Source organism: Kineococcus rubinsiae (assembly GCF_011839805.1).
GTDB classification, from domain to species: domain Bacteria; phylum Actinomycetota; class Actinomycetes; order Actinomycetales; family Kineococcaceae; genus Kineococcus; species Kineococcus rubinsiae.
The window spans coordinates 171051-227913 of record NZ_VWPY01000001.1 but is presented as its reverse complement, the minus strand read 5'-3'; the positions used below and the strand labels follow the sequence as shown (position 1 = coordinate 227913).

Genomic DNA, 56863 nt, shown 5'->3' with positions numbered 1-56863 from the left:
CGATCGGGACGGCGATGACGGCTGTCGCGAGCGCCTGCAGGATCGTGCCGATGATCGCGTGGTAGGCCCCGCCGCCGGCGATGCGCGGGGTGATGCCCCGCTGGGAGTTCAGCCACCAGCTCGCGTCGGGCAGCAGCGCGGCGCCCTTCTGGAGCACCGTGAGGATGATCCAGACCAGCGGGATGACCGCGATCACGAAGGCGAGGACCACGACGACCGTGGCGACGGTGTTGCGCGCGGCACGTCCGGCCAGGCCCTGGGAGGGGGCGAGCGAGCTCGCCCGCTGCAGCGGCCCGGTCTGGTGCCCGGTGTCGAGGGCGCTCACGCGAAGGCCTTCCTGCGGTTGACGATGACGCGGGCGATGGCGTTGACCACGAAGGTCAGGACGAAGAGCACCAGGCCGGCGGCGATGTAGGCGCCGGTCGAGGACGGGTCGTTGAACTCCGCGGCGTTGTTGGCGATCTTCGACGCGAAGGTCTCCCCGCCCTGCAGCCACGAGGCGAAGAAGTCCGTCCCGGGGGCCACGCTCGAGACGATGATCGTGATGGCGATGGTCTCGCCGAGCGCACGGCCGAGGCCGAGCATCGAGGCGGACACGACGCCGGCGCGGCCGAAGGGCAGGACCGCGGTGCGGATCATCTCCCACTTGGTGGCGCCCAGCGCGAGCGCGCCCTCCTTGTTCGCGGCGGGCGTCTGCGCGAAGACCTCGCGCGACAGCGCCGTGATGATCGGCAGCACCATGATCGCCAGGACGATGCCCGCGATGAAGATGGTGCCCGCGCTGATGGGCCCCTCGAAGAGCGGGAACCAGCCGAGACCGTCGTTGACGGCCTTCTGCAGACCCGTCAGGTGCGGCGCGAAGACCTGGATGCCCCACAGGCCGTAGACGATCGAGGGGATCGCGGCCAGCAGGTCGATCACGCTCGCCGCGGGGCGGGCGAGCCAGCGCGGGGCGTACTGCGTGAGGAAGAGGGCGTTCAGGACGCCCAGGGGCACCGCGATGATCATGGCCATCACGGAGATGGACACCGTGGTCCACAGGATCTGCAGGATGCCGAAGCGCAGGTTCCCGGGTTCCGGCACCCACTCGGTGGAGGTCAGGAAGTTGACCTTGTCGTCGAGCAGCGACGGGACGGCCCGCGTGGCCAGGAAGACGCCCGTCAGGGCGACGATCGCGATGACGACGACGCCGGAGAGGTTCGCGGCGCCGCCGAAGAGGGTGTCGCCGAGGCGACGGCGACCGCGGGGCACGTCACCGGTCGGGCCGGGGACCTGGTCGACGGTCGAGCGACCGGTGATCGAGGACATCGTGCTCCTGCTGGTCAGGGAGGGGGGGACCTGAGGGTGGGTGCGGGACGCCTCCGGGGAGGCGTCCCGCACCCGGGGGGTTCTCAGCTGATGGCCGCGATGGCCGTCTTCACCTTCGTGGAGACCTCGGCGGGCAGCGGCGCGTAGCCGATGTCCTGCAGACCCGTCTGGGTGGCCGGGTCGGAGAAGTAGGTGAGGAAGGACTTCAGCAGCTTGGTCTTGTCCGCGTCCAGGCCCTTCGAGCAGACGATCTCGTACGTGACCAGGACGATCGGGTAGGCCCCGGCCTCCTTGGTGGTGTAGTCGATCTTCAGCGCCAGGTCGTTGCCGGTGCCGACCTGCGTGGCGGTGGCGATGGTCTTGCCGGCCGACTCACCGGTCAGCTCGACGGCGCCCGCGCCGTTGTCGACCTTGGCGACGTTGAGCTTGTTGTCCTGCGCGAAGGACCACTCCACGTAGGTGATGCCGCCGCTGGCGCCGGCCACGGCCTGCGCCACGCCCGCGGAGCCCTCGCGGCCCTCGCCCTTGCCGGCCCAGTCGCCGCTGCCGTCCGCGGTCCACGCGTCGGGGGCGGTCGCGTGCAGGTACTTGGTGAAGTTCTCGGTCGTGCCCGAGGTGCCCGTGCGGAAGAAGACGCTGATCGGGGTGGCCGGCAGGGTCACGCCGGAGTTGAGCGCGGCGATCGCCGGGTCGTTCCAGGTGGTGATCTGGCCCTGGAAGATCTTGGCGGCGACCTCGGCGTTCAGGGTGAGGTCGGTGACGCCGTCGAGCTTGTAGGCGATCGCGATGGGGCCGGCGACCATGGGGAGGTTCCAGGCCGGGTTGCCCATGCAGCGCGTGGCGGCCGCGGTGGCCTCCTCGGGCTTCAGCGCCGAGTCGGAGCCGGCCCAGTCGACCTGCCCGCCGGTGAACTGCTTGCGACCCGCACCCGAGCCCGTCGCGTTGTAGTTGATGGTCGCGTCGGGGCACTGCGCCAGGTAGCCGGTCTGGCTGACCTGGTCCATGGCGTTCTTCTGGGCGCTCGAGCCCTCGCCGTTCAGGGTGCCGGTGCCGCAGTCCGCGGCGGCGGTGGAGGAGGAGGCGGCGGCGCCACCCGGGGCGGCGGTGCTGGTGTTGTCGTCGGACCCGCAGCCGGTCAGGGCCAGGGCTCCCACGGCGGCGATGGTCAGCAGGCGGGAGGTCTTCCAGAACGTCACGTCGGTCCCTCTCGAGGATCGTCTCCCGCCACCTCGACCGGCGCGGGCACAGCCGGGGCGTGCGCCCCGGACGATCGAAAGGTAAGGAAGCCAGGTGAAGCGGTTGTCCGGTGACGGTTAACGCAGGGTGAACCGGGAAGGGACGTCGCGGCGCCGGACGGCGGACGCACGTCGACCGCCAGGTGAACGGGTCAACGCCCCGACGCGGTGCTGCCCGCGCGTGACGGAGCGTGAGGTCGGGTGGTCAGACGCGGTGGCGCTCGCCAGCGACCACGCGCGCCGTCGAACCCCGCCCGGCGACGTGGGCGACGAGCAGCTCGGCCTTGCCGAGCTTCGGCCCCAGCAGGTCCGCCACGGCCGGGACGTCCGCCCGGCGCGCGACCTCGGCCAGCAGGCCGGGCAGGACCGGGCCGTGCGAGCACACGACGCTCCCGCCCCCCTCGGCCAGCAGCCCGGTCAGGACGTCGAGCGCCGCGCCGGGGTCGGCGGCGCTGCCCGCCTCCGACAGTGCGTCGTCCTCCTCCACGGCCCAGCCGTGCGCGTCGGCGGCCGGCAGCACGGTCTGCACGCAGCGCGCCCAGGGCGACGTCACGGCCCGGCGCAGCTCCCAGCACCCGAGCAGGGGGGCCAGCGCGCGGGACTGCAGGTGGCCCGTGTCCAGCAGGGGCCGCTCGGCCTCCTCGCCGTCCCACGCGGCGCGCGGCACGGCGCGCGCGTGGCGCAGCAGCACGAGCGGCCAGGTCTGCGCGGGGTCCAGGCCGGCCTCGAGGTGGCCCGCCAGGACGTCCAGCAGCGTCGCGTCCGCCGCGAACGTCAGGCGCTCGCGAGCCTGCTCCGGTCTGCACCAGGCGACCTCGTCGACCTCCTCGGGCGACGCCGTCCACGCCTGCTCGCCCGGCAGGGGCGTGGCGAACCAGTAGCGCACGCGCTTGGAGCGGCCGTCGGGCAGGTCGTAGCGGTGCTCCGCGAGCGGCAGCGAGAGCCCGACGCGGACGCCCGTCTCCTCCTCGACCTCCCGCACGGCCGCGACCGCGTGCGGTTCCCCGGGCTCGAGCTTGCCCTTGGGCCAGGACCAGTCGGCGCCCCGCAGCGGCGTGGCCGCCCGGTGCACCAGCAGGACCTCGCGGTGGCCCGTGCCGTCGGCGCCGGTGCGCGTGCGCAGCACGAGGCAGCCCGCCGCCTCCACGTCCGCGGGTGCGGCGGCGACGGTGGTCCACGCGGCCGCCGCGTCCTGCGCGGACGCGGCGGCGGTCACCACCTGCGGGTCGCCGACCGCGGCGCTCACCGCCGGCGGGCGGTCGGGCGCCGGCCGGGCCGGGTGGCGATGATGTGCTCCTGCATGTCCTGCAGCGGGTTCCCGTCGGCGTCGAGGTGGTGGCGGGTCCACGCGCCGTCGGGGCCGAGGTGCCAGGAGCTGGTCTCGTCGCTCATGCACAGGTCCAGCAGGGCCGAGATCTCCCGGACGTGGCGCGGGTCGCCCAGGCGCACGACGGACTCGACGCGGCGGTCCAGGTTGCGGTGCATCATGTCCGCGCTGCCGATCATGGCGATCGGGTCCCCGCCGTTGGCGAACCAGAACACCCGGCTGTGCTCCAGGAAGCGGCCCAGGACGCTGCGCACCCGGATCCGCTCGGACAAGCCCTCGATGCCGGGGCGCAGCGCGCAGATGCCGCGGACGCTGACGTCGACGTCCACGCCGGCCTGGGACGCGCGGTAGAGGGCGTCGATCACGGCCTCGTCGACGATGGAGTTGACCTTGATCTTCACCCCGGCGGGCTGCCCCAGCCGGTGGTTCTCGATCTCCCGGTCGATGCGGTCCACGAGCCCGGTGCGCAGCGAGCGCGGCGCGACGAGCAGCCGCTTGAACGCCGTCTTGGGCGCGTAGCCGGAGAGCTGGTTGAACAGCCGCGTCAGGTCCTCGCCCACCTGGACGTCGTCGGTCAGCAGCCCCAGGTCCTCGTAGACGCGCGCGGTCTTGGGGTTGTAGTTGCCCGTGCCGACGTGGCTGTAGCGGCGCAGGCCGCTGCCCTCCTGGCGCACGACGAGGCTCAGCTTGGCGTGGGTCTTCAGCCCGACGAGGCCGTAGACGACGTGCACGCCGGCCTGCTCCAGCTTGCGGGCCCAGGAGATGTTGGCCTGCTCGTCGAAGCGCGCCTTGATCTCGACCAGCGCCAGGACCTGCTTGCCGGCCTCGGAGGCGTCGACCAGGGCGTCGACGATGGGGGAGTTGCCCGAGGTGCGGTACAGCGTCTGCTTGATGGCGAGGACCTTCGGGTCCGCGGCCGCCTGCTCGAGGAACGCCTGCACGCTCGTGGAGAACGAGTCGTAGGGGTGGTGCAGCAGCACGTCGCGGGCCCGGATGGCGGCGAAGACGTCGCTCGGCTTCGCGGTCTCCGCGCCGTCGGTGAGGTCGCGGTGGGTGCGGGCCACGAACTTCGGGTACTTCAGCTCCGGGCGGTCCAGGTCGGCGATGTCCGCGAGGCCGCGCAGGTCCAGCGGCTCGGGGAGCTCGTACACCTCGGTCTCGGTGACGCCGAGCTCGCGCACCAGCAGCTCGCGGACCGCGGGGTCGATGTCGGAGGCGACCTCCAGGCGCACGGGGGGGCCGAAGCGGCGGCGCAGCAGCTCCTTCTCCAGGGCCTGCAGGAGGTTCTCGGCGTCGTCCTCCTCGACCTCGAGGTCCTCGTTGCGGGTGACGCGGAAGGTGTGGTGCTGCACCACCTCCATGCCCGGGAACAGCTGGTCCAGGTGCACCGCGATGACGTCCTCGAGCGGGACGAAGCGCGCCGAGGCGTCCGTGCCCTCCTCGGCGTCCTGCTCGGAGACCGCGACGAAGCGCGGCAGCAGCGGCGGCACCTTGACGCGGGCGAAGTGCTCCTTGTCCGTGGTCGGGTTGCGCACGACCACGGCCAGGTTCAGGGACAGCCCGGAGATGTAGGGGAACGGGTGCGCCGGGTCCACGGCCAGCGGCGTGAGGACCGGGAACACCATGTCGCGGAAGAACCCGTGCAGGCGGACCTGCTCGTTGGTGCCGAGCTCGTCCCAGCGCACGATCGTGATGCCGGCCTCGGCCAGCGCCGGCCGCACGTGGTCGACGAACGTCTGCGCGTGCCGCTCGGCCAGCTCGTGGGCGCGCTGGCTGATGGTCTCCAGCACCTGGCGCGGCTCGAGGCCGCTCGCGGCCGTGACGGCCAGGCCCGTGGCGATGCGGCGCTTGAGCCCCGCGACGCGGACCATGAAGAACTCGTCGAGGTTGTTCGCGAAGATCGACAGGAACCGGGCGCGCTCCAGCAGGTGCGAGCTCGGGTCCTCCGCGAGCTGCAGCACCCGGTCGTTGAAGGCCAGCCAGGAGACCTCGCGGTCGGCGAAGCGGTCGGCGGGCAGCTCGCCCGGCACGTCGGCGTCGCGGGCGACGGCCGGGAGGGGCACGGACGAGCCGGCCCGCGTGGTGGCGGTCATGGTCGTCATCCTGCCACCGGGACCCCCGCCGCCGGGCCTCCGCGCGTGGCCGGACGGACAGCGGCGGGCGACGGGGGAGTGCACGCCCGGTGGACGGCGGGTGCCACCGCCCGCGGGTGGGCCCGCGCGGGCGGGCGTGGTGTGGCGCCGCTCAGGCGTGCGGGGAGCGGTACTGCACGTCCACCGCGACGCGCTCGAAGCCGAGCCGCGCGTACAGCCGGGTCGCGGGCTCGTTGTCGGCGTCCACGTACAGCTCGACGGGCATCGTGCCCGCCGGCGTGGCCGCGCCGCGGGGCAGCAGGGCCTGCAGCCCCCGGACCAGCAGGGCGCGGCCCAGGCCGCGGCCCGCGGCGGCGGGGGAGATGCCGAGGACGTAGAGCTCACCGACGGGTTCCCCGCCCGGGACGGCCGGGGCGACCTTCATCCAGCAGGACCCGACGAGCCGGGGCTCCGGGCCGCTCGTGTCCTCCGCCAGCAGCAGGACCTCGGGGTCGAACCACGGCTCGCGCTGGCGCAGCCGCAGGTCGGCGACGCCCCAGCGGCCCTGCTCGGCGTGCGTGGCGAAGGCCGCGGCGTTCAGCGCCACCCAGGCCTCGTCGTCGGCGCCGGGGACGAAGGGGCGCACGCGCACCCCCGCGGGCAGCGCCGGGACCTCGAGGCCCTCGATCCCGGCCAGCGGCCGCTCCATGCGCCACAGCTCGCGCACGCGCTCCCAGCCGCCGGCGGCGGCGAGCGCCGCGGCGCCCGGGGTGTCGCCGTGCGACCAGAGCAGCGCGCCGGCGGGGCCCGCGACGTCCACGACCCGGTCCAGCAGCAGGCGCCCGGCGCCGCGGCGGCGGTGCGCGGGGTGGACCAGCAGCTCACCGGCCGCGGGCGCGTCGGCCTCGGTGGGCGCGAGCTGCGCGTACCCGGCGAGCTCGTCGCCGTCGCGCACCAGGAGGTGGCTGGTCAGCGACGTGGTGCGCAGCCGCAGCAGCGCGTCCTCGCTGAGCGCCGCGGCGCCGTCGACCCGCGAGGCCTCGGCGGCCAGCGCCTCGACGGCCTCGCGCAGCGGGGCGGGCAGGACCCCGGCCGCCACCGCGAGGGTGCGACCCGCGGACGGGTCGGTCGCCGGGTCCATCACGGGGTCGGTCGCCGGGTCCGTCACGGGGTCGGTCGCCGGGTCCGTCACGGGGTCGGTCACCGGGACGGCCGCACGCCGGGGCGCAGCGCGGGCGGCAGGTCGGTGCGCCGGGCCGGGCTCGCGGGGGCGGGGAGGTCCGGCGGCGTCTCGGCGGCCGGTGCGGCGCCGGCGGGCAGCTCGGCCAGGTCCTCGTCGTCGTCGGCGTCGCGGCCGTTCGCCACGAAGCGGTAGCCGACGTTGCGGACGGTGCCGATGGCGTGCTCGTGCTCGACCCCGAGCTTCGCGCGCAGCCGCCGCACGTGGACGTCGACCGTGCGGGTGCCGCCGAAGTAGTCGTAGCCCCAGACCTCCTGCAGCAGCTGGGCGCGGGTGAACACGCGGCCCGGGTGCTGCGCCAGGTGCTTGAGGAGCTCGAACTCCTTGTACGTGAGGTCCAGCTGCCGGCCGCGCACGCGCGCGGAGTAGGCGGACTCGTCGATGACGACGTCCCCCGCGCGGATCTCGCTGGGCTGGGCGCCCTCGGCCTCGTCGGCCGAGCGGCGCAGGCGGCCCGCGGCCAGGCGCAGGCGGGCGTCCAGCTCGGCGGGGCCGCACGTGTCCAGGAGGATGTCGTCGGCGCCCCAGTCGGCCGCGACCGCGGCCATGCCGCCCTCGGTGAGGACGAGCAGCAGGGGCTGCGAGAGGCCGGTCGTGCGCAGCAGCCGGCACAGCGAGCGGGCGGCCGCGAGCTCGCGGCGGCCGTCGACGAGGACGGCGTCGGACGTCGGCTCGTCCACGAGCACCGAGGCCTCCGCCGGGAGGACCCGGACGGTGTGCGGCAGCAGCCCGAGGGCGGGCAGGACCTCCGTCGACGGGGTCAGCGCGTTCGTGAGCACGAGGATCTGGGCCACCCGCTGTCCTGCCCTCCTCATCGCCCGGGCGGGCCGCCACGGCGGCCCACGAGGCTCGAAGGATAACCGGGTGGCGGGGCGCCGTGGTCGTCGCGGGCCCGTCCCGCGCGCCGGGTCCCGACCCGCGGGGGCCGCCCCGCGGCGGCCCGGAGCCCGCCGGTCGCCACCTCTGGGAGGATGCGCGGCGTGAGCACCTCCGCGACGGCCTCGGTCTCGGCCGCCCTCGCGGCCCTGGTGGCCGTGGCGGCCTTCGCGCCGCTGGGACTCCTCACGGTCGCCGTGGTCCTCGTGGGCCTGCTCGTGGCGGTGGGCTGGTCGCCCCTGCTGAGCCTGCCCTCCCCGCGCGGGACGGCCTCCGTCGTCGCCCTCGCCGCCGCGGCCGCCGCGGTCACGGTCGTCGTCACCACGGCCGGGGGCGACGACCCGCTGGCCGTGCTGCCCTCCGCGGCCGCGCTCGCGCTGCTCGTGGCCTTCGCCCACCAGTTCCTGCGCCGCGACGGCCGGCCCCGCCTCGTGGAGTCGGTGACCGGTGCCGTGACGGGCCAGGCCGTCGTCGTGCTGGCCGCGGCCTGGGTGGCGGTGCCCCGCACCGTCGGGGGGCCGGCCTTCGCGGCCGTGGTGCTCGCGGCCGTGGCGGCGACCGGCGCCGTCTGCGCCGCGGGCTGGCCGCTGCGCGTGGCCGGGCCGCTGAGCCTGCTCGCCGGGGCGGCCACGGGCTGGGTCGCGAGCGCCGTCGTGGTCCTGCTGAGCGACGGGATGCCCGTCTCCGACGTGCGGTGGACCGTCGCCGGGGTCGTCGCGGGCGTCGGCGCGGGGCTGCTCAGCGCGGCCTGGCGCGCCCACTCCGAGCGGCTGCCCAGCGTGCACGGGCTCTCGGCGGCGCTCGCCGTGGCCGCGGGCCCGGTCGCGATGTCCGGGGCCGGCGCGTACGTCGTCGGCCGGTTGCTGCTCGGCTGAAGCACCGGGCCGGCCGGGGCGCTCCGCGCGGCCCTCGCGAGTGGGGCGTGAGCCCGGACACGTGCGGGGGCGCGGCCCGCGCGGGTCGGTAGGCTGACCCCGTGCACGCCATCGAAGTCTTCTTCCTCGTCCTGCTGATCGTCGTCTCGATCATCATCATGTGGTTCGCGGGCTTCGTGGTGTACCGCCTCTACAAGGGACAGCGCTGACCCGTGCCCGTCCCCCTCAGCTCCGACACCCCCCTCGCGCTCGTCCCGCTGGCCTGGCTCCTCGGCCGCTGGGAGGGCGCGGGCGTGCTCGGCCACCCCGCCCGCGGTGAGGACACCCGGTTCGGGCAGGTCGTCGAGTTCACGCACGACGGCCGCGACTTCCTCAGCTACACCTCCACCAGCTGGGCCCTCGACGAGTCGGGGCAGACGACCACGCCCCTCGACGTCGAGAGCGGCTACTGGCGCCCGCAGCCGGTGAACGCCGTCGCGGCGCCCGGCCAGCCCGTCCCCGTCGACCTCGAGGTGCTGCTCGCGCACCCCACGGGCGTCGTCGAGGTCCTCGTCGGCACCGTCACCGGCCCCCGCATCGAGCTGTCCACCGACGTGGTGGCCCGCACGACCACCGCCCACGAGTACACGGCCGCGCAGCGGATGTACGGCCTCGTCGAGGGCGACCTGCTGTGGGCCCTCGACGTCGCGGCCGACGGGGTCCCGATGCGCAGCTACGCCTCCGCGCGGCTCAAGCGCGTCTCCTGAGCCGCTCCCGTCCCTGAGGCGGTCGGGCGCCGGGGCCGGACGTAGGCTCGGCGGGTGAGCGACGACCTGGGCAGCGTGCTGCACGCCCGCGGACTGCGGCTGACGCCGCAGCGCGAGCGGGTGCTGGACGCGGTCCGCGGTCTCGGGCACGCCACGGCGGAGGAGGTGGCCGCGCACCTCGCGGCCGACGACGGCGCCGAGTCAGGCGGGGCCGTGGTCAACCCGTCCACCGTCTACCGGGCGCTGTCGCTGCTCGAGGAGCTCGGGCTCGTCGCGAGCACCCGGCTCGACCGGCCCTCGCCGTCCTTCCACGCCGTCGAGCACGCCGACCACCTGCACCTGCTGTGCGAGGGGTGCGGGCGCGTCGACGAGGTCCCCGCGGAGCTCGCGGCGGGCTTCGCCGCGGACGTCCTCGCGGTGGGCGGCTTCGCCCTGGACACCCGCCACCTCGCCCTGCGCGGGCGCTGCGCGGACTGCCGCACCCGCCCCACCGGCCGCCCCGCGGCCACCCACCAGCACCCGGAGGCGTCGTGAGCACCACCGTCGAGTCCACCACCGGCCCGGGCGGGCCCGCCACGCCCGCCTCGCCGCTGCTGTCCGCGCCCGGGGCGGTCGCGGCCGACGGCCGCGACTCCGGGGTGGCCTGGCACTACGGCGACCCGGTGGGGGAGCAGCGCGCGCTCGTCGCGGGCACGGCCGTGGCCGACCTCTCCCACCGCGGGGTCGTCCGCGTCAGCGGCCCCGACCGCCTGAGCTGGCTGAACAGCATCACGTCGCAGCTGCTCACGGGCCTCGCGCCCGGCCGCGCCACCGAGACGCTGGTCCTCAGCCCGCAGGGCCGCATCGAGCACGACCTGCACCTCGTCGACGACGGCGAGGCCACCTGGATCACCGTCGAGCCCGGGGTGCAGGCCGGTCTCGTCGCCTTCCTCGAGCGCATGCGCTTCATGCTGCGCGTCGAGGTCGCCGACGTCACCGCCGAGTGGGCCGTGCTCGGCGAGCCCAGCCGCGACACGACGGCCGCGGGCGGGCCCGTCTGGGTCGACCCGTGGCCGGGCGCGGTGCCGCTGGCCGAGGGCGGCAGCGCGGACACCGCGGGCTACTCCGCCGTCTCGACCCTGGAGCACCCCGGCACCGGCCGGGCCTGGCGCGAGGTCCTCGTGCCGCGCGCGGAGCTCGCGGAGCGCGTCGCCGGGCGCCGCCTCGCCGGCACCTGGGCGAGCGAGGCGCTGCGCGTCGAGGCCTGGCGGCCCCGGCTCGGCTTCGAGACCGACCAGCGCTCCATCCCCCATGAGGTGGACTGGCTGCGCACGGCCGTGCACCTGCACAAGGGCTGCTACCGCGGTCAGGAGACGGTGGCCAAGGTGCACAACCTGGGCCGGCCGCCGCGGCGCCTGGTCGTCCTGCACCTCGACGGCTCCGGGCACGACCTGCCCGCGCACGGCGACGACGTCGTGCTGGACGACAAGCGGATCGGGTCCGTGACGACCGCGGCCCGCCACCACGAGCTCGGCCCGGTGGCGCTGGCGCTGGTCAAGCGGTCGCTGCCCGTCGACGCCCCGCTCGTCGTGCTGGCGGGGTCCGCGGGCGTCGCCGAGGCCCACCAGCCGGGGCCCGTGGCCCAGCGCCGCATCGCCGCCGCGCAGGAGGTCGTCGTCGCCCCGTGAGGCCCTGACGCCCCGCGGGGCGCGGGAACCGCTCGCCGGCCGCCCGCGTGCGCCATACTCGGCGGTGGACGCAGCGTCAGCGCCTCCTCGCGCTCAGCGATGAGGCCGGCGCCGCACGAGGACGGCTGGAGGCGGGGATCGTGAGCGGTTACCAGGAGGGCGGGCGCCGGGCGCTCGACCACGTGCTGGCCCCGGAGTTCCTCGACGGCCTGACCGAGGTGTCGCTGGAGGACCTGCGCGAGCGCCGCAACGTCGCCGAGCAGGAGGAGGCCGACCTCTCCTACGCGCGCCGCCTCGTGCAGGGCCGCATGGACCTGCTCGGCGCCGAGACCCAGCGCCGCGCCGGCGCCGACGGCGCGGTCGACGTGCCCGCGGCCCGCACGGACGCCGAGCTCGTCGCCTCGCTGACCGACATCCTGGCCGACCCCCGCCGCAGCGACCACGGCTCCGGCCGCTACACCGCCGTGGAGCCGAGCCGGGTGGGCGAGCACCGCCGCCGCGCCGAGGCGGCCGTGTCCGACCCGCGGATGTCCGACGTCGCCGGCATGGACGACGCCCAGCTCGCCGCGGCCCGCGACCGGCTGGTGGAGCTGGAGCAGGAGCTCTCCACCGACCGCCACCGCGTGCAGGTCGTCATGGACGCCTGCACCGACGAGATCAGCCGCCGCTACCGCGAGGGCGTCGTCGACGTCGACGAGGTCCTGCGCGCCTCGCAGCGCTGAGCGTGTCCCCGTCCGGGTGCGTGCGCCCGGGGGACGCGCCCGCGCGGCGGGAACGCGGCGGACGGCTCGCTCGTAGGATCACTCCGTGACGTCCCTCATCGGTGGTGTGCAGAGCGGTGTCCTGCTGGTCCTGTCCATGGGGGCCTTCGCCGTGACCCTCTTCGCCCTCGTGGACGCGGTGCGGCACAAGCCCGACGCCTACGTGGCGGCCGGCAAGCGCACCAAGACGTTCTGGGTGGCGATCGTCGCGGTGGCCACGGCGCTCTGCTTCGTCTTCGTGGGCGGCGGCGTGCCGAACTTCCTGTCGATCATCGGCGTCGTCGCGGCCGGCGTGTACCTGGCCGACGTGCGTCCCGCCGTGCGCCAGTTCAAGGGCCGCGGCGGCCCCCGCCGCGACGAGCGCCACCAGGGCCCCTACGGCCCCTGGTGAGGCCGGACGGGCGGCTCCGCGGCGCGGACGACCGGCCGGCCCTGCTCGTGGCGGCCCTGCTCGCGCGGGCCCTGTCCGTGATGGTCCGGGCCGGCTGACGCCCGCCCCCAGCGCAGCAGCAGCCGCAGCAGGCCCAGCCCCGCGACCGCGAGGCCCGCGACCGACACGAGGTCGGCGACCGTGAAGCCCCGGTCGGCGGAGAAGGTGTGCAGGATCGCGCCCTCGACGGGGGAGTTCACGCGGGCCCAGACGGCCGCGAGCAGCACCGTCACCACCACCGCGTCCAGCCGCGGCCGCACCAGGGTCCCCAGGGCGCTGACCCCGAGGGCGAGCAGGGTGAGCGGGATGACGACGGGGAGGTCCACGTCCCGATCGTAGGTCGGCCGCCGGCCCGTCACCCGCCGTCCGGCCCGCCGTCACCGGACGTCCACCGCATCCGACGCCCTCCGGCCCCCGGTCGGCCCTGTGCCAGGCTCGGGGCGTGAGAGCCGTGGTGCAGAGGGTGAGCCGGGCCGCCGTCCGGATCGGGGACGAGCTCGTTGCGGAGCTCGACGGCCCGGGCCTGCTGGTCCTGCTGGGCGTCACGCACGACGACGGGCCCGCGCAGGTCGAGCTGATCGCCCGCAAGGTCGCCGACCTGCGGATCCTGCGCGGTGAGCGGTCGGTGACCGACGCGGGCGCGGGGGTGCTGCTGGTCAGCCAGTTCACGCTCTACGGCGACACCCGCAAGGGCCGGCGCCCGACGTGGAACGCCGCCGCCCCGGGACCGGTGGCCGAGCCCCTCGTCGACGCCGTCCGGGACGCGCTGCGCGCCCGCGGGCTGGCCGTCGTGACGGGCCGCTTCGGCGCGGACATGGCCGTCGAGCTCGTCAACGACGGCCCGACGACCCTGCTGCTGGAGGCGTAAGGGCGCGCCTGCTCACCCCCGAACCGGTCAGCCCAGTCGGGTCACGACGACGCCGAACGGCGGCAGCCGCACCTTCCCGGCGAGGTCGGCCCCGCTCGCGCGGTCGAGCAGCGGTCCCTCGGCGCGCACGTCGACCGTGACCTCGCCGGGGTGCTGGCTGACGAACCACGCGAAGCGCGTGCCGTCCTCGCGCTCCAGGACGTCGCAGAGCACGAGCGGGTCGTCGACCCGCACCGCCCGGCGGACCCCGGCGACGGTCGCCAGCGCGTCGTACAGGCGCCACGTCGGCTCGGGGTTCACCCGGGCCAGGTGGCCGGCCATGCCCTCCAGCGGGTAGGTGCCGAGCACCATCCGCCCGGCACCCACGGTGCGCTCGAGCAGCACGGGGCGCCCGGCCGCGTCCTGCGCGACGACCTCGGCCCCCGCGGGCACCACGGGCAGGAAGCTGCGGGCGTGCTCGTTGCCGCCGGCCCGCGCGTGCAGGACCTCGCCGGCGCGCAGGGTGCCGAAGTCGCGCACGACGGTGATCTCCACGACGTCCTCGACGACGGGCTCGACGAGGCCGTAGACGAGCTGGTGCTCGACGCCGAACAGCCGCCCGACGTGCGGGGCCCACGAGCCGCGCTGGACGGGCTCCTCGCCCGAGGCGATCGACGCGTACACCGTGGCACCCGCCTCGGCGCGGCGCTCGAGGTCCGCCCACGTGGTGGCCAGCAGCTGGCGCACCGACGGCACCAGGTACAGCAGCGCGTCGTCGCCGAACCCGTCGGCCTCGCGCGCGAAGGCCAGCGGCAGGTCGGCCTCGCGGGCCGCGACGTAGGCCTGGCGCAGCGCGCGGAAGGCCTGCTGGGAGTCGACGGGGCGCGTGAACGGGTAGTGCCGCTCGAGGAAGGACGTGACGACGAGCGCGGCGTCGGTGTCGACGCGGCGGGTCCGGGCCAGGTCGACGTCGGCGAGGACCTCGGCGAACGCCCGCAGCTCCAGCAGGGCCGGCTTGGGCGTGCCCTGGGCGTCGGTGATGCCGAAGTGCATCTCGAACGGGTGGTGGGAGTACGGCGGCTGGGCGGCCAGCGCGTCGTAGTCGGTGTTGTTCCAGGCCAGCCAGCCGGTGGCGCCCGCGAGCAGGCTGGTGTGCAGGGTCTGGCGGTAGTAGTGCGCCTGGCTCGCCGCCGAGGCGAACTCGTCGGTGAGGCCGAACTCCTCCAGCACCACCGGCCGGCCGGTCACCGCCGCCAGCTCGCACACGAAGGCCGCGTTGAGGTGCTGGCGCACCGGGTCGCTCTCCATCTTGTACACGTGCGGCCCGGTGAAGTCGGTCAGCCGGCCGAGCTCGCGCACCGAGAACCCGTTGTCCTCGCCCGTGACCTCCAGCCCCCACGCGCCGTCGCCGATCGAGACGGGCTGGGTGCCCCCGCCCGCGCGGACGGCGGAGACGAGCAGCTGCGCCCAGGCCGAGACCTCCTGCTGCGGGGCGGCGGGCTCGTCGTGGCGGCGGCCGTAGATGGGCATCTCGTTGCTGATCAGCCAGCCCGTGACGGCCGCGTGGTGGTGCGTGCGGCGGGTGATCTCGGTGGTGAACCACGCCTGCCGCGACACCATCCACACGTCGGAGTAGAGGTCGCGGCCCTCGCGCCAGACCGGGTCCCAGTTCTCCCCGGACATGTGCCCGACGAGGAACGTGGGGATCGTCCGCATGCCCGTCTCGACGTGAGCGTCGAGGAAGTCGAGCAGGTGCCCGACGAGCTCCTCGTCGACGGCGTCGGGCGTCGGCATGAAGTCCGGCCAGTACAGGAACGAGCGGGTCTCGCGCAGCCCGTGCTCGTGCAGCGTCCGCAGCTCCTCCCGCACCACGGCGGGGTCGTAGCGGACCCACATCCGCGGCCCGCCGGAGCGGGACCAGAAGTTGGCGCCGAGCCAGGTGACGGGGCGGCCGTCGACGGACAGGACGGAGTGCGGGCGCTGCACGGGGTCTCCCGGGGGTGCGGAGGAGCTGGGGCGGGGAGGGGGCTGCTCGTGCGTCGGGGCTACTTGACGGCGCCGGCCGTCAGGCCCTGGACGAGGTAGCGCTGCAGGAGGAGGAACCCGACGACGACGGGGACGCTGACCACGAGCGAGGCGGCCATCACCTCGTTCCAGTACACGTTCGTCTGGGTGGAGTACTCCCGCAGGCCGATGGCCAGGGTGCGGGAGTCCTGGTTGGTCATGACCGAGGCGAAGAGGGTCTCGCCCCAGGCCGTCATGAACGAGTAGATCGCGACGGCCGCAATGCCGGGGGCCGCGCTGGGCAGGACGACGCGGACGAGGGCGCCGATGGGGCCGGCCCCGTCGACGTGCGCCGCCTCGTCGAGCTCGCGGGGGATCGAGTCGAAGTACCCGACGAGCATCCAGATGGCGAAGGGCAGCGAGAACGTCAGGTAGGTGATGACCAGCGCCAGCCGGCTGCCCTGCAGCGCGAAGCCCGTGAGCTGCCCGATGTTGACGAAGATCAGGTACAGCGGGAGCAGGAAGAGGATGCCGGGGAACATCTGCGTCGACAGCACGGTGATCCGGAAGGCGCTGCGGCCGTGGAAGCGGTACCGGCTGATCGCGTAGGCCGCGGAGATGGCCAGCACGACCGAGCACACCGTGGCCAGCAGCGAGATCACGAGGCTGTTGCCGAAGTAGCGGGCCAGCGGCACGGTCGACCAGATGTCGATGAACGGGTCGAACGTGATCGTCGAGGGGATCCAGGTGAACTTGCCCTGGACGTCGCCCAGCGGCTTCAGGGAGCTGGAGACCATGACGTAGATCGGCCCCAGCACGAACAGCGTCAGCAGGGTGAGTCCCACGACGCGCAGGACGCGGAACGAGACGGGCTCACGCATCGCGCATCCTCCGGCTGCTCAGGGGCAGGTAGACGGCCGTGATCACGAGCAGGACCAGCAGCAGCAGGACGGACATGGCCGACCCCACGCCGAAGTTCCAGGTGATGAACGAGGCCTGGTAGACGTGGATGGAGATCAGGTCGGCCGAGGCGGGCACGGACTGCCCGAAGAGGATGTACGGCACGTTGAAGTCGTTGAAGCTCCACAGGAAGAGCACCAGCAGGAGCACCTGGTTGACGGGCCGCAGCATCGGCAGCGTGAAGCTGCGGAACTGCTGCCACATCCCGGCGCCGTCCACCGCGGCAGCCTCGTAGACCTCACCCGGCACCGACTGCAGGCCGGCCATCAGGGTGAGGAAGGCGAACGGCCACAGCCGCCAGACGGCCACGACGACCGTGGAGACGAAGGCGTTGTTCCCCAGGAGCCAGAAGGTGCTGCCGTCGGTGATCCCCAGCCCGCTCAGCAGGGCGTTGACCATGCCGTTGTCGCGGCCGAGCATGAACTTCCAGACGATCACGCCGGCGTAGACGGGCAGGGCGTAGGGCACGAGGAACAGCGTGCGGAGCACGTTGCGGCCGCGGAACGGCCGCTGCAGCAGCACCGCGGCGAACATGCCCAGCGCCCACGACAGCGCCAGGGTGCAGATCGTGAAGGCGAAGGTGATCCCGAAGGACCGCAGCAGCGACGCCCCGATCGCCCCGTCGAAGTCGAGGGCGATCTTGAAGTTGCCGACGCCCGCGCTGGGCGCGTCGAGCCAGCGGCGCACGTAGAACTGGGTGAGCTCCAGCGTGCTGATGAAGATGCCGGTGACCATCGGGATGATGTGCACGAGCAGCTCGAACAGCAGCGCCGGGGCGAGCAGGACGTAGGGCAGCCACCCCGGGGCCAGGTGGCTGCGCGGCGCACGCCGGGCGGGCCGGGGCGTCTGCGCCCGGCCCGTCCGCGGGGACGTCGAGGTGGCCATCGGGCTCAGGCCCCGCCGGCCATCTTCTGCTGCGCGCCCTCGAGCGCGGCCTCGACGTCGGAGTCGCCGGGGGTGGTGCCCGTGGCGATGCGGCCGAAGAGGTCCTGCATGGCCTGCCCCACGGTGGTCTCGAACTGGCTCTCGTTCGGGATCATCGGCAGGGGCGCGGCGGTCTCGGAGAGGACCGAGTTGAAGATCTTGAGGTTCTCGGTCTGGAAGGCCGCGTCGCTGGAGGCCTCGGCGACCACGGGCAGCGACCCGAACTTCTGGTTGAGGATCACCTGCTCCTCGGGGCTCGTCATGAACTTCACGAACTGCAGGGCCCCGTCGACGTTGTCGGAGTCGGCGAAGACGCTCATGTTGATGCCCGCCACGTGGCTGTTGACGCGCTGGCCGCCGGAGGGCAGCGGGTCCAGGATCGGGATGGGCGCCACGCCGTAGTCGGCGGCCGTCATGCCGTTGCTGAGGATGGTGGCCTCGGAGTTGTTCTGGCCCATGAACATGGCCGCCTTGCCGCCCGTGAAGTCGGCGATCATGTCGTTGGTGGTGGGGTGCTCCGCCGCTGACGGGCTGACGACCTTGTCGGTCGACATCAGGCCGAGGTACTGCTGCAGGCCCTTGACGTTGCCCGAGTCGGTGAAGGTCGGCTTGCCGGCGTCGTCGAAGAACTCGGCGCCGTTCTGCTTGCCGAACATGAAGGCGAAGTGCGCGTTCTCGGTGTAGCTGGCGCCGGCGACCGTCATGCCCCAGCGGTCCGCGGCGGCGTCGGTGAGCTGCTTGGCGTCGGTGACCAGGTCGGCCCACGTCGCCGGGGGCGTCGTGATGCCCGCGTCGGCGAACATCTTCTTGGAGTAGAACAGCCCGTAGGCCAGGCCGTACAGCGGCACCGACGTCGGCGGCTGCCCCTCGGCGCCGGTCGACCCGAGGCTGGTCTCGAGGAACTTGTCCTTGCCGCCGACCGCCGTGTACTGGTCGGCCTCGAAGGGCAGGAAGGCGCCCGTGGCCTGCAGCGACGCCGACCAGGTGTTGCCGATGTTGAGGACGTCGGGGGCGTCGCCGGAGGTCGTGGCCTGCAGGATGCGCTGGAGCAGGCTGTCCCACGGGATGACCTCGAGCTCGACCTTGATCCCGGTCTGCTGCTCGAACTTCGCGAGCTCCGGGGTCAGGATCTCCTTGTCGTTGTCCAGGCTGGTGCCCTGGTTGCTCGCCCAGTACTTCAGGGTCTTGGCGCCGTCGCCAGACCCCGAGTCGTCGGAGGAGCAGGAGGCCAGCGGAACGCTGCCGACTGCTGCGGTGGCGATCAGGGCGGTGCTGAAGGTGCGTCGGCGCACGGTCGTCTCCCTTGGCGACGGGGGGTTTCCGCGGGTCCGGGTCCGTCGAACCCCGCGGGGACCCACGGTGGCGGCTTAACCGGTTCAAGTCAACCGGCGGGAGGTGACGTTCCGGTCGCGGTCCGGGCGCGCGCGCCGGGGTCGCCGCGGTGGGGGTGGGTGCCGCGGATCAGCGGCGGGCGGCGGTGGAGCTCGCCCGCGCGATGAACTCGTAGCCGGGCGCCGCCTGGGGCGCGGGCTCGCGGCCGGCCAGGACGTCGAGCAGCACGACCGCGCTCGCCACCCCCGCCGCGGTGACGTCGCGGCGCAGGGCGCTGACGGCGGGGTCGGCGAGGCGGCAGAGGATCGAGTCCTCACCCGCCACGACCGCGAGGTCCTCGGGGATCCGCACGCCCAGCGCGCGCCGCTCGGCGACCACCGTGGCGGCCATGACGTCGTTGTCGAACACGAGCGCCGTCGGGGGTTCGGCCCGCGCGAGCAGCCGCCGGGTCGCGGCGAGCCCCTCGCGGCCGGAGTAGTCCGCGGACAGGACCGGCTGCGCGCGGCCCAGCGCCTCGCGCGTGACCTCGCGCCAGGCGGCGTTGCGGCGGCGCGTGTGCTGGAAGTGCGCGGGGCCCCCGACCCGGGCGAGGCGGCGGTGGCCCTGCGCCAGCAGGTGCTCGACGACCTCGGTGAGCGGCCCGCGCTCGGGGTCGCGGCCGCCTGCGGCGGGCGCGTACCCGCGGGGGTCCGGCGGGCCCCCGCCGAAGGTGCAGGGGATGCCGAGGTCCGCGACGAGGTCCAGGCGCGGGTCGTCGACCCGCAGGTCGGTCAGGACGACGCCGTCGACGCGGCGCTCGGCCCACCAGCCGCGCATGACCTCCACGGCCGCGCCCACGTCCGGGACGACCGTCAGCAGCAGCGAGACGCCCTGCGCCGCGAGGACGCTCTCCATCCCGGCGATGAGCCGCATGTAGTAGGGCTCTTCGCCGAGGAGCCGGACGTCGCGCGCGATCGCGAGCCCCACGGCGCCCGCCCGGGCGTTGGACAGGGAGCGGGCCGCGGCGCTCGGCCGCCAGCCCAGCTGCTCGGCCGCGGCCAGGATGCGGTCGCGGGTGCCGGGGGAGACCCCGGGCTGGTCGTTGAGGGCGTAGGACACCGAGGCCTTCGAGACGCCGGCCACGCGGGCGATGTCGCGGATGGTGGGACGGGGGTTCCCGGCTGGGGTCTGACCGGCCACGTCGCCTCCTGGTTGATCGCTCCTCCCGGCCCGCGCCGGTGCGGTGCCGGCCGCGCTGCGGCCGCACCCGGGGGACGCCCCGATCATGCCCGACCGGGACGGGGCGCCACGGCGGACCACGCCAGGGTGACCTCGCCGAGGCGCCACCGCGAGGGCGAGTCCAGCAGGGGCCACGCGCCCGCGAGGTCGCGGCAGGTGGCGATCCACCGCTGCCGCGCGCCGAAGGTCTGCAGCGGCGCGTGGCGCGCCCACGCCGCGTCGGCGGCGCGCAGGAAGTCGTGCACCCCCTCGCCCGGCACGTTGCGGTGGATGAGCGCCTTCGGCAGGCGCTCGGCGACGTCCGACGGCGTGCCCAGCCCGCCCAGGCGCACCGACACCGTCAGGGACACGGGCCCGCGCTCGGCCTCCACGGCGATCCACGTCGAGCGCCGGCCCAGCTCGTCGCAGGTGCCGTCCACGAGCAGCCCGCCCGGCGCGAGCCGCGAGCGCAGCAGGTCCCAGCTGGCCGCGACCTGCGACTCGTCGTACTGGCGCAGGACGTTGAAGGCCCGCACGATCACCGGGTCGCCGCCGCCGGGCACCGCCAGCTCGAACCCGCCGAGGGCGAACTCGGGGGCGCCGGGGACGCCGGCCAGCGCGCGGCGGGCCGCCTCCACGCGCTCCGGGTGGATCTCCAGCCCGACCAGGCGGACGTCGGGGCGCACCCCGCGCAGCCAGCGCTGCAGGTCGGTGACGGTGACGGGCCGCGCGCCGTAGCCCAGGTCGACGACGAGCGGGTCGGCCGCCGAGCGCAGCCGGGGCGCCTGCGTCTGCGCCAGCCAGCGCTCCACCCGGCGCAGCCGGTCCGGCCCGGTCGTGCCGCGGGTGACCGAGCCGACGGGCGAGCCCGCGCGCGGGCGGTGCCCCGCGCCCGACCCCGCCAGGGCGCGGGCCCGGGGGGAGGAGGCAGACTGCTCGGCGGGAGACCGGCCGGTGCGGTCGCCGCTGGGCCGGGACACGGGCCGACGGTAGCGGCAGCCGCGCCCACCAGGACCGCCCCGGCTCCCGGGGCGCCGAGTGCGGAGGAGGGGTGCGCGTGGGCCTGCACCGCGTGGCGCTGCTGTCCGTGCACACGTCCCCCCTCGCGCAGCCGGGCACGGGCGACGCGGGCGGCATGAACGTCTACGTCGTCCAGCTCGCCGAGCAGCTCGCGCGCCGCGGCGTCGAGGTCGAGGTCTTCACCCGCCGCACCGCCTCCGACCAGCCCGAGGTCGTCGAGGCCGCCCCGGGCGTGCGGGTCCGCCACGTCTCCGCCGGCCCCTACGAGGGCCTCGGCAAGGAGGACCTCGCGGGTCAGCTCTGCGCGTTCACGGCGGGCGTCCTGCGCACCGGCGCGCGCCACGACGAGCGCCACTACGACGTCGTGCACTCCCACTACTGGCTGTCCGGGCAGGTGGGCTGGCTCGTCGCCGACCGCTGGGACGTCCCGCTCGTGCACTCCATGCACACGATGGCCAAGGTCAAGAACGCGCACCTCGCCGACGGCGACGACCCGGAGCCCTCGGGGCGCGTGATCGGCGAGGAGCAGGTGGTCGCGGCCGCGGACCGGCTGGTGGCCAACACGGGCGAGGAGCGCCAGGAGCTGCTCGACCTCTACGGGGCCGACCCGGCCAAGGTCGCCGTCGTGGCCCCGGGCGTCGACCTGGCGACGTTCTCCGCGCCGGGCCCCGGCGCCCGCGCGGCCGCGCGCGAGCGGCTCGGGTTCGGCCGGGACGTCGAGCTGCTCCTGTTCGTGGGCCGCATCCAGCCGCTGAAGGCCCCGGACCTGCTGGTCCGCGCGGCGGCGGAGCTGCTGCGGGCCGACCCGGCCCGGCGCGGGCGGCTGCGCGTGGTCGTCCTGGGCGGGCCGAGCGGGTCCGGGACCCAGCACCCGCACGCGCTCGCCGACCTGGTGCGCGAGCTGGGGCTGGAGCACGTCGTGACGATCCGCCCGCCCGTCGACCGCCCGGAGCTCGCCGAGCACTACCGCGCGGCCGACCTCGTCGCGGTCCCGAGCCACAACGAGTCCTTCGGCCTCGTGGCGCTGGAGGCGCAGGCCTGCGGCACCCCCGTGGTGGCTGCCGCGGTGGGCGGATTGCGCACCGCCGTGGCCGACGGCGAGACCGGCGTCCTGGTCGACGGGCACGACCCGCGGCGCTGGGCGCAGGTGCTGCGGGAGCTGCTGGACGACCCCGCGCGACGCCACCGGCTGGGGGAGGCGGCCCGCCGGCGGGCCACCCGCTTCGGCTGGGACGCGACCGCCGAGGCGACCCTGCAGGTGTACGAGGGGGCGCGCGAGCAGCGGTTCTCGGCGAGCGCCGCGGGCGGTGAGGGAGCCGGGAGCAGCGCCGCGGGCATGGCCTAGGGTTCCGCCCATGACCGAGTCCGCGCACACCCTCGTCCTCCTGCGCCACGGCGAGAGCGAGTGGAACGCCCTGAACCTGTTCACCGGCTGGGTCGACGTGCCGCTGTCGGAGAAGGGCCGCGCGGAGGCCGCGCGCGGCGGCACGCTGCTGGCCGAGGCCGGGGTCCTGCCCGACGTCGTGCACACGTCGCTGCTGCGCCGCGCGATCACCACCGCGCACCTCGCGCTCGACGCGGCCGACCGGCACTGGATCGACGTGCGGCGCTCCTGGCGCCTGAACGAGCGCCACTACGGTGCGCTGCAGGGCAAGGACAAGAAGCAGACGCTCGCGGAGTTCGGCGAGGAGCAGTTCATGCTCTGGCGCCGCTCCTACGACACCCCGCCGCCGGAGATCGAGCTCGGCTCGGAGTTCTCCCAGGACGCCGACCCGCGCTACGCCGACCTCGGCGCCGACGCCCCGCGCACCGAGTGCTTGGCCGACGTCGTGAACCGGATGCTGCCGTACTGGGAGTCCGCGGTCGTCCCCGACCTGCAGGCCGGCAAGGTCGTCCTGCTCGCCGCGCACGGGAACTCGCTGCGCGCCCTGGTCAAGCACCTCGACGGCATCTCCGACGCCGACATCGCGGGCCTGAACATCCCCACCGGCATCCCGCTGGTCTACCGCCTCGACGCCGACCTGAAGCCGGTCACGCCGGGCGGGGAGTACCTCGACGCCGACGCCGCGGCCGCCGCGGTGCAGGCCGTGGCCAACCAGGGTCGTTGACCCGCCGGAGGGTCGAGGTCGCTGACCCGCCGGAGTCGTCGAGCAGGTGAGCATGGGGCGCCGTCCCGCGGGGCGGCGCCCCGGCGTCGTCAGCTCGTGGCGGTGGAGGTCGTCGCCGTCGGGCCGTCCGACGGGACGGGGCCGGCCGAGGGGTCCGAGCTGCCTGACGGGACCGGGCTGCTGGTCGCGGGTGACGACGAGGCGCCCGGGCCGGAGCACGAGCGCTCCACCCCGGCCTGCAGGCGCTCCTGGGCCGCGACCACCTCGGTGCCGCCCGCGGGGGAGGGGTCCAGCGCGACGGTCGCGTCGTCGAGGCGGTCCATGGCGTCGCCCAGCGCCTCCTCGGTGCCGCTGTCGACGTCGAGGTCGCCCACCTGCGCGGACAGCCGCTCGTAGTAGTCGAGGACCAGCTGCGCGTCCTCGCGGGACTCCGCCGGGGCGGCGGTCAGCACCGCGGAGTAGTACGCCGGCCCCTGGGTGGTCGTCACCAGGGCGTAGACCGACTGGGCGCGCGGGTCGCCCCGGTGCACGTCGAGGCGGTCGAGCTCGTCGGCGTAGGCCCGGTCGAGCTCCTGCTGCGCGGTGTCCACGGCGGCGCAGTCGAAGGCCGGGACGCTCGTCGTCGGGCTCGCCGTGACCGGCGTCGAGGCGACGGCGGTCGAGGGCGGAACGGTCGTCGTGGTGGCGGGCGGCGCGTCCGGCTCGTCGGCCGAGCACCCCGCCAGCAGCGCCACCGCGGTGGCGACGGCGCAGGTCAGGAGCACCGGCCGGCCCGCGGGACCGCAGCGGGGACCCTCGCGCCGTGCCACCCAGCGGACGCTACACCTGAGCGGACGCCCCTGCCCCCGGCCGGGGACGGGGGCGTCCGGCGCACCCGCGCGGGGGTCCCGGAGGCTCAGCCGACCAGCGGCAGGCCGTCGCTGCTCTCGACCTCGGCGTGGCTGCCGGTGACGAGGAAGACGACGGACTTGGCCACCGAGACGGCGTGGTCGGCGAAGCGCTCGTAGTAGCGGCTGCACAGCGTGAGGTCGACCGCGACCTCCGTCGTGTGCTCCCACTCGCGCGAGAGCAGGTGCTCGAAGACGTCGCGGTGCAGGCGGTCCATCTCGTCGTCGTCGACCTCGATCTCGGCGGCCAGCGCCACGTCGCGGTGGGCGATGACGTTGCCGGCCTTGGCGACGATGCGCTCGGCGACCTGGCCCATCTGCAGGAAGGTCGAGCGCAGCTCCACCGGCACGACGGTGTCGGGGTGGCGCAGCCGCACGAGCTTGGCGACGTGGCGGGCGAGGTCGCCCATCCGCTCGAGGCTGGAGCTCATCCGCAGCGCGGTGACGACGACCCGCAGGTCGGTCGCGACGGGCGCCTGGCGCGCGAGCAGCTGCAGGGAGCGCTCCTCGAGGTCGCGCTCCAGGGAGTCGATGCGCTCGTCGCCCGCGATCACCGTCTCGGCGAGCTCGCGGTCGCCGTCCAGCAGCGCGGTCGTGGCCCGCGTCATGGCGGACTCCGCGAGGTGGGTCATCTCGACGAGCGTGTCCACGAGCCCGCTGAGCTCGTCGTGGAAGACGTTCCGCACGTGCCACCTCCAGGTTCTGCGGGGTGCCGCCGTCCGGTCGGCCGGCGCACCCGGTGTGGCCGCAACGCTCGCAGCCGCCGGTGAACGGGTTCCGCCCCGCAGGTGAACATCTGCGCAGCGGTGGGCGGGGAACTGCTGCTGCGGCGGTCCGCCCCGGCTCCGACCGTACGCTGGTCCCGTGCTCGCTGACCTGACGACGGCCGTGGCCGCGGCCGTCGGCGTCGCCGTCGGCGGCGGCGGTGTGCTGGCCTTCCGGATCTCCGAGCGGCTGCAGAAGCCCCCGCTGCCGCCCGCCACCGACGCCGCCGGGCTGCCCGCGGGCGTCAGCGACGTGCTCCTGGCGCTGCGCTCCTCCGCCGTCGTGCTCGACGCGACCGACGCGGTCGTCAAGGCCAGCGCCGCGGCCTACGCCACCGGCGTCGTCAGCGGCCGCGAGCTCGGGCACGCGAGCCTGCGCGAGATGGTGCGCACCTGCCGGCGCGACGGGGTGGTCCGCGAGGCGGAGGAGGAGCTCGAGGCGGGGCTCGGCCGGCCGCGGACGGTCGTCCTGGCGCGGGTGTCCCCGCTGGGGGCCCACCACGTGCTGCTGCTGCTCGAGGACCGCACCGAGGCGCGCCGCATCGAGGCCGTCCGCCGCGACTTCGTCGCCAACGTCAGCCATGAGCTCAAGACGCCCGTCGGCGCGCTGTCGCTGCTCGCCGAGGCCGTCGAGGACGCCGCCGACGACCCGGTGGCCGTGCGGCGCTTCACCCAGCGCATGCACCGGGAGGCGCGCCGGCTGACCCAGCTCGTGCAGGAGATCATCGACCTGTCCCGCCTGCAGGCCGCGGAGGGCGTGGTCGAGCCGGCGCTGCTCGAGGTCGACGCGCTCATCGCCGAGGCCATCGACCGCACCGGCAGCGTGGCGCACGAGCGGGGCTCCGAGGTCGTGGTCGCCGGCCCGCGCGGCGCGCAGGTCGTGGGCGACCGCGAGCTGCTCGTCACGGCCGTGCGCAACCTCGTGCACAACGCGCTCGCCTACTCCCCCGAGGGCAGCCGCGTCGTGGTGGAGGTGCGGCGCACCGCCGACGCCGACGGCGGCTCGCGCGCGGTGGACGTCGCGGTGTGCGACCGGGGCGTGGGCATCAGCCCGGCCGACGTCGAGCGCATCTTCGAGCGCTTCTACCGGGTCGACGCCGCGCGCTCGCGCATCACCGGCGGCACGGGCCTGGGCCTGTCGATCGTCAAGCACGTCGCCGGCAACCACGGCGGCGACGTCCGGGTCTGGAGCGTCGAGGGGGAGGGCTCCACCTTCACCCTCCGCCTGCCCGACGCGACCGGCACGGTCGAGGGACCGGCGCCCGCCGTCCCCGCGGCGCCGCCCCGGTCCACCCCCGCGAACCTGCGCCGCGCCCCCCGCGGCGCGACCCGTCCCGCCGGCGACGCCGCGGGCACCCCCCACACCACGCACGACGACATCCCGACGGAGGCCCGACCGTGACGCGCATCCTGGTGGTGGAGGACGAGGAGTCCTTCTCCGACCCGCTGTCCTACCTGCTGCGGCGGGAGGGCTACGACGTGGCGGTCAGCGAGACCGGGCCCGAGGCCCTGGAGGAGTTCGACCGCTCCGGCGCCGACCTGGTCCTGCTCGACCTCATGCTGCCCGGCCTGCCGGGCACCGAGGTCTGCCGGCAGCTGCGCACCCGCTCGTCCGTCCCCGTGATCATGCTGACGGCGAAGGACTCGGAGATCGACAAGGTCGTGGGCCTGGAGATCGGCGCCGACGACTACGTGACCAAGCCGTACTCCTCGCGCGAGCTGCTGGCGCGCGTGCGCGCTGTGCTGCGCCGCGGGGCGGAGCCCGAGGACCTCGTCCTGACGACGGTCGAGGCGGGTCCGGTGCGCATGGACGTCGACCGCCACGTCGTCACCGTCCACGGCGAGGGCGTCCCGCTGCCGCTGAAGGAGTTCGAGCTGCTGGAGCTGCTGCTGCGCAACGCCGGCCGCGTGCTCACGCGCGTCCAGCTCATCGACCGCGTGTGGGGCTCCGACTACGTCGGGGACACCAAGACGCTCGACGTCCACGTCAAGCGGCTGCGCGCGAAGATCGAGCCGGACCCGTCGAACCCGCGCTACCTCGTGACGGTCCGCGGGCTCGGGTACAAGTTCGAGGGCTGACCGGACGCGGAGGAGGGCGGGACCGTCACCGGTCCCGCCCTCCTGCGCGTCCGCGCCTGCGCGTCCGCGCCTGCTCGGGCCGCGTGCTCAGGCCGCGTGCTCAGGCCGCGTTGTCGTCGCCGGTCTCGCCGTTGACCTCGTCCTCGCCGACCTCGGGCTGGCAGTTGATCGAGGGGCTGGGGGTGCTCGCCGCGGACGGGCTCGCGGATTCGCCCGCCGAGGGCGTGGCGGCGGGGGTCGGCACGAGGTTCTCGTAGGCGAAGCAGGGCCGGACGATGGGCGCGTCGACCGAGGCCTCCGCGCCACCGGCCGAGAAGGTCATCGGCACGAGGGCGCCGGGCACCTCGGTGACCTCGGGGACCTGCAGCCAGCCCGTGGTGTCGGACTCGACGTCGCCGCCCGTCAGGTTCGCCGCGCCGCTGCCGCTGCCGATCGTGAAGGACGTCCCGGGCAGCACGGTGAAGTCCGCGGTCGTCGGGGAGGAGCCCGTGTCGACGGCGACCGTGACCTGCGCGGTCTCCGTGCCGCTGTTGACCAGGACGGCGGAGACGACGCCCGGCTCGCCCTCCGCGGGGGAGACGATCAGCGCGTTGCGGACCCCCACGTCGCCGACGGTGGCGCTGAGCCCGTCGCTCGGGTTGTAGACCCTCAGCACGGTCGGCGGGGAGAACACCGCGCAGCCCGTCAGGCCCGACAGGCTGACGACGGAGATCGCGACGGCGGCGGCGGGGCGCAGGCGGAGCTTCACCCGTCCAGGGTAGCGGGAGGCCCTGGTTCCGCCCGCGACGGTGCGCCGCGCCCGCGCGGGCCCGCCGCGAACCGCCGGCCGCGGCGTCCCCGGACCTGCGGCGAGCGCTTGCCGCGGCGGGCGGATCACCCTGCGCCGCACCCCGGGAGGGGGTGGGGACGGGCCTCCCGGACGGGGTCGCGGCGGGCCCCCGCAGCACGGAGATCGCGTTGTGTCAAGGGCAGAATGTGCAGCGTCGAGCCTCTGACCTGCGCAAACGCACCGCCGGACTCTGTCGGCGCCCCCTGGACCGTGGTAAAGTCGAGCTACTGAAAGGGGTCACTCTCTATGGCTTTCACGGTCGGCGAAACGGTCGTCTACCCCCACCACGGGGCGGCACTGATCGAGGAGATCAAGACCCGGACCATCAAGGGCGAAGAGAAGCTCTACCTGGTCCTCAAGGTCGCCCAGGGCGATCTCACCATCGAAGTGCCCGCGGAGAACGTCGACCTCGTCGGCGTTCGCGACGTCGTGGGCCGCGAAGGCCTGGACCGGGTGTTCTCGGTCCTGCGCACGGCCTACGCGGAGGAGCCGACCAACTGGTCGCGCCGCTACAAGGCCAACCTGGAGAAGCTCGCCTCGGGCGACGTCATCAAGGTGGCCGAGGTCGTCCGCGACCTGTGGCGCCGTGACCAGGACCGCGGGTTGTCCGCCGGCGAGAAGCGGATGCTCGCGAAGGCCCGGCAGATCCTCGTCTCCGAGCTCGCGCTCGCCGAGAACACCAACGAGGACAAGGCCGAGTCCCTGCTCGACGAGGTCCTCGCCTCCTGAAGTCCGTGCTCGTCGTCCCGGCCGCCGGCCGGGGCGACCGGCTCGGCGCCGGTCGGCCCAAGGCCCTGGTCGAGCTCGCCGGTGAGCCCCTCCTCGTCCACGCCGTCCGCCGCGCCGCGCTGTCGGGCGTGGTGGACGTCGTCGTCGTGGTCGCCCCCGACGGTGCCGTCGACGAGGTGACCGAGCTCCTCACCCCCCTGCAGCTGCCCGACCTCCGTGTGGTGCCCGGGGGCGCGGAGCGGCAGGACTCCGTGCGCCTCGGCCTGCTTGCCGTGGACGAGGACGTCGACGTGGTGCTCGTGCACGACGCGGCCCGCTGCCTCACCCCGCCCGAGGTGTTCGTCGCCGTGGTCGCGGCCGTGCGCGCCGGCGCTGTCGCGGTCGTCCCCGCGCTGCCCGTCACCGACACCGTCAAGCGCGTGCGCGGTGACCTGGTGCTCGAGACGGTCGACCGCAGCGCGCTGGTCGCCGTCCAGACGCCCCAGGGCTTCGCGCCCGGCCCGCTCGTGCGCGCCCACGAGGCCGCCCGCGGCGCCGCCCCCGCCACCGACGACGCCGGCATGCTCGAGGCGCTCGGTCACCCGGTGCGCACCGTGCCGGGCGCCGAGCGGGCGTTCAAGGTGACCCGTCCGCTGGACCTCGTCCTGGCGGAAGCCCTGCTGCGCGAGGAGACCGCCACCCCCGAGGAGCCCAGGTGAGCCCCGTCCTGCCCCGCGTCGGCACCGGCGTCGACGTCCACGCCTTCGAGGCCGGCCGCGAGTGCTGGGTCGCGGGCCTGCTGTGGCCGGACGAGCCCGCGGGGCTCGCCGGGCACTCCGACGGCGACGTGGCCGCGCACGCCTGCGCCAACGCGCTGTTCGCGGCGGCCGGGATGGGCGACCTCGGCCGGCACTTCGGGACCTCGCGACCCGAGCACGCCGGGGCGCCGGGCGTCGTCCTGCTCGCCGAGGCCGCGCGCCTGGTGCGCGAGGCCGGCTTCACGATCGGCAACGTCTCCGTGCAGGTCGTCGGGAACCGCCCGAAGATCGGCCCGCGCCGCGCCGAGGCCGAGGCGGCCCTCAGCGCCGCGTGCGGGGCCCCGGTCGGCGTCGCGGGCGCGACCACCGACGGCCTGGGCTTCCCGGGCCACGGCGAGGGCCTGCTCGCCATCGCAACCGCGCTGGTCGTCGCCGACGCCTGACCTCCGTCAGCGTGCGGGTGCTGCCTGCGCGGTCACGGCGTGGTGGGCGGTGCGGGCACGCGGCGGCGACGGCCGCCCGGGCGCTCCTCGACCGGCGGGTCCTCCGCGGCCCCGGGCACCAGCTCGCTGCGCACGTAGCGCAGGACCACCGTCACGATGGCCGTGAACGGCACCGCGAGGAACGCACCCGTGATGCCGAACAGCGTCCCGCCGACCGTGACGGAGCCGATGACCACGGCCGGGTGCAGGGCCAGCGACCGGCCGACCAGCAGCGGCTGCAGCACGTTGCCCTCCAGCTGCTGCACCAGCAGCACGATGCCCAGGACGATCAGCGCCTGCACCCAGCCCAGCGCGACGAGGGCCACCAGCACGGCGAGCGCGCCGCTGGCCACGGCGCCCACGATGGGGATGAACGCGGCGAAGAACACGACCACGGCCAGCGGCAGCGCGAGCGGGACGCCGACGATGCGCAGGCCGATGCCGATGAACAGCGCGTCGACGAGCGCGACGGCGGCCTGGGACAGGATGTAGCCGCGCAGCACCGCCCACGTGCGCGTGCCCAGCTCGCTGAGGTGGCGGTGGGAGCGCTCGTCCAGCCACCGCCGCGACCACGGCAGCAGGCGGTCGCCGTCGGCGAGGCAGAAGTAGGTCAGGACGAGCACGAGCAGGGCCGTGACCACGCCCGAGCCCACGCTGCCGACCCCGCTGACGATGCCGCCGGCGATGCCCTGCGCGTTGGCCTGCAGCTCCGTGGTGACCTGGGCGACGACGACGTCGATCTGGGTCTCGCCGAGGTTCAGCGGCGGGCCGGTCACGTAGTCCTGCACCTCGGCCAGGCCCGCGGTGGCCGAGTCGCTGATGTCCTGCGCCTGCCCGGCCACGTTCGGCACGAGCGCGGCGAAGACGCCGAGGACCGCCACGACGAGCAGCAGCAGGGTGACGAGGGCGGCGAGCGAGCGGGGGAGCACGGCGCGCAGCACCTGGGTGAGGGGCCAGAGCACCGCGCTGAGCAGGACCGCGAGCAGCAGCGGCAGCAGCAGCGACCAGCCCTGGCCCAGCAGCCAGAGCAGCCCGGAGAACCCGACACCGAGGACGAGCAGGCGCAGCGTCCAGCGCGCGGCGTCGGTCACCCCGCGCTCGACGGGGCCGGGCGAGCGGCGGTGCGGGGTCGCCCGGCGGGCCGGGACGGGCGGGGGAGCAGCGGGAGGGGGGCCGGCGGGGTCGCTCACGCGGCGATGCTGCCAGTCCCCGGCGGGCGCCGAGGGCCCTTCGGCCCCCGCCCTGGGCCGGGCGTGGCCGGTCCCGTCGCCGCGTCCGGCGGCCGGTTCGGCGGCCCCGTTCGGCGACCGCCCTCAGCGGCCCCGCTCAGTGACCGCGGTCGATCCACTCCTGCAGGTGGGGGGCCTCGTCGCCGATCGTGGTGTCGCCGCCGTGGCCGGTGAGCACGCGCGTCTCCGCGGGCAGCTCCAGGAGGACGTCGCGGATCGAGGCGACGATCGTGCCGAAGTCGGAGTAGGAGCGGCCCGTCGCGCCCGGCCCGCCCGCGAACAGGGTGTCGCCCGTGAACACGGTGGCGAGCGTCGGCGCGTACAGGCAGACCGACCCGGGGGTGTGGCCCGGGGTGTGCAGGACGTGCAGCTCGGTGCCGGCCACCGTCACGACCTCGCCGTGGTGCAGGTCGCTCGTCGCGACGCCCGGGTTGGTGAGCTCCCAGACCTCGCGGTCGGCGGGGTGCAGCAGCACCGGCACGGGGTGCCCGGGCGCCGAGAGCCGCTGCGCCAGGGCGGGGGCCTGCCGGACGTGGTCGTCGTGGGCGTGGGTGGCGACGACGGCCAGCAGCGTGCGGTCGCCGACCGCGGCCGCGATGGCGTCGACGTCGTGCGGGGCGTCCAGGACGACGCACTCGCGGTCGTCGCCGACGATCCAGACGTTGTTGTCGACGTCGAAGGTCTGCCCGTCGAGGCTGAACGTGCCGGAGGTGACGAGGTGCTCGACGCGGGCGCTCACAGGATCACCACGCTGCGCAGCACGGTGCCGGCCTTCATGGTCGCGAACGCCTCCTCGACGTCGCCCAGGCCGATCCGCTCGGACACGAACGCGTCCAGCGGGAGCCGCCCGTCGGCGTGCAGCTCCAGCAGCTGCGGGAAGTCGCGCTCGGGCAGGCAGTCGCCGTACCAGGAGGACTTCAGGGCGCCGCCGCGGCCGAAGACGTCCAGCAGGGGCACCTCCAGCTGCATCTCGGGCGTGGGGACGCCGACCAGGACGACGGTGCCCGCGAGGTCGCGGGCGTAGAACGCCTGCCGCCAGGTCTCGGGACGCCCGACCGCGTCGATGACGACGTCCGCGCCGAAGGAGTCGGTGAGGTCCTGCACGGCGGAGACGACCCCCGCCTCGTCCAGGCCCCGGGAGTTCACGGTGTGGGTGGCGCCCAGCTGCCTCGCCCACGCGAGCTTGCGGTCGTCGAGGTCGATCGCGATGACCCGCCGCGCCCCGGCGAGGACGGCGCCGGCGACGGCCGCGCAGCCCACGCCGCCGCAGCCGATGACGGCGACGGTGTCGCCGCGCTGCACGGGGGCGGTGTTCACGGCCGCACCGATGCCCGCCATGACGCCGCAGCCCAGCAGGCCCGCGACGGCGGGGTCGATGCCGGCGTCGACCTTGGTGGCCTGCCCGGCCGCGACGAGGGTCTTGGGGGTGAAGGCGCCGATGCCCAGGGCCGCCGACAGCGGCGTGCCGTCGGTCAGCGTCATGGGCTGGGACGCGTTGTGCGTGTCGAAGCAGTACTGCGGGCGCCCGCGCTTGCAGGCCCGGCACTGCCCGCACACGGCGCGCCAGTTCAGGACGACGGTGTCGCCGACCGCGACGTTCGTGACGCCCTCGCCGGTCGCGGCGACGGTCCCGGCGGCCTCGTGGCCGAGCAGGAACGGGTACTCGTCGTTGATCCCGCCCTCGCGGTAGTGCAGGTCGGTGTGGCAGACGCCGCACGCCGCGACGTCCACGACGACCTCCCCCGCAAGGGGTTCGGGGACCACGATGTCCACGGTCTCGACGGGCGCGCCCTTGCTGCGCGAGATCACTCCAGGAACGGTCCAGGCCATGCCGGGACCCTAGTAGCCCGGGCGCCCGCCCGCGGGCGCACGGCGCGGCCCTGATCCGCCGGTAACCTGGAGCCCGTGAGCCTGCGCCTGTACGACAGCGCCTCCGGCGCCGTGCGCGACTTCGTGCCCCTCGTCGAGGGCCGCGTCGGCATGTACGTCTGCGGCGCGACCCCCCAGGGGTCCCCCCACCTCGGCCACGTCCGGTCGCAGGTGGCCTTCGACGTGCTCCGGCGCTGGCTGACCGTGCGCGGCCACGAGGTCACGTCGGTGCGCAACGTCACCGACATCGACGACAAGATCCTCGCCAAGGCGGCCGACGCCGGCGTCGAGTGGTGGGCGCTCGCGCACCGCTACGAGCGCGAGTTCTCCGCGGCCTACGACGCGCTGGGGGTGCTGCCGGCGACGATCGAGCCGCGCGCCACGGGGCACGTGCCGGAGATGGTCGAGCTCATCGGGCGCCTCGTCGAGGCGGGCCACGCCTACCCGGCCGCCGACGCCTCGGGCGACGTGTACTTCGACGTGCGGTCCTGGCCCGGCTACGGCGAGCTGACGCACCAGCGCCTCGCCGACATGGAGCCCGCGGCCGACGCGGACCCGCGCGGCAAGCGCGACCCGCGCGACTTCGCCCTCTGGAAGGGCGCGAAGCCGGGCGAGCCGGCCACGGCGTCCTGGTCGACGCCCTGGGGTCGCGGCCGTCCCGGCTGGCACCTGGAGTGCTCGGCGATGGCGGGGCGCTACCTCGGGGCCGAGTTCGACATCCACGGGGGCGGCCTGGACCTGCGGTTCCCGCACCACGAGAACGAGCAGGCGCAGTCGCGCGCGGCCGGCGACGGCTTCGCGCGCTACTGGATGCACAACCACTTCGTGACGATGGCCGGCGAGAAGATGAGCAAGTCGCTGGGCAACGTCCTGGGGATCCCGCACCTGCTGACGCAGCACCGCGCGGTCGTCCTGCGCTACTACCTCGTGGCGGGGCACTACCGCTCGCACCTGGAGTTCTCCGAGACGTCGCTGGTGGAGGCCGAGGCCGCCTACTCGCGGCTCGAGGGGTTCCTGCGGCGGGCGGCGGAGCGCCTCGGTAGTGACGTCCCCGTCGTCGACGTGGCGCCGGAGTTCGCGGCGGCCATGGACGACGACCTGGCGACGCCGTCCGCGCTGGCCGTGCTGCACGAGGCGGCGCGCGCCGGCAACCAGGCGCTCGCGGCCTCGGACGCCGGGGCGCTGGCCGCGGCCGCCGGGCAGGTGCGCGCCGGGCTGGGCGTGCTGGGCCTGGACCCGTTCAGCGAGCCGTGGGCCTCGGCCGGCGGCTCCGACGACGCGCGCGCGGCACTCGACGTGCTCGTGCGCGCCCGTCTGGAGGACCGTGCGACCGCCCGCGCCGCACGGGACTTCGCCACCGCGGACGCGGTGCGCGACAGCTTGAAGGACGCGGGCATCGTGATCGAGGACACGCCCACCGGTGCACGGTGGTCGCTGGAGGGCGAGCAGTAGTGGCAGGAAACAGTCAGCGTCGCGGCGCGGTGCGGGGCTCCAAGAAGGGCCCCTCCGGCGGGACCGGCGGCAAGAACCGCCGCTCCCTCGAGGGCAAGGGGCCGACGCCCAAGGCCACCGACCGGCCGTACCACCCCGCGGCCAAGCAGGCCGCGAAGGCCGCGCACCGCGCGGCCACGTCCAACCGCGCCCCGGCGGGCGGCGGCCCGAACCGGACGCCGCGCGGCCGTGCGGGGGGCAAGAAGCAGGCCGAGACCGAGTGGATCGCCGGCCGGAACTCGATCGTCGAGGCGCTGCGCGCGGACCTGCCCATCACGGGCATCTACGTGGCCAGCCGCATCGAGTCCGACGACCGGGTCAAGGAGATCCTCAAGGCCGCGGGCGACCGCAGCATCCCGCTGCTGGAGGCCTCGCGCGCCGACCTCGACCGGTTCACCGAGGGTGCGGTGCACCAGGGCGTCGCGGCGACCGTGCCGCCGTACGACTACCTGCACCCCGAGGACCTGCTGGACCGCGCCGCGGCGACCGGCCACCCGCCGCTGCTCGTCGCGCTCGACGGCGTGACCGACCCCCGCAACCTCGGCGCCGTCGTGCGCTCGGTGGCGGCCTTCGGCGGTCACGGCGTCGTCGTGCCCGAGCGCCGCGCCGCGGGCATGACCGCGTCGGCGTGGAAGACGTCGGCCGGGGCGGCCGCGCGCATCCCCGTCGCTCGCGCCACGAACCTCACGCGCGCCCTGCAGGAGTACCAGCAGGCCGGGCTGTTCGTCGTGGGCCTCGACGCGGGCGGTGACGTCGAGCTGCCGGACCTGCGGCTGGCGGACGGCCCGATCGTCGTCGTGGTCGGCGCCGAGGGCGCGGGCCTGTCCCGCCTCGTGCGCGAGACCTGCGACCAGGTCGTGAGCATCCCCATGGCGGGCCGCTTCGAGTCGCTGAACGCGGGCGTCGCCGCGGGGATCGCGCTGTACGAGGTCGCCCGGCACCGCTGACGCGGAGCCGCCCCCGGGACGCAGGTCCGGGGGCGGTCCGCTCGCCGCTGCTCCTCACAGGCGGGGCCGGCGGTACGAGCGCCGCGTCCACGCCCAGCCGAGGACGGTCAGGGCCACGCACCACCCCACGGCCGTCCACGTCGTCGCCGCGTCGAGCGGTGTGCCCGCCAGCAGGCCGCGCACGGTCTCGATGACCGGCGTGAACGGCTGGTGCTCCGCGAAGAGGCGGACCGCGGTGGGCATGGTGTCGACGGGCACGAACCCGCTGCCCAGGAACGGCAGCAGCAGCAGGACCATCGGGGTGTTCGACGCCGACTCCACCGACCGGGCCGCCACCCCCATCGCCACGGCCAGCCAGGTCAGCACGACCGCGAAGAGCGTGGAGAAGGCCGCGAGGCCCAGCCAGCCGCCCCCGTCCGCGCCGGGCCGGAACCCGAGGAGGACGGCGACGCCGAGCACGGCCGCCGCGGCCACGAGGGTCTGCAGCACCGCGCCGACGACGGAACCGCCGAGCACGGCCACCGGCGCGACGGGCGTGGTGCGCAGCCGGGTGACGATCCCGCCCGTCATGTCCATGGCCACGCCGATCGCGGTGGCCTGCGCGACGCTCGCCGCCGTCATCACGAGGACGGCGGGGGTGATGTAGTCCAGGTAGGCGGCGCGCCCCGCGGCCCCGGGGGCGGTGCCCGCGGCGACGCCCGCGCCGAACGCCCCGCCGAAGACGTAGACGAACAGCAGCAGCAGCACGACGGGTGTGACCACGATCAGGACGGTCAGCGACGGGTAGCGGACCATCCGCAGCAGGCTGCGCCGCGTCATCGTGGCGAGGTCGCGCACCGCGCCGGGCAGGGCGGCCGGCGCTCCGCGGTGCGGGGCGGCGGGGTGGAGCGCGGGAGCGGCGGTGCTCATCGGGCCACCTCTTCCTTCTGGGTCGGGTCCTGGGCGGGTGCGGTGAGGGCGAGGAACACGTCGTCGAGGGAGCCGGCGTCGTGGGCGGCCTTGAGGCCGGCGGGGGTGTCGTGGGCGACGAGGCGCCCGCCGTGCAGGACGGCGACGGCGTCGGCCAGCTGGTCGGCCTCGTCGAGGTGCTGGGTGGTCAGCAGGACGCTGGTGCCGCCGGCGACGAGGCCGCGCACCTGCGCCCAGAGGTCGTGGCGCGCGCGAGGGTCGAGGCCGGTCGTGGGCTCGTCGAGGAACACGACCTGGGGGCGGGGGACGAGCGTCATGGCCAGGTCGAGCTTGCGGCGCGTGCCGCCGGAGAGCCTCTGGCCCTGCGTGCGGGCGGCGTCGCCCAGGCCGAAGCGCTCGAGCAGCTCGGCGGTGCGGGCGCGGCCCTCGCTGCGGGGCAGGTGGAACAGGTCGGCCACCAGGCGCAGGTTCTCGGCGACGGTCAGCAGCGGGTCGACGGCGGAGAGCTGGCCCGTGACGCCGATGAGGCGGCGGACGGCCTGCGGGGCGCGGGCGACGTCGTGGCCGAGGACGCGGGCGGTGCCGCCGTCGGCGGGCAGCAGCGTCGCGAGGATCGACAGGACGGTGGTCTTGCCCGCCCCGTTGGGGCCGAGCAGGGCGGTGACCGTCCCGGCGGGCACCGCGAGGTCCACGCCGTCGAGCACGGTCCGGGCGCCGTAGCGCTTGGTGAGTCCGGCGATCTCGATCGCCGGGGTCGCTGAGGTGGGCACGACTGCTCCTCGTGGCTGGGCCGGGGGACTCCCGGCGGCGCCGGGAGCCTCAGATGTCGAGGTCCTCGACCTCGGGTTCGCGGGCGTGGACGTCCACCAGCGCAGCGAGTTCGGCCGGGACGGCCGCCCGCAGCTCCTCGAGGTCGTCGAAGACGGCGAGGACGTTGGTGGCCGGGGTCTCGCCCCACTGCTGGTCGGCGCTGACGTGCTTGCGCCAGCCCGTGAGCCGGCCGTCCTTGCCGGCGGTGTGCACGAACCCCTTCGGCCGCGCGACGTGCACGGCGAAGCGGCCGCTGCGCGTGCGGTAGACGCGGTAGTGCTCCTCGTCGCCGCCGGTGACGCGGTGCCAGTCGATCAGCAGCACGCCCTGGAACCGCTGCTTCCTCGCGCCCGCACCCACGCGGACGGTGATCTCCTCGTACCCCTCGGCGCGGCCCTCCTCGACCTCGACGAGCCGGTGGACGGCCTTGGAGATGGCGCCCGACAGGTTCCCTCCCGTGAGTTCCTGCGCGCGCTGGAACACGGGGAGGTCGCTGTCGGAGACGTAGATCGTCTTGTTCGGCACGCTCTCATCGTAGCGATGAGACGAGTATACGCATACGTCTACGTACATCAAGAGGCGTCTTGATCCCGCCGTGATCATGCAGGTAGTACCTGCATGATCACGGCGGGGAGGGGTCACACCGGGAGGGGGGTGGCGGCGCGTTCGACGCTCGCCCAGCGGGGGAGGCGGAACCACTGCGGCAGCACCCGGCGGAACTCCTCCGGGCCCGCGACGCGCAGGTCGCCCGTGCTGAGCACCCGGTCCCAGCTGACGTCGCCGCGCCACACCCGGGTGAGCGTGCGCAGGTCCGCCTCGATCCGCAGCAGCGGCTCGAACCCGGGGTCGGTGTCGCAGACGTCCGTCTCGCCGTCCTCGACGACGAACCACCACGTGCCCGCGCGGCCCGCGGTCCCCGGGAAGCGGAACTGCAGGACGGTCCGGCCGGGCGGGAGCTCCTCGTGGCGCACGCCGTAGTGCATCTCCCACATCAGCAGCTTCGGGTCGAGGTCGACCTCGCCGAGCTCCCCGATCCAGCGCGTGCCCCAGTCGGTGAGCGCGACGACGACGGGCCGCAGGTCGCGGCCGGCCTCGGTGAGCACGTAGCGGACCTCCGCGCCCTCCGTCCGGCGCTCCAAGATCCCCGCGACGCTCAGCTGGTGCAGCCGCTTGGACAGCAGGCTCGGCGACATCCGCGGCAGCGCGCGCCGCATCTCGTTGAAGTGCTCGGTCCCGGCGACGAGTTCCCGGACCACGAGCAGCGTCCACCGCTCGTCGAGGAGTTCCATCGCCTTCGCGGTGGGGCAGAACGAGTGGTACGAGGCACCCATGCGCGAAGGGTAGGACCGGGCGGCGCCCCGCGACCAGGGCCGGGGACGGCCGGTACAGATCGTGCACTGGGGGCGGCGTGGCGCCCGCGCCCACACTCGACGGGACGGGGACGAGGACGCCCCACCGCGCACACCGGGAGACGCCATGACGGGCACGACGACCGCGAGCGGAACACCGACGACGACGAGCCCCCCGGAACCGGGAGGGGTTGCGCCGCAACCGGACGACCGCGCGCTGAAGGCGAAGCACCGGGCGATGTGGGCCTCGGGGGACTACCCCGCGCTGGCCCGCGAGGTGATCTCGGAGCTGGGCCCGGTGCTGGCGGCGGCGGCGGGAACCGGCCCCGGGCAACGGGTCCTGGACGTGGCGGCCGGCAGCGGGAACGCGGCGGTCCCGGCCGCGGTGACCGGGGCCGACGTCGTCGCCTGCGACCTCGCCCCGGAACTCTTCGCCGACGGTCGCCGGCGGGCCGCCGAGGCCGGGGTGGGCGTCACGTGGGTCGAGGCGGACGCGGAGGGCCTGCCCTTCGACGACGGGGAGTTCGACGCGGTGATGTCCTGCGTCGGGGTGATGTTCGCCCCGCACCACGCGGCGAGCGCCGCGGAACTCCTGCGCGTCTGCCGGCCCGGCGGCACCCTCGCCCTGCTCAGCTGGACGCCCGCGGGTTTCGTCGGGCAGCTGTTCGCGACGATGAAGCCGTACGCGCCCCCGCCCCCTGCCGGGGCGCAGCCGCCGCCGCTGTGGGGCGACGAGGCCCACGTGCGCGCGCTGCTCGGGGACGGGGCGGAGGTCCTGACGGCCGAGCGCCGCACGCTGCGGGTCGACCGGTTCGCGGCACGGGGGGCGTTCCGCGAGTACTTCGCCTCGCACTACGGCCCGACGATCAGCGTCTACCGGGCCGTCGCGGGGGACGCCGCGCGCGTCGCGGCCCTGGACGCGGCCCTGGACGACCTCGCGGCCCGCAGCACCGGTGCGGACGGGGCGATGGAGTGGGAGTACCTGCTCCTGACGGCCCGCCGCAGCGGTGCGCCCGCCTCGACGGGGACGGGGACAGCAACGGGGACGGGAACGGGGGCCGCGCCCGCCACCTCTTGACCGGAGAGCGTCCGGGCACACAACGTGTTCACCGTGAACACCACGGCGGTGCCCTACCTGGCGGGTTCGCTGCTCCTGCTCCTGGCGGGGGCCGCCAAGCTGCGCCGGCCGCTCGGGACCCGGCAGGCCCTGCGCACGCAGGGCCTGCCCTCCGCGGCCTGGCTCGTGCGGACGCTCGGCGCGGTCGAGGTGGTGCTCGCGGTCGCCGCCCTCGCGCAGGTGCCCGGCGCGGCCGCCGGGACCGCGCTGGCCTACCTGGGGTTCAGCGCCTTCGTGGTGCTGGCGCTCGTGCGTGACCGCCCGCTCAGCTCGTGCGGCTGCTTCGCCGGCCCCGACGTCCCGCCGACCCCCGCGCACGTCGTCGTGACGGTGCTCGCCGCGGCCGCCGCGACCCTCGTCGCGCTCGGGCGGCCCGCGGGCGTCCCCGCCCTGCTCGACGCCGGCCCGGCGGTGGCGCTCGCGGTCACCGGCTCGGCCGTCCTCGTCGCGTGGCTCGCGCTGCTGCTGATGACCCGGCTGCCGGAGCTCGTGGCCCTGCGGGGGGCGGCCGCGTGACCGCGCTCGTCGTGGGCCTGACCGTGGCCGTCGCGCTGCTGGGCGTCCTCGTCGCCGGGCTGCTGCGCAGCCACGCCGAGATCCTGCGCGCGCTGCACGAGCTGGGCGCGGGCCGCGAGGACACCACGCCCGGCAGCGCCGGCGGGCCCGTGGACCTGCCGTTCGAGGTCGGCCGCGGGGTGCTGTCCGCGGCCGGCGGCGGGGCCGGCGTGACGGGCACGGCCGCCCCGGACGTCGTCGGCACCACGCCCTCGGGCGACACCGTGCAGGTCAGCGTGACCGCCGGCGGCGGCGCGACCCTCGTCGCGTTCCTGTCCAGCGGCTGCCTCACCTGCCACGGGTTCTGGGAGCGCTTCGCCGCGTCCACCCCGGAGCTGCCGCCGGCCACCCGCCTCGTCGTCGTGACGCAGGGCCCCGAGCGGGAGAGCGCCAGCGCGGTGCAGCAGCTCGCGGGGTCCGACCTGCTCGTGGTCATGTCGACCGCGACCTGGGAGGCCTACGAGGTGCCGGGCTCGCCGTACTTCGTCCTCGTCGACGCCGCGACGGGTCGCGTCGCGGGCGAGGGCAGCGCCACCGGCTGGGACCAGGTGCAGCGCCTCGTGGGGGAGGCGGCCGGGGACCTGGCCCTCGCCCGCACCAGCCACGCGCCCCACGACCACTCCCGCGGCCACTCCCACGACCGGGACGCGGGCGACGGACCCCACCGCGAGGCGCGCGCCGACCGCGAGCTCCTGGCGGCCGGCATCGCCCCCGGCCACCCGAGCCTGCTGCTGACCGCCGACGAGGTCGTCGACCTCGACCGCCGGGACGGCTCCCCGCAGCCCGGCGGCCACGCCGGTGCGGGCGCGCCGGGCCGGGACTGAGCGCGTGAGCCTCGCGGCGTGGGCGCTGCTCGCGGGCGTGCCCACCGCCGTCGTCGCCGCGCTGCGGGCGATGTGGTCGCCTTGAGGCGAGTCGATGCTCTCGAGCATCACCCCGCTCGGTGAGCGGGGCCGCGCCAGCCGGTGGCCCGTGACGGTCGCCTTCCACCTCCTCGGCTCGGCCGCCGCCGGCACCGCGCTCGGCGCCCTCCTCGGGCTCGCCGGGGCGCTGCTGCCCCTCGAGCACGCCGTCCCCGCGGCCGTCGCGCTCGTCCTCCTCGCGGCCTTCTGCGCCGCGGCCGTGGCCGTCGAGACCGGCCGCCTCCCCGCGCTGCCCACCTGGCACCGCCAGGTCGACGAGGACTGGCTGCACCGCTACCGCGGCTGGGTCTACGGCCTCGGCTACGGGGCCCAGCTGGGCCTCGGCGTCGTCACGATCGTCACGTCGCCGCTGCTGTACGCCGCGCTGGCGCTCGCGCTGATGACGGGCGGTCCGGTGCCCGGCGCCGTCGTCGGGTTCGCCTTCGGCCTCGCGCGGGCCGCGCCCGTGCTGGCCACCCGCACCGTCACCACGGTCGCGCGCCTGGGGGCGGCGCACCGGCGGCTGGAGCGCCTGGCCCCGGCCGGGCGGGCCGCGGCGGCCACGACCGCCGCCCTGCTGGTGCTCGCGTGCGCCGGGCAGCTCGTGCTGGGGGTGCCCGCGTGAGGACCGGGGACACGACGGACGACGGATCTGGGACCCCGACCGGCGGGGACGCGACGACAGGAGGCTGCTCGTGCTGCTGAGCGCACACGGGATGGGGCTCGACGCCCCGCCCGGCTGGGAGGTCCGCATCTCGCGGCGTGCGGCCGCGGGGGAGGAGGGCGACTCGCGCACCCACCCCGTCCTGCACGCCGCGACGGTCGCGCTGCCCGTGGTGCGCGGCGACTTCGGCGGGGGCGTGACGGGGCTGCTCTCGGCCACCGACCTGTTCGTGTCGCTGTTCGAGCAGGGCCCCGGCGCCGTGGGCACCGCGCTGTTCTCCGACCGCGGCCGCCCCCGCCCCGTCGCGGCGGACTTCTCGCCGAACCGGCTGCAGCGCACCATCCCCGGCCAGTCCGGCGGCCAGTGGTTCTTCACCGAGGGCGGCCGGGCCTTCAGCCTCTACGTCGTCCTCGGCAGCCACGCCCGGCGCGTGGAGCTCGTGAACCGCCTGACGGGCGTCCTGTCGACGCTCGACCTCACCCCGGGAGACGCCTCGTGAGCACACCGCTGGTCGACCGCCTCGCCGGTCTGCTCGCCACCCGCACGGGCCGCCGCGGGTTCCTCGCGCGCACGGCCGTCGTGGGCTCGGCGCTCACCGTCGGGCCCGTGAGCTTCCTGACCCGTCCCGGCACCGCCTACGCCGCGGTCTGCGGCATCGACTCGACCTGCTCGTCGGGGTACACGGTGTTCTGCGCCACGATCAACGGCGGCGTGAACCGCTGCCCGCCCGGGAGCCTCGTCGGCGGCTGGTGGAAGTCCGACGGGTCGGGGTTCTGCTGCGGCGGGGCCCGGTACTACGTCGACTGCCACAGCTACTGCTCGTGCGGTTGCACCGGGCGCAGCACGTTCTGCGGCGAGGGCTGCCGCGCTGCTCGTGCGGGTGCGGGCCCGCGGGGCAGTGCGACCAGCGCAAGGTGTGCTGCAACGAGTTCCGCTACGGCCAGTGCCGCCAGGACGTCCGGTGCACGGGGCCCGTGTGGTGCCGCGTCGTCACGTGCACCCCGCCCTGGCGCATCCCGGCCTGGGACTGCTCGACGACGAGCGCGACCGACCAGCGCACGGGCCAGCACTCCGCGCCGTCGCTGCAGGACTGCACCGCGATCGGCAGCCGCTACACCGCCCTCGGCGGGCAGGGCGGGGTGCTGGGGGAGGCGCGCACGCCGGAGCTCGCGACCCCCGCCGGGGACGGCGCCTACCAGCACTTCGACGCCGGCTCGATCTACCTCTCCGCCCGCACGGGCGCCCACGAGGTGCACGGCGCGATCCGCGAGACCTTCGCCCGCACCGGGTGGGAGGCGGGGCCGCTCGGCTACCCCGTGACCGACGAGACGGCCACGCCGGACGGGCGCGGGCGCTTCAACCACTTCGAGCGGGGCTCGGTGTACTGGTCGGCCGCCACGGGGGCCTTCGAGGTGCACGGCGCGATCCGCGAGACGTGGCGGGCGCTGGGCTGGGAGCGCGGGCCGCTGGGCTACCCGGTCACCGACGAGAGCACGACGCCCGACGGGCGGGGGCGCTACAACCACTTCGACGGCGGCGGCGGGTCGTCGGTCTACTGGACGCCCTCGACCGGGGCGCAGGCCGTGCTGGGCGACGTGCGCCAGGCGTGGGCGCGCACGGGCTGGGAGGCCGGCCCCCTCGGCTACCCGGTGACGGGTGAGCGGCGCACCCCCGACGGCCGGGGCCGCTACTCCCACTTCGAGCGCGGGTCGGTCTACGCGACCGCGACCACCGGGGCCCAGCCCGTCGTCGGCGCGGTGCGCGACGCGTGGGCGGCCTCGGGCTGGGAGAACGGGCCGCTGGGCTACCCCGTCGCCGCGGCCGTCCCGGCGGGCCCCGACCTCCTGCAGCAGGCCTTCGAGCGGGGTTCCGCCCGGCTCACCGTCAGCACCGGGGCGGTCGTGCTCGTCCCGGCCTGAGGCCCCCGCGCGCGGGAGCCCCAGGCCGTCGGCGGTCAGTCCGAGAGCTTGAACACCGTCGTCGTGTCGTAGGTCTCCCCGGGCCGCAGGACGGTCGAGGGGAAGTCCGGCTGGTTCGGGGAGTCCGGGAAGTGCTGGGTCTCCAGGGCGAGGCCGTCGCCCTGGCGGTAGACCTTCCCGCCCGTGCCGACGAGGGTGCCGTCGAGGAAGTTGCCCGAGTAGAACTGCAGGCCGGGTTCCGTCGTGGAGATCTCCAGCGTCCGCCCGCTGTCCGGGTCGTGGACCGTGGCGGCCTTCTCGAGGTCGCCCTCGGAACGCCGGTCCAGCACCCAGTTGTGGTCGTAGCCCTGGCCGTACACGATCTGCTGGAACGGTTCCCGGATCCGCTCACCGATGGGCGTCGCGTGGCGGAAGTCCATCGGAGTGCCCTCCACGGGGGCGAGCTCCCCGGTCGGGATGAGCGTCGAGTCCACGGGCGTGTACCGGCTCGCGTCGATCTCGAGCTCGTGGTCCTCGATGGTGCCCGACCCCTCGCCGGCGAGGTTCCAGTACGTGTGGTTCGTGAGGTTCACGACCGTCGGGGCGTCCGTGGTCGCCTCGTAGTGCACCGACAGCTGCCGGTGCCGCGCCAGGGTGTAGGTGACCTCGGTGGTCAGCTCGCCCGGGTAGCCCTGGTCGCCGTCGGGGCTGACGAGGCGCAGCTTCAGCGACACCTCGCGCGACCCCTTCACGGGGGTCGCCTCCCACACCTGCTTGTCGAAGGAGTCCGTGCCGCCGTGCAGGCTGTTCGGGCCGTTGTTCAGCGGCAGCTGGTGCTCGACGCCGTCGAGGGTGAACTTCCCGCCGGCGATCCGGTTGCCGTAGCGGCCGATGAGCGCGCCGAAGTAGGGCCCGGGGTTGTTGTTGGCGACGTAGCCCTCGAGGTCGGAGAAGCCGAGGACCACGTTGTCGACGTCACCGTCCTCGTCCGGGACCTCGAGGCTCTGGACGATCCCGCCGTAGGTGAGGATCCGGACGGTCGTGTCGCCGTTGCGCAGGGTGTAGCGCTGCACCGCCGTGCCGTCGGGGGCCGTGCCCCACGCCTCGGCGGAGATGCTGGGGCGCGAGCGGGCGGACGCGGCGGACGCGGCCGTCAGGCCGGTGGTGGCCACGAGGCCCAGACCGAGGACCGCGGCGAGGGCGCGGGTGCGCGTCAGGCGCGGGGAAGTGCTGGCAGGCATGGGATCTCCGGGGGTGAGGCGTCGTTGCCGGTCCGGTGCACGGCTGGTGCACAGGGGGAGTGCCGCGAACGTAGGGCTGCGCCACAGCGGTGTCAACGGGCCGTGGCCGCGCGTGCCCGCAGGGGCAGCGCCGCGTCCGGACGGGTGGTGCGCCCGGACGGGCGCCGACTCTCCCGCCCCCGACTCGTCCTGCCGACTCGTCCCGCCCGACTCGTCCTGCCGACTTGTCCAGGGCGCGAGGTGACCGAGGATGGTGGGGTCCCGCCCCCTCCTGCGCCCCGCGGGGGACCCGGCGTGCGGGGCGGTCGCTTGACACGGCAGGCGGCGCGGACAACAATTTGAAACCGCAACAACCGAGGAGACCTCCGTGACCGAACCCCGCTGGCTCTCTCCCGACGAGCGCCGCGTGTGGTTGCGGCTGGCCGCCCTCATGGAGCTGCTCCCGGCCGCCCTGGACGCCCAGCTGCAGCGCGACGCCGACCTGACGACGACCGCCTACCTGACGCTGGCCATGCTCTCGGAGCAGGAGGACCACCGGCTGCGCATGAGCGAGCTCGGCGCCCGGTCGAACTCCAGCCCGTCGCGCATGTCGCACGTCGTCGCGCGCCTGGAGAAGGACGGCTACGTCCGCCGCGTGCGCAGCGACCAGGACGGTCGCGGGCAGGTCGCCGTGCTCACCGACGACGGCCTGGCCAAGGTGCGCGAGACGGCGCCGGGCCACGTGGAGAGGGTGCGGGAGCTGGTCTTCGACCCTCTGGGCCCCGAGAAGCTGGACGAGCTGGACGAGGTCGCCTCGGCGCTGCTCGGCGTGCTCGACCCGGGCAGCCGCTTCGCCGCGACGGCCCTCGAGCGCAGCCACTGCGCCGGCAGCTGAGGCACCCCGCGGCTGAGACCTGCCTCCCGGCAGGCCCCGGCCGCGGGGCGTCGGACGGAAACCGTCAGAGGTTGGCGGGCGGGAAGCCGACCTCGCCGCGCCAGGAGTGCTGGGGGTCGTAGCCCAGCACCCGGCGGGCCTTGTCGATGGACAGCAGCGTCTCGTGCTCGGCGAGCTCCTTGCGGACCTCGACCCCCGGGAAGACCTCGGCGACGAGGTCCGCGCTGGAGCGGCTCATCACGGTGTCGGCGTTGGCGATGATGAACACCTCGACACCGGCCTCGGCCCGCTGCAGCGACAGCCGCACGGCCTGCGCGCCGTCGCGGGCGTCGATGTAGCCCCAGAGGTTCCACTTGCGCGCCGCGACGTCGGCGTCGAAGGACGGGAACGCCGCGTACTTGTCGACCGACATGACGTTGGAGAACCGCAGACCCGTCATGGTCAGCTCGGAGTCCCAGCGGCAGAAGTGGTGGGCCATCTCCTCCTCGAGCGCCTTCACGAGGGAGTAGGTGGACTCCGGGCGGACCCGGTACTCCTCGTCGAGGGGCACGTACGGCGGCGGCGTCTCGAAGGGGATCCCCAGCAGGGTCTCGCTGGAGGCCCACACGACGCTCTTGATCCCGGCCAGGCGCGCGGCCTGGAACACGTTGTAGGTGGCGGGGGCGTTGTTGCGGAACGTCGCCCCGTTCGGCACGAGGCCGGAGGCGGGGATCGCGGCGAGGTGCACCACGGCGTCGACGCGCGGGCCGCGGTCGTCGGTCGCGCCGGCCAGCACCTCGACGACCTGGCCGTAGTCGGTCAGGTCGACGGAGACGAAGTCGCCGGTCCAGCCGGGCGGCGGCGTGCGGTCCAGGGCCAGGACGCTCCAGCCGTGGGCGGCCAGGTCGGCCACGACGACGCGGCCGAGGCCACCACCGGCACCGGTGACGGCGACGCGGCCGCCCTCGGGTGCGGCGCTCACGCGCGGACCGCGGGGGAGCAGGGGGACAGGGGGAGGTGGGACAACGTCATCGTCCTCTTCTGGTTCGGTCGTGCGGGGGGAACCCGGTCACCGGTCGGCGATGACCCGGATGGCGGAGGTGTCGACGCCGAGGACGGCGCGCTCGTCGGGCTTGCCGGGCAGGACCCGGGCGACGTAGGACGTCGCCGCCTCCTCGATGCCGACGTCGCGCCCGGCCTGCTCGGACAGGTACCAGCGGTGCTCGAGGACCTCGTGGAAGAGCTCCGCGGCCTCCATCTTGCCGCGCAGCTCGCGCGGGACGTGGCGCTGCACCGGCTCGAAGACGGCGGCGACCCAGTCGTGGGCCACCATCTCCTCGTCGTCGCTCTGGCGGCCCGTGGCCGCGCGGTAGGCGTCGAGGTCGTTGAGCAGGCGGCGGGCCTGGTTCTCCTCGGCGTCCTGTCCCGTCAGGCGCAGCAGCCGACGGGAGTGGTGGCCCGCGTCGACGACCTTGGGCTCGATGCGGACCGTGGTGCCGTCGATGTCGGTGGTGATGTTGAGCTCGCCGACGTCGAAGCCCAGGTCGTTCAAGCGCCGGATGCGGGCGTCCACGCGCCAGCGGTCGCCCTTCTCGAAGGACTCCGCCTCCGTGAGCTCCCCCCACAGGGCGCCGTAGCGGGACACGATGCGGTCGGCGATCGCGATGACCTCGTCGAAGTCGGCCTCCAGGGCCTCCGACGCCACGACGTCCATGAGCTCGCCCGCGATGTTGGTGCGGGCCAGGTCGAGGTCGTAGTTGCGCTGCCCCGGGGTCAGCTCGTCGTGCAGCTCCCCGGTCTCGGCGTCGACGAGGTAGGCGGCGAACGCCCCGGCGTCGCGGCGGAAGAGCGTGTTCGACAGCGACACGTCACCCCAGTAGAAGCCCGTCAGGTGCAGCTTCACGAGCAGGACGGCGAGGGCGTCGACCGCGCGGCGGGCGGTGTCGGGCCGCAGCGTCTGGCTGTACAGGGCGCGGTAGGGCAGCGAGTACTGCAGGTGCCGGGTGACGAGGACGGCGTTCAGCGGCTCGCCGTGCACGTCGACCCGGCCGGTGATGACGGCCACGGGCTGCACCGAGGGCACGTCCAGCTTGTTCAGCGTGCGCAGCATCCGGTACTCGCGGAAGGCGATCGGCGCGTTCGTCTCCTTGACGGCGAGGACGCGGCTGCCCAGCCTCACGAAGCGGACGATGTGGCGCGAGATGCCCCGCGGCAGGGCGGCCAGGTGGTGCTCGGGCCACTCCTCGAGCGGGACCTCCCAGGGCAGGTCGATCAGCTCCGGGTACGGCCGGGCCGCCGTGATCTGCAGCGAGGTCGTCGTCGGCGTGCTCACGGGGTCATCATCCACCCTCTCGGTGCGCTGTCCTGCGGAGGAGATCGCCGACGCGCGGACCGGACGCACGGCGGGGCCGCCACCTCCGCAGAGGTGACGGCCCCGTCGTCAGCGGTGCGGGACGCTCAGGCGCCGATCCGCAGGCCGGACTTGTCGTCGAACAGGTGCACGTGGCCCACCTTGGGGGTGAAGTGCACGGTCGAGCCCTTCTCCGGGGGACGGCGGCCGTCGACGCGCGCGATGACCTGCAGGTCGCCGCCGCCGGTGCCGCCCTCGCCGCGCAGCGTGCCGTAGATGTAGGCGTCGGCGCCGAGCTCCTCGACGACGTCCACGACGACCGGCAGGCCCTGGTTGGAGAGCTCGAGGTCCTCGGGGCGCACGCCCAGGGTGAGCTTGTTGCCCGTGGCGGCGAGCGCGGCGCGCTCGACCGGGTGCACGGTGTCGCCGAACTTCACGCCGCCCTCGGTGGTGTCCAGCGTCAGGAGGTTCATGGCGGGGGAGCCGATGAAGCCCGCGACGAAGACGTTGTTCGGGTGGTCGTACATGCGGCGGGGGGTGTCGACCTGCTGCAGGAGACCGTCCTTGAGGACCGCGACGCGGTCGCCCATCGTCATGGCCTCGACCTGGTCGTGGGTGACGTAGACGGTCGTGACGGCCAGGCGGCGCTGCAGCGACGCGATCTGCGTGCGGGTCTGCACGCGGAGCTTGGCGTCGAGGTTCGACAGCGGCTCGTCCATGAGGAAGACCTGCGGCTGGCGGACGATGGCGCGGCCCATGGCGACGCGCTGACGCTGACCACCGGAGAGCGCCTTCGGCTTGCGGGACAGGTACGCCTCGAGGTCGAGGATCTTGGCCGCCTCCTGCACGCGGCGCTTGATCTCGTCCTTGGGGGTGCCGGCGATCTTCAGGGCGAAGCCCATGTTGTCGGCGACCGTCATGTGCGGGTACAGCGCGTAGTTCTGGAACACCATCGCGATGTCGCGGTCCTTCGGGGGGACCGTCGTGACGTCGCGGTCGCCGATGAGGATGCGGCCGCCGTTGACGTCCTCCAGGCCGGCGAGCATGCGCAGCGAGGTGGACTTGCCGCAGCCGGACGGGCCGACGAGGACGAGGAACTCGCCGTCCTCCACGTGCAGGTCGAGGGCGTCCACCGCGGGCTTGTCGCCTCCGGGGTAGATCCGCGTCGCCTTGTCGAACGTGACCGTAGCCATCGTGTCTTTCCTTCCACCGGCAGGTACGTGCCGGACGATCCGTCGTGGAATGGACCCCGGAGGCCGTCCGAGCGGGGCTCGGTGCAGCCGGCGGGGAGTGTGGAGTTGTGCCTGAGCCACGAGGTCCCGCTGCGTCCCACGACCGAGTGGGAGGAGCGGGAGTCACCTGCGACTCCGACCCCGTGGTGCCGCCTCACACGAAGGTCGCGGCGCCGCGGTGAGCCAGATCCTGCCCTGGGAAAGCGTTCTCGTCCAGGGATGTGATGCAGTCCACAGGGTGTTCACCCTGGTGGACGCCGTGCGCGGCGTCGGGGGGACGGCTCGCGCCTTGGTCGTGGGCTCCCCCGCGGGAGGAGGAGAATCGGTCCCGTGGACCTGGAAGAGACCAAGCTGCCGGGCGTGGGGCTGCGCCACGACTTCACGACCGTGCGCGGCCGCCGCATCGGCGTCATCTCGCAGCGCGGGGGGGACCGCGAGCTGCTCCTGTACTCGCAGGACGACCCCGACGCGTGCCACGCCGTCGTCGACCTCGACCCCGACGAGGCCGAGGTCCTGGCCGAGCTGCTGGGGCAGCCGCGCGTCATCGAGCGCCTCGCCCGGCTGCGCGAGCAGATCGAGGGCCTGGCCACGGAGGGCATCTACGTCGAGGCCGGCTCGCCGTTCGACGGCCGCACGCTGGGCGACGCCGCCATCCGCAGCCGCACCGGCGCCTCCGTCGTCGCGCTCGTGCGCGCCGGCGAGGTCCTGCCGTCCCCCGCACCGTCCCAGCGCTTCCAGGCGGGCGACAAGATCGTCGTCGTCGGGACGCAGGAGGGGGTCCGCGCCACCGCGGACGTCCTCGCGAACGGCTGAGGCGGGGTGCACACCGCTGCACTGCTGATCGAGCTCGGCGCGGTCATCTTCGGCCTCGGCCTCGTGGGCCGGCTCGCGGGCCGGCTCGGGATCTCCCCCGTGCCGCTGTACCTGCTGGCGGGGCTCGCCTTCGGCGCGGGCGGTGTCCTCCCGCTGAACGCCCCCGAGGAGTTCCTGGACGCCGCCTCCGAGATCGGCGTCGTCATGCTCCTGCTCCTGCTGGGGCTGGAGTACTCCGCGGGCGACCTGCTGGGCAACCTCAAGCGGCAGGCCCCCGTCGGGGTGCTCGACCTGTTCCTCAACGGGCTGCCGGGCGCGGCGATCGGGCTGCTGCTCGGCTACGGCCCCATCGGCGCGCTGGCCATGTTCGGCGTCACCGCCGTGAGCTCCTCCGGGATCGTCGCCAAGGTGCTCGCCGACCTCGGCCGCCTGGGCAACCGCGAGACGCCGAGCGTGCTGGGCATCCTCGTCCTCGAGGACCTCGGCATGGCCGTCTACCTGCCGGTGCTGACCGCGGTGCTCGCGGCCTCCGGGGTCTGGGAGGCGACCGGCTCGGTCCTCATCGCGCTCGCGTGCCTCGCCGTCGCGCTCGTCGTGGCCCTGCGCTGGGGCTCGGTGATCTCCCGCTTCGTCTCCGCGGGCTCGAACGAGGTGACCCTGCTGCGGGTGCTCGGACTCGCGCTGCTCGTCGCGGGGGTGGCGGAGCAGGTGCACGTCTCCGCCGCCGTCGGCGCCTTCCTGCTGGGCATCGCGCTGTCCGAGGACCTCGACGAGGAGGCGCACCGCTCGCTGGAGCCCCTGCGCGACCTCTTCGCGGCCGTGTTCTTCGTGTCCTTCGGGCTCTCCACCGACCCGAGCACGCTGCCGCCCGTCCTGCTGCCCGCCGCGGCCCTGGTCGTCGTGGGGGTCCTCACCAAGCTCGTGACCGGCTGGTTCGCCGCCAAGCGCGCGGGCATCGCGATCCCCGGCCGCATCCGCGCGGGCGCCGCGCTCGTGCCGCGCGGGGAGTTCTCCATCGTCATCGCCGGGCTCGCGACCGCCGCCGGGCTGGACCCGCAGCTCGCCGCCCTCGCGGCGGCCTACGTCCTCGCGATGGCCGTCCTCGGGCCGCTGCTGGCCCGCTGGGCCGACCCCGTCGCCCGCCGCTGGGTGCGGCGCCAGCGCGAGCGGGCGGCCACCGCCCGCTGAGCCTCCCGGCGGACCGGGGAGTCAGCGGGCGCGCAGCTGGACGAGGTGGGCCAGCAGCAGGGCCACCTCGTCGGGGTCGCTGACCCGGTGCGCGGCGCGGGTGTCGCCCGAGCCGACCTTGACGCCGAGGTCGCCGTCGTCCTGCGCGAGCACCGCGAAGGCGTCCTCGTCGGTGACGTCGTCGCCCGCGAAGAGCACGGCCTCGACGGGCCCGCCCGCGGCCGACAGGGCCTCGCGCAGCCGCTGCAGCCCTGCGCCCTTGCCGAGCGGCACGGCGCCGATCTCGACGACCTCCTTGCCGCGCAGCGCGTGCACGCCGTCCAGCGCCGCCGGCCCGGCCAGGGCCGCGCGCGTCGCCTCGACCGCCACGACGCGGTCCGCGGCGCGCGTGTGCAGGACCGCCGACATGGGCTTGCGCTCCACCGAGGTCCCGGGGTGTGCCGCGGCGATCTCGTCGAGCTGCTCGCCCAGGCGCACCAGCAGGGCCTGCTCGTCGTCGCTGAGCTGCCGGCCGCCGCCGGGGCCGTCCAGCGAGCTCTGCGTGCCGTGCCCGCCCACGAGGACGACGCCCGGCGGGGGGCTCGCGCACGCCGCGAGGTCGGTGATGTCGCGCCCCGACACGAGCGCGACGTCGGTCGTGGCCACGAGCGCCGCGAGCGCCTCGGCCGAGGCCGGCAGGGCCCGCGCCTCGGACGGCACGTCGACGATGGGGGAGAGGACCCCGTCGAAGTCGAGGGCCACGAGCACCCGCCCGCGCCCGGCGAAGGCCTCCAGCGCCTCCACGAGCGAGCCGCGCAGGACGTCGACGGCGCGGGGGCTCACGAGGAGTGCTCCACGGCCGCGGCCGCCTGCGGGTTGTGCTCGTCGTGGTGCTGGGCCAGGGCATCGAGGAAGGACGCGGCCCAGCGCTGGACGTCGTGGTCGCCGACCCGCCGGCGCAGGGCCCGCATGCGGCGGCCCGCCTCCCGCGGCGACATGGCCAGCGCCCGGACGATGGTGTCCTTCAGCCCGTCGATGTCGTGCGGGTTGATCATCAGCGCCTGGCCCAGCTCGTCCGCGGCACCCGTGAACTCCGAGAGCACCAGCACGCCGCGCTCGTCGTGGCGGGCGGCGACGTACTCCTTGGCGACGAGGTTCATGCCGTCGCGCAGGGCGGTCACGAGCATGACGTCGGCCGCCAGGAACAGGGCCGCCATCTCCTCCCGGCCGTAGGAGTGGTGCAGGTAGTGCACGCCGGTGTGGGCGATCGTGGAGTAGGTGCCGTTGATGCGCCCGACAGTGACCTCGACGTCCTGGCGCAGCTGCACGTACTGCTCGACGCGCTCGCGGCTGGGCGTCGCGACCTGCACCAGCGCCGCCTCGCCCACCTGCACGCGGCCGTCGTCGAGGAGCTCCTCGAAGGCCTTGAGCCGGTGCAGGATCCCCTTGGTGTAGTCGAGGCGGTCGATGCCCAGCAGGACGTGCTCCGGGTCGCCCAGCTCGTGGCGGATCTCCGCGGCGCGCGCGATGACGTCCTCGCGCTGCGCGAGCTGGTCCAGCGCCTGGAAGTCGATGGAGATGGGGAACGACGCGGCCCGCACCTCGCGGCCGTCCTCGGCGTCCAGCCGGATGCGCCCGGCGCGCGCCGGCAGGTTGCGGGCGCGGCGGCAGGCGCGCGTGAAGTTGTTGGCGTCCGCCGCGCGCTGGAACCCGATGAGGTCCGCGCCCAGCAGCCCGTCGATGATCGCCGCGCGCCACGGGAGCTGCGCGAAGATCTCGAACGGCGGGAACGGGATGTGGTTGAAGAACCCGATGGACAGGTCGGGGCGGCGCCGGCGCAGCATCCGCGGCACGAGCTGCAGCTGGTAGTCCTGCACCCACACCGTCGCGCCCTCGGCCGCCTGCTCGGCGGCCGCCTCCGCGAACCGCTCGTTGACGGCGACGTAGGCCTCCCACCAGCTGCGGTGGTAGCCGGGCGCCACGATCACGTCGTGGTAGAGCGGCCACAGCGTGCCGTTGGAGAAGCCCTCGTAGTAGTCCTGCACCTCCTCCGCCGACAGCCCGATCGGGACGCAGCGCACGCCCTCCGCGTCGAAGGGCTCCGGGGGGTCGCCGGGCGTGCCCGCCCAGCCCACCCAGGCGCCGTCCTCGCGCTGCATGACGGGTTCGAGAGCGGTGACGAGACCACCCGGGCTGCGACGCCACGAGGTGCTCCCGTCGGGTTCCTCGACACGGTCGACGGGGAGGCGGTTCGCCACCACCACCAGGTCGTAGTCGCCGGCCATGGGGTGGGCCCTCCTCCGTCGGTGATCGTCGTCCGGACCCTACCGGGGAGCTCCCGCCCGCACCCGTCGGTGGCGGGCGCCGCCGCCCCGGGTCCACCCGTGGGACGAGGTCGCGGAGGCCGCGCTGCCGTAGCGTGGCCCCCGTGGTGACCCCCTTCCCCCGTTCCCCCGGCGACGCGCTCCCGCGCCCGGCCGGGAGCGGTGGCGGGCCGGACGCGACCCCCTCGCTCGGCTTCGCGCCGGGCCAGCACGCCCCGGCGCCCGGCTCCCGGCTGGGCCGCTACCGCCTCGACCGCGTCGTCGGCGAGGGCGGCATGGGCGTCGTCTACCTGGCCCTGGACCCCGACCAGCGCGCCGTGGCCCTGAAGGTCCTCAAGCCGCACATCGCCGCCGACCCGCACGCGCGCCAGCGCCTGGTGCGCGAGGTCGCGACGCTCGAGCGGGTGCGCTCGCCCCGCGTCGCCGAGGTGCTCGAGGCCGACGTCGAGGGCCCGTGGCCGCACCTGGTGACCCGCTACGTGCCCGGCATGCCGCTGGACGCCGTCGTCGAGTCGCGCGGGCCGCTGACCGGCACGGCGCTGCGCGACCTCGGCCACGGCCTCGCCGAGGCCCTGCACGCCATCCACGCCGCGGGCGTCGTGCACCGCGACCTCAAGCCCGGCAACGTCCTGCTGCTCGACGGGATGCCGGTCGTCATCGACTTCGGCATCGCCCACGTCGCCGACGACGTCCGGCTCACCTCCACGGGCCTCGTCATGGGGACCCCCGGCTACCTCTCGCCCGAGGTGGTCCTGGGCGGGCACGTCTCGCCCGCCACGGACTGGTGGGGCTGGGCCGCGACCGTCGCCTACGCCGCCAGCGGGCGCGCGCCCTTCGGCAAGGGCCCCATGGAGGTCGTCCTCGACCGCGTCCGGCGCGCCGACGTCGACCTGTCCGGCGTGCCGGGGGAGCTGCGGGCCCCGCTGCTCGCCGCGCTCGCCGTCGACCCCGCCGACCGCCCCGACCCCGCCGTGCTCCTGAGCGCGCTGGACGGGGCGACCACGGGGGCTCTCCCGCAGTCGCCGCCCGCGTCGCGGTTCTCCGCGCTGATGGCGCCGGAGACGGCGGCCGTGCCGGTCGTGCGGCCCGGCTCCTCCGCCTCCGCCCCGGCCGACGGGACGCAGGTCTTCGAGCCGCAGCGCCGCCCCGCGGCGGAGTCGCCCGCGGAGTCCACGACCGTGCTGCCGCCCGTGGCCGCCCCCACGGCGCAGGTGCCGCAGGCGCCCGCCCGGGCGACCGTCGCCCAGCAGGCCCCGCCCGGCTGGATCCCCGGCGTCCCCGGCCCGGGCGCCGGGCAGCCGCCGCAGGGCCCGGCCGGGCGCTACGGGCCGCCGCCCCAGCCCGGGGCGCAGCAGTTCCGACCGACTCAGCAGCCGGGGCCCTCCCCGCAGTCCGGACGCACGCAGCAGTTCGCGCCGGGACCGCAGGCCTTCGGCGCACCGTCGGGGAGCCGGCCCGCGGGTCAGGACCGCCCGCGCCTGGGCACCAACGGTGAACCCGCGCGCCCGCAGCGCAGCTGGACGCTGCTCGCGGGGCTCCTCGCCCTCCTCGGGGTCGTCGTCGTCGCCCCGACCGCCGGGGTGATCCTCGCGTTCGCGCTGGGTGTCCTGGCCCGCACGGTCGACCGGGCCGCCGCGGGGCTGTTCCGCCGCCGCTGGGAGGCGGGCCCCCGCTCCAGCGACGCGCTCGCGGTCGGGTTCGCGACGCCGTGGCACGTCGTGCGCGCCGTGCTGTCGACGCTCGTCGCGTCGATCATCCCCGTGCTCGTGGGGGTCAGCGTCGTGTTCATCGGCGCCACCCTCGCCAGCGGCGAGCTCGCCGACCGGCCCGACTCCCCGGTCCTGCTCGGCCTCGGCGGTCTCGCCGGGCTGCTCGTCGCGTGGTTCGGTCCCGGCAGCCGCTCGCTCCAGCGCGGTGGGCGCACGGTCGTGCGGACGCTGCTGCGCGGGGAGCGCGAGACGGGGATCGTCATCGGGGTGCTGCTGCTCGTCGCCGTGGCCGCGCTGCTCACGTCGCTGGGCGCCCAGGGCCCCGACTGGAGCCCGCTGGCGCAGTCCCCGCTCCAGCTGTTCTGACGCCGCTTTCCCGACCCAGCCGTCCCGACGCCTTCCTGAGGGCGCGCCCTCAGCGCGTCAGCGGGGGCGTGCTGGCGCGCAGGAGCACCTCGCCCTCGACGAGCTCGACCCGGCGCTGCGCCGGCTCGGGGGCGTCGAGGAGGTCGAAGACCGCGCCGCCGATGTCGGCCAGCGGCAGCCGCACCGTGGTCAGCGCGGGGCTGACGTCGCGCAGGGTCGGGATGTCGTCGAAGCCCGCGACGGCCACGTCGCCGGGCACCTCGAGCCCCGCGTCCCGCAGCGCCGCGATCGCGCCGACGGCCATCACGTCGTTGGCCGCGAAGACGCACGGGGGCGTGCCGCCCCCGGTGCGCGGCCGCCCCGGCGAGCCCAGCAGCCGCGTCAGGGCGTCGTGCGCCCCGTCGCGCGTGAAGGGGGAGGGGACGACCCGGCGCTCGCCCTCGGCGACCCCGGCGCCGGCGAGGGTGTCGACGAAGCCGCGCGTGCGCTCGGCCGCGGTGAGCAGGTCCGGCGGCCCGCCCAGCACGACGAACTCGCGGTAGCCCACCCCGAGCAGGGCGCGGGCGAGCGCGGCGGCGCCCGCCTCGTTGCCCAGCAGGACGGTGTCGACGTCGAGGACGTCCTGCGTCACGGCGGCGACCCGTCCCCCGGAGGCGCGGAAGGCGTCCAGCTCCGCGCGCAGCGCGGTCAGGCTCGCGAGGTCCTGCCAGCGGCTGCCCACGAGGACGACGGCCCGGACCCGCTGCCGCCGCAGCGCCGCGACCTGGGCGACCTCGCGCTCCCGCGACCCGTCGGTCACGGCGAGGGTGACGATGACGTCCGCGTCGGCCGCCCGGGTCATCAGCCCGGCGGCGATGGAGGAGAAGTACGGGTCGGCGATGTCGTGCACGACGAGGCCGACGACGTCCGAGCGGCCGCGGGCCATGGCCTGGGCCTGCGCGTTGGGCCGGTAGTCGAGGCGGGCCGCGGCGTCCGTGACGCGCTCGCTGAGGGCCTCACCGACCGTGCGGGTGCTGCCGTTCAGCACGCGGGAGGCCGTGGCCAGCGAGACGCCGGCTTCGCGGGCCACGTCGTCCAGCGTCACGAGCCCCGCGCTCGCCCGCCCCCGGCGCCGGCGCGCGGGTGCCCCGGCCGGACCCGCGCCGGCGGACGAGCCGGCCTCGGAGGTACCCGGTACCCCTGAGGTGCTCGTGTCCTCGGAGGGGCTGGCGGCGCTCACGCGCCCATCCTGCCCGGTGACCGGTGCGATCAGGGGCGTTGTGCGGCAGCCCAGCGCTCGGCGACGTCGTGCAGCGCGCGCCGCTTCACGGCCTCGCCGAAGAGGCAGAGCCCGGCGTTGAGGGCCACGAGGCCCACCGTGCCCTGCCCGGCCCAGCGCAGCAGGCCGCCGCTGCCGCGGCGCGTGCTCGCGTCGATCGCGGTGCTCACCCCCGCCCCGACGAGGAGCAACCCGCTGGGTGCCAGCACCTTCCAGGCGCGGTAGTCGTCCACGGCCCCAGCCTGCACCGCCGTCGCGCGCAGCGCAGCCGCAGGCGCTCAGAGGATGTCCGCGTACTCCTCGCGGTGGCGCTGCACGTGAAGGCGGACGAAGGAGCAGGCGGGCACCACGCGCAGCCCGCGGCGCCGGACGTC

The 56863-nt window shown here is 75.2% G+C and carries 59 protein-coding genes (2 of these 59 only partly in view); 26 read left to right on the top strand and 33 right to left on the bottom strand.

Annotation, left to right across the window (positions count from 1 at the left end):
- From pstA to F1544_RS01055, 7 genes are all read right to left on the bottom strand, one after another.
- On the bottom strand, positions 1-289 hold the 5' end (the start) of the coding sequence (gene pstA, locus F1544_RS01085; protein WP_208971111.1) for a phosphate ABC transporter permease PstA. The gene continues 596 nt to the left of window position 1, outside the view; 289 of the gene's 885 nt are visible here — the first part of the coding sequence; it begins with the start codon at positions 287-289; its stop codon lies off the left edge, out of view.
- A 32-nt stretch (positions 290-321) separates the two neighbouring features.
- On the bottom strand, positions 322-1308 hold the full coding sequence (pstC, locus tag F1544_RS01080; RefSeq protein WP_167581044.1) for a phosphate ABC transporter permease subunit PstC: 987 nt from the start codon (positions 1306-1308) through the stop codon (positions 322-324).
- Between the two features lie 83 nt (positions 1309-1391).
- Positions 1392-2504 carry a phosphate ABC transporter substrate-binding protein PstS gene (gene pstS, locus F1544_RS01075; protein WP_167581043.1) on the bottom strand — a complete coding sequence of 371 codons (1113 nt, stop codon included), beginning with the start codon at positions 2502-2504 and terminating at the stop codon, positions 1392-1394.
- A gap of 244 nt (positions 2505-2748) precedes the next feature.
- Positions 2749-3789, bottom strand: coding sequence for an NUDIX hydrolase (locus F1544_RS01070; RefSeq protein ID WP_167581041.1), 1041 nt, complete (start codon positions 3787-3789; stop codon positions 2749-2751).
- Positions 3786-5963: an RNA degradosome polyphosphate kinase gene (locus tag F1544_RS01065; protein WP_167581039.1), complete on the bottom strand. Its 2178-nt coding sequence runs from the start codon at positions 5961-5963 to the stop codon at positions 3786-3788. The genes F1544_RS01070 and F1544_RS01065 overlap by 4 nt, the downstream gene beginning before the upstream one ends.
- 151 nt (positions 5964-6114) lie before the next feature.
- Positions 6115-7146, bottom strand: coding sequence for a mycothiol synthase (gene mshD / locus F1544_RS01060; protein WP_208971037.1), 1032 nt, complete (start codon positions 7144-7146; stop codon positions 6115-6117).
- Complete coding sequence (locus tag F1544_RS01055) at positions 7143-7976, bottom strand: response regulator transcription factor (RefSeq protein WP_167581037.1); 834 nt, start codon at positions 7974-7976, stop codon at positions 7143-7145. The genes mshD and F1544_RS01055 overlap by 4 nt, the downstream gene beginning before the upstream one ends.
- A gap of 186 nt (positions 7977-8162) precedes the next feature.
- Between F1544_RS01055 and F1544_RS01050 the strand changes: the two genes are divergently transcribed.
- The 6 genes from F1544_RS01050 to F1544_RS01025 all read left to right on the top strand — a co-directional run bounded on the left by F1544_RS01050 (position 8163) and on the right by F1544_RS01025 (position 12498).
- Positions 8163-8933 carry a hypothetical protein gene (locus F1544_RS01050; protein ID WP_167581035.1) on the top strand — a complete coding sequence of 257 codons (771 nt, stop codon included), beginning with the start codon at positions 8163-8165 and terminating at the stop codon, positions 8931-8933.
- A gap of 212 nt (positions 8934-9145) precedes the next feature.
- A complete protein-coding gene (locus F1544_RS01045; RefSeq protein ID WP_167581033.1) occupies positions 9146-9679 on the top strand; it encodes a nitrobindin family protein in 534 nt (177 codons plus the stop codon).
- Positions 9680-9733: 54 nt separating this feature from the next.
- Positions 9734-10213 carry a Fur family transcriptional regulator gene (locus F1544_RS01040; RefSeq protein ID WP_167581031.1) on the top strand — a complete coding sequence of 160 codons (480 nt, stop codon included), beginning with the start codon at positions 9734-9736 and terminating at the stop codon, positions 10211-10213.
- A complete protein-coding gene (ygfZ, locus tag F1544_RS01035) occupies positions 10210-11346 on the top strand; it encodes a CAF17-like 4Fe-4S cluster assembly/insertion protein YgfZ (RefSeq protein WP_167581029.1) in 1137 nt (378 codons plus the stop codon). The genes F1544_RS01040 and ygfZ overlap by 4 nt, the downstream gene beginning before the upstream one ends.
- A 140-nt stretch (positions 11347-11486) precedes the next feature.
- On the top strand, positions 11487-12068 hold the full coding sequence (locus F1544_RS01030) for an RsiG family protein (protein ID WP_167581027.1): 582 nt from the start codon (positions 11487-11489) through the stop codon (positions 12066-12068).
- Between the two features lie 85 nt (positions 12069-12153).
- Positions 12154-12498, top strand: coding sequence for a DUF2516 family protein (locus F1544_RS01025; protein ID WP_308469812.1), 345 nt, complete (start codon positions 12154-12156; stop codon positions 12496-12498).
- Here the strand turns inward: F1544_RS01025 and F1544_RS01020 are convergent.
- Positions 12483-12863 carry a hypothetical protein gene (locus tag F1544_RS01020; RefSeq protein ID WP_167581025.1) on the bottom strand — a complete coding sequence of 127 codons (381 nt, stop codon included), beginning with the start codon at positions 12861-12863 and terminating at the stop codon, positions 12483-12485. The genes F1544_RS01025 and F1544_RS01020 overlap by 16 nt on opposite strands.
- A gap of 116 nt (positions 12864-12979) precedes the next feature.
- Between F1544_RS01020 and dtd the strand changes: the two genes are divergently transcribed.
- The gene (gene dtd / locus F1544_RS01015) at positions 12980-13405 is read left to right on the top strand and encodes a D-aminoacyl-tRNA deacylase (protein WP_167581023.1); all 426 of its coding nucleotides are present in this window, start codon (positions 12980-12982) and stop codon (positions 13403-13405) included.
- Positions 13406-13432: 27 nt separating this feature from the next.
- On the opposite strand, the gene F1544_RS01010 is transcribed toward dtd, so the two are convergent.
- From F1544_RS01010 to F1544_RS00985, 6 genes are all read right to left on the bottom strand, one after another.
- The gene (locus F1544_RS01010; protein ID WP_167581021.1) at positions 13433-15370 is read right to left on the bottom strand and encodes a beta-mannosidase; all 1938 of its coding nucleotides are present in this window, start codon (positions 15368-15370) and stop codon (positions 13433-13435) included.
- Positions 15371-15429: 59 nt separating this feature from the next.
- A complete protein-coding gene (locus F1544_RS01005; protein ID WP_167581019.1) occupies positions 15430-16269 on the bottom strand; it encodes a carbohydrate ABC transporter permease in 840 nt (279 codons plus the stop codon).
- Positions 16262-17233, bottom strand: coding sequence for a carbohydrate ABC transporter permease (locus tag F1544_RS01000; RefSeq protein WP_167581017.1), 972 nt, complete (start codon positions 17231-17233; stop codon positions 16262-16264). The genes F1544_RS01005 and F1544_RS01000 overlap by 8 nt, the downstream gene beginning before the upstream one ends.
- A gap of 5 nt (positions 17234-17238) precedes the next feature.
- On the bottom strand, positions 17239-18564 hold the full coding sequence (locus F1544_RS00995; RefSeq protein ID WP_167581015.1) for an ABC transporter substrate-binding protein: 1326 nt from the start codon (positions 18562-18564) through the stop codon (positions 17239-17241).
- Between the two features lie 169 nt (positions 18565-18733).
- A complete protein-coding gene (locus F1544_RS00990; RefSeq protein ID WP_308469811.1) occupies positions 18734-19783 on the bottom strand; it encodes a LacI family DNA-binding transcriptional regulator in 1050 nt (349 codons plus the stop codon).
- An 83-nt stretch (positions 19784-19866) separates the two neighbouring features.
- Positions 19867-20706 carry a class I SAM-dependent methyltransferase gene (locus F1544_RS00985; protein ID WP_167581353.1) on the bottom strand — a complete coding sequence of 280 codons (840 nt, stop codon included), beginning with the start codon at positions 20704-20706 and terminating at the stop codon, positions 19867-19869.
- A 146-nt stretch (positions 20707-20852) separates the two neighbouring features.
- On the opposite strand from F1544_RS00985, the gene mshA reads away from it, so the two are divergent.
- Together mshA and F1544_RS00975 are read left to right on the top strand one after the other, a co-directional pair.
- Complete coding sequence (gene mshA, locus F1544_RS00980) at positions 20853-22166, top strand: D-inositol-3-phosphate glycosyltransferase (protein WP_167581011.1); 1314 nt, start codon at positions 20853-20855, stop codon at positions 22164-22166.
- Positions 22167-22176: 10 nt separating this feature from the next.
- Positions 22177-22929 (top strand): phosphoglyceromutase, encoded by a 753-nt coding sequence (locus F1544_RS00975; protein ID WP_167581009.1) that lies wholly within the window; start codon positions 22177-22179, stop codon positions 22927-22929.
- Positions 22930-23018: 89 nt separating this feature from the next.
- On the opposite strand, the gene F1544_RS00970 is transcribed toward F1544_RS00975, so the two are convergent.
- Both F1544_RS00970 and phoU read right to left on the bottom strand, forming a co-directional pair.
- On the bottom strand, positions 23019-23738 hold the full coding sequence (locus tag F1544_RS00970) for a hypothetical protein (protein WP_167581007.1): 720 nt from the start codon (positions 23736-23738) through the stop codon (positions 23019-23021).
- An 86-nt stretch (positions 23739-23824) separates the two neighbouring features.
- Positions 23825-24502: a phosphate signaling complex protein PhoU gene (gene phoU, locus F1544_RS00965; protein ID WP_167581005.1), complete on the bottom strand. Its 678-nt coding sequence runs from the start codon at positions 24500-24502 to the stop codon at positions 23825-23827.
- 178 nt (positions 24503-24680) lie between these two features.
- On the opposite strand from phoU, the gene F1544_RS00960 reads away from it, so the two are divergent.
- Both F1544_RS00960 and F1544_RS00955 read left to right on the top strand, forming a co-directional pair.
- Complete coding sequence (locus F1544_RS00960; protein ID WP_308469808.1) at positions 24681-25982, top strand: sensor histidine kinase; 1302 nt, start codon at positions 24681-24683, stop codon at positions 25980-25982.
- Positions 25979-26659, top strand: coding sequence for a winged helix-turn-helix domain-containing protein (locus F1544_RS00955; RefSeq protein WP_167581003.1), 681 nt, complete (start codon positions 25979-25981; stop codon positions 26657-26659). The genes F1544_RS00960 and F1544_RS00955 overlap by 4 nt, the downstream gene beginning before the upstream one ends.
- Positions 26660-26759: 100 nt before the next feature.
- Here the strand turns inward: F1544_RS00955 and F1544_RS00950 are convergent, their stop codons facing one another.
- Positions 26760-27407, bottom strand: coding sequence for a hypothetical protein (locus F1544_RS00950; RefSeq protein WP_167581002.1), 648 nt, complete (start codon positions 27405-27407; stop codon positions 26760-26762).
- Positions 27408-27734: 327 nt separating this feature from the next.
- Here F1544_RS00950 and F1544_RS00945 point away from each other — a divergent pair, with 327 nt between their 5' ends.
- Genes F1544_RS00945 through ispF form a run of 3 tightly spaced genes read left to right on the top strand, consistent with a single transcriptional unit; the run spans position 27735 to position 29397 of the window.
- Positions 27735-28217 (top strand): CarD family transcriptional regulator, encoded by a 483-nt coding sequence (locus F1544_RS00945; protein WP_167581000.1) that lies wholly within the window; start codon positions 27735-27737, stop codon positions 28215-28217.
- Positions 28218-28222: 5 nt separating this feature from the next.
- Complete coding sequence (gene ispD, locus F1544_RS00940; RefSeq protein WP_308469807.1) at positions 28223-28915, top strand: 2-C-methyl-D-erythritol 4-phosphate cytidylyltransferase; 693 nt, start codon at positions 28223-28225, stop codon at positions 28913-28915.
- A complete protein-coding gene (gene ispF / locus F1544_RS00935) occupies positions 28912-29397 on the top strand; it encodes a 2-C-methyl-D-erythritol 2,4-cyclodiphosphate synthase (protein ID WP_167580998.1) in 486 nt (161 codons plus the stop codon). The genes ispD and ispF overlap by 4 nt, the downstream gene beginning before the upstream one ends.
- A gap of 32 nt (positions 29398-29429) precedes the next feature.
- On the opposite strand, the gene F1544_RS00930 is transcribed toward ispF, so the two are convergent.
- From F1544_RS00930 to F1544_RS00920, 3 genes are all read right to left on the bottom strand, one after another.
- A complete protein-coding gene (locus tag F1544_RS00930) occupies positions 29430-30626 on the bottom strand; it encodes an AI-2E family transporter (protein ID WP_167580996.1) in 1197 nt (398 codons plus the stop codon).
- A 136-nt stretch (positions 30627-30762) separates the two neighbouring features.
- On the bottom strand, positions 30763-31404 hold the full coding sequence (locus F1544_RS00925) for an MBL fold metallo-hydrolase (RefSeq protein ID WP_167580994.1): 642 nt from the start codon (positions 31402-31404) through the stop codon (positions 30763-30765).
- Positions 31401-32495: an S-(hydroxymethyl)mycothiol dehydrogenase gene (locus F1544_RS00920; RefSeq protein ID WP_167580992.1), complete on the bottom strand. Its 1095-nt coding sequence runs from the start codon at positions 32493-32495 to the stop codon at positions 31401-31403. Before F1544_RS00920 ends, F1544_RS00925 begins: the two co-directional genes overlap by 4 nt.
- Before the next feature lie 75 nt (positions 32496-32570).
- On the opposite strand from F1544_RS00920, the gene cysS reads away from it, so the two are divergent.
- Together cysS and rlmB are read left to right on the top strand one after the other, a co-directional pair.
- Positions 32571-33986 carry a cysteine--tRNA ligase gene (cysS, locus tag F1544_RS00915; protein ID WP_167580990.1) on the top strand — a complete coding sequence of 472 codons (1416 nt, stop codon included), beginning with the start codon at positions 32571-32573 and terminating at the stop codon, positions 33984-33986.
- Complete coding sequence (rlmB, locus tag F1544_RS00910) at positions 33986-34972, top strand: 23S rRNA (guanosine(2251)-2'-O)-methyltransferase RlmB (protein ID WP_167580988.1); 987 nt, start codon at positions 33986-33988, stop codon at positions 34970-34972. Before cysS ends, rlmB begins: the two co-directional genes overlap by 1 nt.
- A gap of 54 nt (positions 34973-35026) precedes the next feature.
- Here rlmB and F1544_RS00905 read toward each other — a convergent pair whose 3' ends face one another.
- From F1544_RS00905 to F1544_RS00890, 4 genes are all read right to left on the bottom strand, one after another.
- On the bottom strand, positions 35027-35881 hold the full coding sequence (locus tag F1544_RS00905) for an ABC transporter permease (protein ID WP_167580986.1): 855 nt from the start codon (positions 35879-35881) through the stop codon (positions 35027-35029).
- The gene (locus F1544_RS00900) at positions 35878-36651 is read right to left on the bottom strand and encodes an ABC transporter ATP-binding protein (RefSeq protein WP_167580984.1); all 774 of its coding nucleotides are present in this window, start codon (positions 36649-36651) and stop codon (positions 35878-35880) included. Before F1544_RS00900 ends, F1544_RS00905 begins: the two co-directional genes overlap by 4 nt.
- Positions 36652-36700: 49 nt before the next feature.
- Entirely contained in the window at positions 36701-37216 is a 516-nt protein-coding gene (locus F1544_RS00895) for an EXLDI protein (protein ID WP_167580982.1), read from the bottom strand.
- 113 nt (positions 37217-37329) lie between these two features.
- A complete protein-coding gene (locus F1544_RS00890) occupies positions 37330-38022 on the bottom strand; it encodes a winged helix-turn-helix transcriptional regulator (protein ID WP_167580980.1) in 693 nt (230 codons plus the stop codon).
- Between the two features lie 256 nt (positions 38023-38278).
- On the opposite strand from F1544_RS00890, the gene F1544_RS00885 reads away from it, so the two are divergent.
- The 6 genes from F1544_RS00885 (at position 38279) to F1544_RS00860 (ending at position 43197) form a co-directional block, all read left to right on the top strand.
- The gene (locus tag F1544_RS00885; protein WP_244307586.1) at positions 38279-39118 is read left to right on the top strand and encodes a class I SAM-dependent methyltransferase; all 840 of its coding nucleotides are present in this window, start codon (positions 38279-38281) and stop codon (positions 39116-39118) included.
- A gap of 33 nt (positions 39119-39151) precedes the next feature.
- Positions 39152-39673: a MauE/DoxX family redox-associated membrane protein gene (locus tag F1544_RS00880; protein WP_167580976.1), complete on the top strand. Its 522-nt coding sequence runs from the start codon at positions 39152-39154 to the stop codon at positions 39671-39673.
- Complete coding sequence (locus F1544_RS00875; protein ID WP_167580974.1) at positions 39670-40536, top strand: TlpA family protein disulfide reductase; 867 nt, start codon at positions 39670-39672, stop codon at positions 40534-40536. The genes F1544_RS00880 and F1544_RS00875 overlap by 4 nt, the downstream gene beginning before the upstream one ends.
- Before the next feature lie 94 nt (positions 40537-40630).
- On the top strand, positions 40631-41239 hold the full coding sequence (locus F1544_RS00870) for an urease accessory protein UreH domain-containing protein (RefSeq protein ID WP_167580973.1): 609 nt from the start codon (positions 40631-40633) through the stop codon (positions 41237-41239).
- Between the two features lie 70 nt (positions 41240-41309).
- The gene (locus F1544_RS00865) at positions 41310-41777 is read left to right on the top strand and encodes a hypothetical protein (protein WP_167580971.1); all 468 of its coding nucleotides are present in this window, start codon (positions 41310-41312) and stop codon (positions 41775-41777) included.
- A gap of 415 nt (positions 41778-42192) precedes the next feature.
- Positions 42193-43197: an LGFP repeat-containing protein gene (locus tag F1544_RS00860; protein WP_208971036.1), complete on the top strand. Its 1005-nt coding sequence runs from the start codon at positions 42193-42195 to the stop codon at positions 43195-43197.
- A gap of 35 nt (positions 43198-43232) precedes the next feature.
- Here F1544_RS00860 and F1544_RS00855 read toward each other — a convergent pair whose 3' ends face one another.
- Entirely contained in the window at positions 43233-44417 is a 1185-nt protein-coding gene (locus F1544_RS00855; protein ID WP_167580969.1) for an aldose epimerase family protein, read from the bottom strand.
- Positions 44418-44784: 367 nt separating this feature from the next.
- On the opposite strand from F1544_RS00855, the gene F1544_RS00850 reads away from it, so the two are divergent.
- The gene (locus F1544_RS00850) at positions 44785-45291 is read left to right on the top strand and encodes a MarR family winged helix-turn-helix transcriptional regulator (protein ID WP_308469806.1); all 507 of its coding nucleotides are present in this window, start codon (positions 44785-44787) and stop codon (positions 45289-45291) included.
- A gap of 64 nt (positions 45292-45355) precedes the next feature.
- On the opposite strand, the gene F1544_RS00845 is transcribed toward F1544_RS00850, so the two are convergent.
- From F1544_RS00845 to F1544_RS00835, 3 genes are all read right to left on the bottom strand, one after another.
- The gene (locus F1544_RS00845) at positions 45356-46252 is read right to left on the bottom strand and encodes an NAD-dependent epimerase/dehydratase family protein (RefSeq protein ID WP_167580967.1); all 897 of its coding nucleotides are present in this window, start codon (positions 46250-46252) and stop codon (positions 45356-45358) included.
- A gap of 87 nt (positions 46253-46339) precedes the next feature.
- Positions 46340-47602, bottom strand: a complete 1263-nt coding sequence (locus F1544_RS00840) for a DUF4032 domain-containing protein (RefSeq protein WP_167580965.1) — start codon at positions 47600-47602, stop codon at positions 46340-46342.
- 125 nt (positions 47603-47727) lie between these two features.
- A complete protein-coding gene (locus tag F1544_RS00835; protein ID WP_167580963.1) occupies positions 47728-48813 on the bottom strand; it encodes an ABC transporter ATP-binding protein in 1086 nt (361 codons plus the stop codon).
- 369 nt (positions 48814-49182) lie between these two features.
- Here F1544_RS00835 and F1544_RS00830 point away from each other — a divergent pair, with 369 nt between their 5' ends.
- Together F1544_RS00830 and F1544_RS00825 are read left to right on the top strand one after the other, a co-directional pair.
- Complete coding sequence (locus tag F1544_RS00830) at positions 49183-49665, top strand: cation:proton antiporter regulatory subunit (protein ID WP_167580961.1); 483 nt, start codon at positions 49183-49185, stop codon at positions 49663-49665.
- Positions 49666-49671: 6 nt separating this feature from the next.
- Positions 49672-50853, top strand: a complete 1182-nt coding sequence (locus F1544_RS00825; RefSeq protein WP_167580959.1) for a cation:proton antiporter — start codon at positions 49672-49674, stop codon at positions 50851-50853.
- A gap of 21 nt (positions 50854-50874) precedes the next feature.
- On the opposite strand, the gene otsB is transcribed toward F1544_RS00825, so the two are convergent.
- Both otsB and F1544_RS00815 read right to left on the bottom strand, forming a co-directional pair.
- The gene (otsB, locus tag F1544_RS00820; protein ID WP_208971035.1) at positions 50875-51675 is read right to left on the bottom strand and encodes a trehalose-phosphatase; all 801 of its coding nucleotides are present in this window, start codon (positions 51673-51675) and stop codon (positions 50875-50877) included.
- Entirely contained in the window at positions 51672-53117 is a 1446-nt protein-coding gene (locus tag F1544_RS00815; RefSeq protein WP_167580957.1) for an alpha,alpha-trehalose-phosphate synthase (UDP-forming), read from the bottom strand. The genes otsB and F1544_RS00815 overlap by 4 nt, the downstream gene beginning before the upstream one ends.
- Before the next feature lie 143 nt (positions 53118-53260).
- On the opposite strand from F1544_RS00815, the gene F1544_RS00810 reads away from it, so the two are divergent.
- Positions 53261-55231 carry a serine/threonine protein kinase gene (locus tag F1544_RS00810; RefSeq protein ID WP_167580955.1) on the top strand — a complete coding sequence of 657 codons (1971 nt, stop codon included), beginning with the start codon at positions 53261-53263 and terminating at the stop codon, positions 55229-55231.
- Between the two features lie 49 nt (positions 55232-55280).
- Here F1544_RS00810 and F1544_RS00805 read toward each other — a convergent pair whose 3' ends face one another.
- From F1544_RS00805 to F1544_RS00795, 3 genes are all read right to left on the bottom strand, one after another.
- Complete coding sequence (locus tag F1544_RS00805; protein WP_167581340.1) at positions 55281-56315, bottom strand: LacI family DNA-binding transcriptional regulator; 1035 nt, start codon at positions 56313-56315, stop codon at positions 55281-55283.
- Between the two features lie 164 nt (positions 56316-56479).
- A complete protein-coding gene (locus tag F1544_RS00800) occupies positions 56480-56722 on the bottom strand; it encodes a hypothetical protein (protein WP_167580769.1) in 243 nt (80 codons plus the stop codon).
- Between the two features lie 45 nt (positions 56723-56767).
- Positions 56768-56863 carry the 3' portion of a GNAT family N-acetyltransferase gene (locus F1544_RS00795; RefSeq protein WP_208971034.1) on the bottom strand. 192 nt of this gene lie beyond the right edge of the window, so 96 of the gene's 288 nt are visible here — the last part of the coding sequence; the start codon falls outside the window, past its right edge — the gene reads right to left on this strand; its stop codon occupies positions 56768-56770.

What these genes read in the sequence shown, in the direction of transcription:
- F1544_RS00905 (WP_167580986.1), bottom strand. Translation starts at nt 35,881, where the DNA reads ATGAGCACCGCCGCTCCCGCGCTCCACCCCGCCGCCCCGCACCGCGGA.
- F1544_RS00975 (WP_167581009.1), top strand. Translation starts at nt 22,177, where the DNA reads ATGACCGAGTCCGCGCACACCCTCGTCCTCCTGCGCCACGGCGAGAGC.
- F1544_RS00835 (WP_167580963.1), bottom strand. Translation starts at nt 48,813, where the DNA reads ATGGCTACGGTCACGTTCGACAAGGCGACGCGGATCTACCCCGGAGGC.
- F1544_RS00920 (WP_167580992.1), bottom strand. Translation starts at nt 32,495, where the DNA reads ATGGCCTGGACCGTTCCTGGAGTGATCTCGCGCAGCAAGGGCGCGCCC.
- F1544_RS00885 (WP_244307586.1), top strand. Translation starts at nt 38,279, where the DNA reads ATGTGGGCCTCGGGGGACTACCCCGCGCTGGCCCGCGAGGTGATCTCG.
- F1544_RS01005 (WP_167581019.1), bottom strand. Translation starts at nt 16,269, where the DNA reads ATGCGTGAGCCCGTCTCGTTCCGCGTCCTGCGCGTCGTGGGACTCACC.
- F1544_RS00815 (WP_167580957.1), bottom strand. Translation starts at nt 53,117, where the DNA reads ATGGCCGGCGACTACGACCTGGTGGTGGTGGCGAACCGCCTCCCCGTC.
- F1544_RS00945 (WP_167581000.1), top strand. Translation starts at nt 27,735, where the DNA reads ATGGCTTTCACGGTCGGCGAAACGGTCGTCTACCCCCACCACGGGGCG.
- F1544_RS00890 (WP_167580980.1), bottom strand. Translation starts at nt 38,022, where the DNA reads ATGGGTGCCTCGTACCACTCGTTCTGCCCCACCGCGAAGGCGATGGAA.
- F1544_RS01065 (WP_167581039.1), bottom strand. Translation starts at nt 5,963, where the DNA reads ATGACCGCCACCACGCGGGCCGGCTCGTCCGTGCCCCTCCCGGCCGTC.
- F1544_RS00855 (WP_167580969.1), bottom strand. Translation starts at nt 44,417, where the DNA reads ATGCCTGCCAGCACTTCCCCGCGCCTGACGCGCACCCGCGCCCTCGCC.
- pstC (WP_167581044.1), bottom strand. Translation starts at nt 1,308, where the DNA reads ATGTCCTCGATCACCGGTCGCTCGACCGTCGACCAGGTCCCCGGCCCG.
- F1544_RS00870 (WP_167580973.1), top strand. Translation starts at nt 40,631, where the DNA reads ATGCTCTCGAGCATCACCCCGCTCGGTGAGCGGGGCCGCGCCAGCCGG.
- F1544_RS01000 (WP_167581017.1), bottom strand. Translation starts at nt 17,233, where the DNA reads ATGGCCACCTCGACGTCCCCGCGGACGGGCCGGGCGCAGACGCCCCGG.